This is a genomic window from Limibacillus sp. MBR-115, from assembly GCF_040549425.1.
Lineage (GTDB): Bacteria > Pseudomonadota > Alphaproteobacteria > Kiloniellales > CECT-8803 > Limibacillus > Limibacillus halophilus.
Genome location: NZ_JBEPTJ010000005.1, coordinates 1 through 57,247 on the forward strand (window position 1 = coordinate 1; position 57,247 = coordinate 57,247).

A 57,247-nucleotide genomic window follows, 5' to 3' on the forward strand; every position below is an offset into this window, starting at 1 on the left:
GAACAAACACTTGACGCGGGGTGGAGCAGCCCGGTAGCTCGTCAGGCTCATAACCTGAAGGTCGTAGGTTCAAATCCTACCCCCGCAACCAAATACAAAAGCCCCCGGGAAGAAGCCCGGGGGCTTTTTTTGTCGTCGATCGGCCGCGAGAGAGGGCGTCAAATGCCTTTGATGCTGCCACCGTCGACAGCGATAAGTGACCCGGTCACATAACTGGCTTTCTCGCTGACCAGGAAGGCGGCGACCGCTGCGAACTCCTCGACGCGGCCATAGCGACCAGCGGGGATGGCGTTGCGGGAGGCCGTGGCGACCTCTTCCACCGTCTTGCCGGTTCGGCCGGCGGCGGCGGCATCGAGTTCGTCGACCCGCTCGGTATGGATACGGCCTGGCAGGATGGTGTTGACGGTCACGCCATCGCCTGCGACCTCCGCTGAAAGAGTCTTCGCCCAGCCGACAATCGAGGCACGGAGGGCGTTGGAAATCCCCAGGTTGGGGATCGGCTGGCGGACGCCGGAGGAGGCGGTGTTGAGGATGCGGCCCCAGCCTTGCGCGCGCATGTGGGGCAGGACCAGTGCCGTCAGGTCGAACACACGACCGACCATGCTGTCGAACTGCTGGCGCCAGACTTGGGCGGGCACGGCGGCAATGCTGCCCGGTGGCGGACCGCCGGTGTTGTTCACCAGGATATCAATCGAGCCCCCCAGCGCCTCCTTTGCTGCGCGGTAAAGCTCCTCGGCGCTATTGTCCGCCGAAAGGTCGATGACCACAGGGTAGGCGGTGCCCTCATAAGCGTCGTTGAGCCGCCGTGCGGCAGCGTCGAGCTTGTCCTGGGAGCGCCCGCAGATGACAACCTTCGCGCCTTCCGCGCAAAGCGCTTCGGCTATTCCGAGGCCGAGGCCGCGACTCGACGCCAAGACGAGCGCGCGCTTTCCCTTCAATCCAAGATCCAATGTATTTCCTCCAAACGGTTGGGTGTTGTGACGGTTTACTCTCCGTCAGGTGGCTTGCGGTCGGATGCCGCAATACGCGTCGCGGTGACGCGTGCGTGATCAAGATGCTCGTGCATCAATTGTGAGGCCTTTACGCGGTCACCTTGTTCCAGCGCCACGATAATAGCCAGATGCTCACGCGACCAATCGGTAATGCGGCGACGGTTGTCGTAACCGCGATACTCCAACATGCGCCGCAAGCGGTTTTGCTGCTGGATGGCCTGCAGGAACATCGGATTGCCGGTGAAGCCGGCGATGGTTTCGTGAAAGCTGGTGTCGACGCGGTAGATTTCCTCGCTGCTGACCCAGCGCCGGCCTTCCTGCTCGATCAGAGCTTCGTGGTCGCGTCGCAGACGCGTCAGGGCGATGGGGTCGATGGTGAAGTTCGGCAGCAGGATGCCTTCCGGCTCCAGAATACGGCGAAACTCATAGCTGGCCCGCCGTGCCTGCTGGCTGTCCAGCGTGGGCAGGAAGGTCCAACCCTGCCCCGGATTGCGGACCACAAGGCCTTCGTCCGTCATCTGGCTGAGAACCTGGCCCAAAAGAGCGCGATTAACATCATAGAGCCGCAGCATCTCGACCTGGGTGATGCTGTCGGGCAACCGCCCGGAGATCCGATCATTGACGATCCGTAGATAAAGTTGCTCCGCGTTGGAAGGGGGTAGGGCAAGTTCGATTTCGTAAAGATCGGCCACTGACTTGGCGACGAAGAAACCCAGATTTGGAACTGATGTTACTGCACCTCGGCTTTCCAGCAGCATCAGGGCATTGCGGATCGGTGTTCTGGACACCGAAAAATGCTGCGCCAGTTGCTGCTCAACAAGATGGCTATCAACCTTCAAACCCTCCTGACGGATATAGCCCAGGATGCGCAATGCCATCGCTATCTGGCGACGGCTTTCCGGCTGCCCTTGGGCGGATGCCTTGGATTTCCGGGCGGCAACGCTCCGCGAAGATTGCGCAGGTTCCTTCATGTTTTCTGGTCTCTGAGATCGGGGTGCCATGATGATCGAAAAACCGTATGTCGAATGTGTTGACAGCAAGATTGTATAAAACGTAGCATAAAACGCAACGCGGGGAAAGATAGGAGAGCCCAGCGTTTGCTCAGATCTAACAATGGAACGGGAGAGGGTAGAATGTTTACAAAAAAATTGGCTTTGATGGGATTTGCCGCCGTGCTGTTCGCCGGCGGTGCCATGGCGCAAGAGGTTATGGCGCCGAAGAAATTGATTAATCCTGGCAAACTTACTTATGGGACGGCTGCGACATTTGCGCCCTTCGAGTATACGGAAAACGGCAAACTGGTTGGGTTCGATATCGAGCTTGGCGAAATGCTTGCCGAGAAGATGGGGCTTGAGACAGCGCCACTTAACATGGAGTTCAAAGGCTTGATCCCGGCGCTCCAGGGCACGCGTATCGATATCATCAACTCGGCGATGTACATCAACGAGGAGCGTGCCAAGCAGGTTGAGTTCGTGCCATATCTCAAGATCGGTAACGAGATCATCGTAAAGGCCGGAAATCCGCATGGCATCAAGAGCCGCGCCGATGTTTGCGGCCGCACCATCGCCGTCACCCTGGGCGGTATCCAGGAAAGCTATGCCCGTGAGGACGCCACCCGCTGTGAAGGCGAGGGTAAGCCGACAGTTACGGTTTTGACCTTCCCAACAGCCCAGGACTCTGCTTTGGCGGTTCGAGTCGACCGCGCCGATATCTTCTACAATTCGACGCCAGGTGCCGTTAAGCAGCTTAGCGAGCTTCCCGGCATCTATGAACTGGCGGGCGAAACCTTTGAATCGAACACGAGGATCGGCATTGCGTTGCGCAAGGACGACATGGATGGCAAGCGGGCCATCGAGGAGGCCTTGGCCGCCCTCGTCGCCGACGGCAGCTATGATGCTCTCATCGAGCGTTACAACCTGCCTAAGTCCGTCGCACTTTTGTCCCAGTAATACACCTGGAACGGACCCGGTAATACGGGAGTTTCCGACAGCACCGGCAAAATGGATGGTGGTAGATGTTTGATTCACCGGAACTCATTATCGAGTACCTGATATCTCCTGTTTTTCTGAATGCAGCCTGGTTAACCCTGGTGATCACGGTCGTGTCCATGACTTGTGCCATGATCATCGGGCTGTTCATCGCCTTGCTGCAGGAGACTAACTGGCCCTTCGTCAATGGGTTCGTTACGGTTTATCTGTGGCTTTTCCGAGGGACGCCCGTTCTTTTCCAGATCATCTTCATTTTCAATGTGCTGCCAGTGTTTGGCATCCTTCTTTCAGGGTTCTTGAGCGGTGTCATCGCTTTGGCCCTGAATGAAGGTGCCTATATGGCGGAGATCTATCGTTCGGGTATTCAATCGGTTGGCCGCGGCCAACGCACCGCAGGCAAATCTCTTGGCATGAAGGAATGGCAGGTAATGCGCTATGTCGTCATTCCACAGGCGCTGCGCGTGGTGATTCCACCCACCGGCAACCAATTCCTTGGAATGCTGAAACTTTCGGCATTGGTCTCGGTTATCGCCGTTGAAGAGCTGCTTCTGGTGGCTAATCAGACTGCGAGCGCAAATTTCCGCTACCTCGAGGCGCTGACAGCGGCCGGCATCTATTACCTCACGATGACCACGGTCTTTATGTTCATTCAGGCCAGAATTGAGCAGTGGGTCGGTGCTCGTCAGGGCGCGGTGGCTAAGCCGCGAACATGGACGCAGCGCCTCCTTGGCATGACCTCAAACGCAGGAGCCTGACATGACCGCCGAATTGCAAGGGGGCGCAGGCCCCAAGGAGTTGATCCGCGTAAGGGGACTCCATAAGTCCTTTGGCTCGCTAAAGGTCCTGCAGGATATCGACATGACAGTCGAAACCGGAAAGACGGTTGTGCTGATCGGCCCGTCCGGGTCGGGAAAATCGACCCTACTGCGGTGCATGAACCTGCTGGAAACCATCGAACAAGGCTCTATTACTTTTGATGGCCAGGAGATTGCTAATCTCACGCAACAAGCCCATCGCATCCGGCGTGATATCGCGATGGTCTTCCAAAACTTCGAGCTATTCAAGCACCTGAGCGCGGCGGAGAACATCATGCTGGCGCCGATGAAGGTGAAGGGTGTTCCACGTCTGGAAGCCCATGACCGCGCCCTGGAATTGCTTGAGAAGGTGAAGATACCCGATAAGGCGGACACCTATCCCGAGCAACTTTCGGGCGGGCAACAGCAGCGCGTGGCAATCGCGCGCGCACTCGCGATGGATCCGAAAGCGATTCTTTACGACGAGCCGACCTCTGCCCTGGACCCGGAGATGATTCGCGAGGTTCTGGATGTGATGCTGGAGTTGAGTAACGCCGGTATGACCAGTGTGGTCGTCACACATGAAATGAGCTTCGCCAGACGCGCTGCAGATCACATGGTCTTCATGGACAAGGGCCTTATCGTTGAGAGCTGCGCGACCGATCAGTTTTTCGATGGCGAGGTCAGTGCCCGGACTAAGCAGTTCCTGGATCAAATTCTTCACTAAGACCACGCGCTATCAGCGCGATCAACCTAGAGGTCACGTAAAATGCTGATCGCACCAGATCCCAGTCGTATGAAGGCCGTCCTGGAGAAGCTTGTTTCTTTCAACACCGAAAACCCACCGGGGCGTGAGGTGGAAGCGGCGCAATACCTGGCTGAAGAACTCAAGAATGCCGGATTCGATGTCCGTCTGGATCAATTCCTTCCGGGGCGAGCCAACGTCATCGCCACCTTCCGTAACGGCGACGGGCCCAGCTTCGCGTTCAACTCTCATATCGACGTGGTGCCGGCGGGGTCGGGATGGGCGCAAGACCCCTTCACCCTGACGGAGAAGGAAGGCAACCTTTACGGCCGCGGCTCTTGTGACGCCAAAGGTCCCATCGTTGCGATGATCGAAGCGCTTCGCATGTTGATTGCCGAGCCGCAAGCTTGGCGCGGAACCTTGATTGGCGCGTTCGTTGCGGATGAGGAAACCGAGAGTAAGGGAGCCAAGCATTACGTCGCCCAGGATGCGCCAAAGGTCGATCTGGTCGTCGTGGGCGAGCCGACCTCCAATACGACCGTTACGGCACATAAAGGGAGCCTACGCCCCATCATTCGAGTGATCGGTGAAACCGCGCACTCGGGAACCCCCAATCTGGGCGTCAATGCGATCTTCAAGGCGGCCCGCCTATTGGGCTTGTTGGAAGACCACCATGCGGAGGTTGCTAAGCGTTGCCACCATCTTGTAGGGGGCGCCAGCTTGACCGTGACACGGGTCGGCGGCGGGCACGCCGACAATATCGTACCCGATGCGTGTGAGTTCCTTGTCGACCGGAGGATGGTCCCCGGCGAAGACGAGGAAGTTGCCAAAAAGGAGATCATGTCTCTTCTGGAAACAGCGCGTAGTGAATTCGGTATTCAAGCGGAAATCGTTGGTTACAAACCGACGACCGGCGGCCCTACAGAGACCGCACCGGAGCATCCCATCGTCAAGGCATCGCTTGAAGCCGGACATGCTCACGGCGTTGCCGACAAGGAGCTGCATGGATTCCAGGGCGGTTGTGACCTCGTGCATTTCCGGTCGATCGGTGCTCAGGGTACCGTGATCGGTCCAGGTTCGCTCGCCGTAGCGCACAAGCCCAATGAGTTTGTTCCGATTCAAGAGTTCGTCGATGCGAGCCGCATTTACTGCGACGTTGCACGCCGCATGTTGCACGAGAGCGGCGCAGGCAACTGATGACACGGCACATACGCCTCCTGACGGGCCGGTTGCATTACGGGCCGGAGGTCAAGTTACACACGGCCACCTCCGGCCCGGTTTCGCAGCTCGATGAGACCTATCTGCTGATTGAGCAGGAAGGGCGTACGCTCGGCGTTGGCGGCGTGCGCACGAATATCGCCTATCTAACCGGGATCACTGGGGACCGTATCAACAGGGAACTTGTTGATTGGGTCGATCGGATCGATTGGAGCCAATCGGTCGATGCCCTGGCCGAGGAGGTCGTTGCGAGCAGGGAATTCCCGGGACCAGTCAAGGCGCTCTTGGACCAGACGCTGCACGACGCCCTGGCGCGTGAAAGCGGCCAGACACTCTGTGAGTGGCTTGGAGGTGCCTGGAAAGGAGCCGCCAGTACCAATCAAACCTTATTCTGGGGTGATAACCAGTCGCTTCTGAACCAGGCCGAAGCTTATGTGGCGCGTGGCTTCTGCAGTTTGAAGCTGCGGGTGGCGGTAGAGACTTTCGAGCAGGACATTGCGCGCTTGAAGCTGCTCCGTGACCGCTTCGGCCATGAGATAAAGCTGGCTGCCGATGCAAACGGCCGTTGGATTGGAGAGTCAGCCAGACGCAACGTCGCGGCACTTGATGCGTTTTCGCTTGATTACATTGAGCAGCCGGTTGCAGCCGAGGACTGGGAAACATTACGGCTCCTATCCAGGGAAGCGCCGATGCCGGTCATGCTCGACGAATCATTGGCGGAACCATCCGCTGTCCGACGCCTTATTGAGATCGGAGGGAGCTTGGCCGGGCATTTGAAGCTGGTCAAATTTGGCGGCGTAGCGCCCTTGATGGAAGCGGCCCAAGCGCTCGTCAAGGCGGGGGTCAGATGCATGGTTGGCCAGATGAACGAGGGATCGCTTGCCACAGCCGCCGCCGCTCATTGTGCGATGGCCCTCGGGGCGGAGGGTAACGAACTCTATGGCGCCGACGGCCTCCTCGACGATCCTGCACACGGCCTTTCCTATGGCTCCGGTATGGTCTCGCTGCCGAAGAGCCCGGGTCTAGGTATGACATTCAGCACTTTAAATTTAACGCCGATTTGGGAGCGCAAGATATGAACACATCTTTCGTCAAACAGGGCCAGGAAGCGGCTTTTTCAAAAGAAGAGCTGGCCAGCCGTGTCGAAGCAGCACGCCGCAGTCTTTCGGCCAAGAATATTGATGTGATGATCGTCACCGGGCCGGAGAACATCTTCTACCTGACCGGACAGCAGACGCCCGGGTATTACACCTTTCAAGCATTGGTACTCCCTGTGGAAGGCGAGCCGCGATTCGTCGTGCGGCGGCTGGAATCGCAAAACTGCATCGCCAACACTTACCTGGAGAATCTGGAGGTTTATGACGATGGAATAGATCCGTTGGACCTTCTGGTGGGAGTGGTCGCTAAGACCGGTGGAGCAAATCAGCGTGTTGCGATCGATAAGCGCGGATGGTTCCTGCCGATCACGGCGTTTGAGAAACTTCAGGAAAAGCTTGGCGTACTCGCCGATGGCGCGGGGATTGTCGAAAGTCTGCGCGCAGTCAAGTCACCGAGCGAAGTAGAGAAGATTTCCAGAGCCGCAAGCTATGTTGATGCCGGGATGGCGGCGGGGCTAGCGGCAATCCGGGAAGGGGCTAGCGAGAACGATCTAGTCGCGGCCATGATGGAGAGTGCGATCCGCGCCGGGTCTGAGTATGTCGGAATGGAACCTTTGGTTTCCAGCGGCCGTCGTACGGGTGTTCCGCATGGCACTTGGAAGCGTCGCAAAATCCAAGGCGGGGAGCCGGTGTTCCTGGAGATGGCGGCTTGTCATGATCGCTATCACGCGGTTCTCATGCGCTCTGCCTGGATGGGCCAACCCAACGATGTGGCGCGTCGTATGATGGATGCCTGTCTGGAAGGACTAGACGCGGCGCTCGCCACTCTCAAGCCCGGCAACACCTGCGAACAAGTGCATCAAGCCGTTCAGGCGGTAATCGACAAAGCGGGTTACACCGAGAACTACCGGAAACGGAGTGGATACAGCGTCGGCATTTCTTTTGCGCCCGATTGGGGCGAATGGCAGGTCGCCAGCCTCTACGATGGTATCAAGAGGGAACTTGTCCCCGGCATGGTTTTCCATATCCCGCCTGCATTACGCATCTATGGCGATTTCACCGTTGGCGTCAGCGAGACCGTGGTTGTCACTGAGAACGGCAATCGCGTGTTGGGTAAGACGGCTCGCGACTTGGCAGTTTACTAAGGACCAACTGCTGTGAATGTTCCGCTGATCCTAGTCGAGCATCATACGGGCGATCCGTCGGACGACTGCGTGGTGGCCGCTGAGCTTCACGCAGTCCTCCAGGGCATTTTTTCTGGGGGGGTCACTTTTTCGAGGATTGTCGGCCCACAGCCGGACCAAGACCCGAATGCCTATCAGCACGTCTCTGCGTGTGGGACGTTGATGGGAAACCAATGGCTCTGGCCCGAGCGCTTAAGCGATCTATCCGCCGATCCGGCGTTGGAGTTCTCGGAAACGGGAGTGAGCGGGCCGGGTGGGGGGGTCATCGCTTGCAACAACGTCGTCGCGCCAGGCCTTTCAATCGATCGCCTGTTGCATGGATTGCAGCAGAAACATCACGTCTTGCACGTCCGGGTGGAAAGCCAAGGGCCGGGCTTGACGGCGTACCTGCAACGAAGCGGCCTACAGCCGTCGGTTGACGTTATAGGACGTTGGACATTCGATGATTATTGCCGCCCCCGATTGTCGTTTCTCGATCTGTCTCCACTGGAACTGCCGACAAACGTTTCCTCGATGATTTACCAGGCCGGGGATGCCGCGCCCGAGAATCGGCAGGCACGCCCATCTATCCTGATCGTGGGCGAAGAGCAGAGATTGCGAAGGCAATATCCGGCATTGCTGGCGGCCATTGGCGATGCCGGCGACCTGCTCAAGATGAAACCGCATGTGGAGATTGTCTCGCCGCGCAATCTCCAAGCCGCGGAAGCCGAGGAAGCCGTCCATGCGACCGATGCCGTGCTACTACCGGGTGGATGCGACAACAGTCAGGTTGACGGCCAAATTCGAATTGCAGCGGCAGCTCTGCGGGGCAATACGCCAACTCTTGGCTCCTGCTTCGGCATGCAGACGATGGTGACTGCCTTTGTCAGAGAGAGATTAGGGAACGCTGGTGCACACCTGCAGGAAATAGAGCCCTCGGCGCGTCCCTTGACCTTTGTTCAAAACCCCGGCCCAAACGGGTCGATCCGGCATCGTTTGGGCGCGAAGACCTTCACCGTTTTACCGGGAACGCAAGCGCGATCGATCTACCAATCGAGTCTGGCGCGCGAACGCATGCATCATCGCCACAGCCTGGCACTCGATCTCTGGCAACCGCTTTCAGAAGCGGGCCTGATTATCTCCGGCAGGTCCGAGGAGGATCGTATCGCTGATGTGATCGAGCTTCCGGGGCATGCTTTCTATCTCGGAATACAAGGACATCCTGAGTTGAGCAGTAGCGCGGCACGGCCACATCCAGCATTCATCGCATTCTTGGCCGCCGCCGCCGCGAATTCCCTTTCCTAACTGCCTATAATCGATGGGAGACACCTAATGAAATCTATGGACGAAGCACGTGAACGTACACAAGGTCTCTATAACATTTGTGTAACGCCGTTCAGCGAGGACGGCACACTCAAGAAGGCTGCGCTTGAGGCAAACCTGGAGCGGGTTATCGGGTTGGGGTTCGACGGTATTCTGATTGGCGGGACCTATGGTGAGTTTCCCGCTATGTCGACCGAAGAGCGGGCTACGCTGTTCCGGGCTGCGGTCGAGGTGGTCGGCGATCGCGTGCCGCTGCTCCTCTGCTCGGCTGCGGCCGACCCGCGTGCGGCGGTGGAGTTGACGCAACTGGCAGCCGATCTTGGCGGCCTGCCGATGGTAACAGCGCCTTATGTATCGGAAATTACCGACGCGCAGATCGTGAGCTATTTCAAGGAAATCGCGAAGGTCTCTCGTACTGGAATCATGATCTACAACGCTCCGGGAATCGGCATTACGTTATCAGCGCCGCTAATTGAAGAACTGTCGGATATAGAGGGCATGATCGCATTGAAGCAAGGCGACCTATCTCCCACGGTAGTCGATCGCCTCGTAGGGCGCTTGAAGGGGAAACTAAAGATGTTGGCGGCTTCGGATCTTGCAATGTTGGGACCGATCATGACCGGTTTTGACGGCTTGAGTTCGACCAACAGCTGTGCGTTGCCGGAAATCATCCATGGCACCTACAAAGCCGTGCTAGAGGGTGATTTCGGCCGGGCGACAAGTCTCAATCAGCTCTGGTATCCTGTGCGTGAAGCTTGCCGCGCATACGGTCAGCCGCAGACAACAAAAGCGATGATGGCTTTGCGCGGCTGGGACGGCGGCGTGGTACGTGCTCCTCTCCGTAGTTTGAGCCGCGCGCAACACGAAAGCCTCGCGGAAACACTTAGGCAGGTGGCCGCCAATACCGACGAGCGACTCCTAAAGCTGGCGGCTTAATTTACAGATGTGCCGTAATGCCTGTGGGTGGCTAGTTAAGCCGCCCGCAGGCCGCACGAATTCGGCGGCATCCTTCAACCAGATCCTGGTCATCGAGGCCGTAGGCGATACGAAGATAGGGCGATAAACCGAAGGCTGTCCCCGGCACGACGCCGACCTTAGCGTCGTCCGCAAAGTATTTAGCGACATCCGTATCGCTCTCGAGGATCGCGCCATCCGCTGTCTTCCGCCCCAGCAAAGCCTGACAGTTCACGTAGACATAAAAGGCGCCGGGCGGGGTTTCACACCGCAAACCTTGGGTTTGGTTCAATGCCGCAACCACCAGATCGCGACGTATTCTTAATCGCTCCAGTCTTTCCGCCATAAAGTCCTGTGGGCCGACCAACGCCGCGCGCGTCGCCTCTTGGCACATTGCCGCCGCGTTGGTTGTGCTCTGGGACTGAAGAACTTGCATGGCGGAAATGAGCCAGGAAGGGCCCCCAGCAAAGCCGATACGCCATCCTGTCATGGAATAAGCCTTGGAAACGCCGTTGACGGTCAAAATCCGGTCGGCAAGGTCAGGGCGAACGGCTGCAGGAGTTGCGAACGCGCCTTCATAGACGATGTGTTCGTAAATATCGTCCGACATCACCAGAATACCGGGGTTGTCCGCAATCACCTCCAAGAGCGCATCAAGTTCCTGGGCGGAATATAAGGCGCCGGTCGGGTTGTTTGGAGAATTCAGCACAAGCCATTTGGTCGCGGGTGTAATCGCGTTGCTTAGCGCGGCGGGCGAGATCTTAAAGCCATTCCTGTCTTCCCCGGGAACAATGACAGGAGTTCCGCCTGCCAGACGAACAATATCGGGGTAGGAAACCCAGTAAGGGGCGGGAATGATAACCTCGTCTCCGGCACTTACGGTTGCGAGGATCGCGTTGAAAATAAGCTGCTTTCCGCCAGTGCCGACGATCAATTGGTCGAGCGAAAAGTCGAGGCCGTTGTCGCGCTGGAACTTCGTCTGCACGGCTTTCTTGACCTCAATGGTGCCACCGACGGCCGTGTAACGCGTGATACCGCCCTCGATAGCTGAGATGCCAGCCTGCTTGATGAACTCCGGCGTTTCAAAATCGAGTTCACCTTCGCCAAAGTTAATGACGTGTTCGCCCTTGGCGGTCATTGCCCGAACCAAATCTGCTACGACGGCTGTCGGGGACTCGCGAAGCTGTCCCATGCGAGGCGCCAAAAGGCTCCTGGAATTCATGTGCTCTTCCTCCATTTTCATTTATTGTATAAAAAGAAACATAAAACGCAATAATCGTTTTGTGAGTATCGAAGAACTCTGAAATAGAAACTTGGAGGGCGAATTGGAGCAGTTGTTAGAAATCCGTGAATGTAACCACAACCTATAATTATCTGCTCAACTTCAACTTAATATATTGAATTTTAATTAAATATTGAAAAAATCGTATTAAGTTTTGCGACTTAAATGTACAATTCTACAACCTGGGAGAGATCAAAATTTTGGGTTGAGAAAAAATTTTTAGCAGCGCTGCGCAGTTACGCGAGTAGGTTAATGATCGGATTTTTGCAGGGCAAAGCGTCCACTGTTTACTCAGGTGGCATTTTTCGGCGTGCCGCAGTGATTTTTTTATTGCTTGCGTCTGCGGTTGCCGGGGTCATGTTCCTGCTGTTCCATGTGCAATGGGGTGCCGCACTTGCGGTAACTCGTGCGAATGAGGAGAAAGCCGCTGAAATCGCGCGGCAAAGAATCGTCACGGAGTTGAACTCGGTTCTCCTGGATATTCGCTATCTAACGCAGCAGCAGTTTCTGAAACGCTGGTTTGAGCGTGGAGACTCATCTTCGCTTATCGATTTAGCGAATGAGTACCGCCTCTTCTCGATGGAAAAGCGCGTTTATGACCAAATTCGACTGATTGACCTTAGCGGTCGGGAGCAGGTGCGCGTGAATTGGAGTGCTGGCAATCCGGAAGTTACTCCAAGGAGCCGGCTGCAAGACAAAGTTGACCGATACTATGTCCATGAAACTTTGAAGCTCTCGCCGAACGGAGTTTACATCTCTCCCTTTGATCTGAACCTGGAAGAGGGTGCAATAGAACAGCCAATCAAGGCAATGATTCGCTTTGGCGCGCTTGCTCATGATGCCGACGGCAACCGCAAAGGTATGGTCATCCTGAATTACTTGGGGAAGCGTTTGATCAGCCGTATCAAGGCGTTAACAGATCAAACTGCGGGCCACCTCTGGCTGCTCAACCAAGAGGGCTATTGGCTTATCGGCCCAACGCCAGCGGATGAATGGACATTCATGTACCCGGACTCACGCGGCCGCTCGTTTGCGAACAGTCATCCAACAGCTTGGGCGCGGATCAACGGCTCCGATGTCTCTGGACAACTTATGGACGGAGGTAATCTCTTTACCTACTCGAAGATAGTATCTCTTGCCAGCAGCCTGCCACCGGCGAAGCCGGACTCAAATCCAACCTTCACGACCACAGAGCAAAATTGGTTCGTCGTGACGCAGGTGTCATCGGACGGGTTGGCGAACCGGCGGCTGGAATTGCTTGAGTACTTTGTGCTCGCATTCTTTGCGCTGGCGATTTTGCTGATCTTGGTGGCGGCCTTGGTTGCCAGGCATGCACAGCGTCGCAAGGAAGCGGAGCAACACTGGCGTGACAGTGAGAAACGCTTTCGCAGCCTTTTGGAATCCGCGCCGGACTCGGTGGTTATCACCGACACCGAGGGAAAGATTGTGCTGGTGAACGCACAATCGGAAATGCTGTTCGGTTATCAGCGTGAAAGTCTCGTTGGTCAACCGGTGGAGATGCTTTTACCTGATCGTTTCAGAGAGCAGCACGTCGGTCACAGACGCGGTTATGTATCGGGTGCAAAAGCCCGTCCGATGGGGCTTGGTCTTGAACTTTTTGGGCTCCGTTCGGACGGTGGTGAGTTTCCTGTAGCGATCAGCCTCAGCCCGGTTGAAACAGATGAGGGGATGCTTGTTATCTCCTCCATTCGTGACGTCACCGAGGTGCATGAAGCCGCGCGCGAGATCAACAATCTGAATAACAGATTGGAACGCGACAATAATGAGTTGCTGGCCTTGAACAAGGAGATGGAGGCTTTCAGCTATTCGGTGTCGCACGATCTCCGCGCGCCTTTGCGTGCGATTGACGGTTTTAGTCAAGCCTTGCTGGAAGACTGTGCCGATGTCCTGACCGAGAACGGCAAGAGTCATCTTGAGCGAGTCAGGCAGGCGGCTCAAAGGATGGGCTTTCTGATTGATGACTTGCTCAAGCTTTCGCGTGTAACCAGATCAGAGCTGCAGATTGGGACCGTCAATCTCAGTCTGGTGGCGCAGGGCGTTGTGGATGGGCTTCTTGAAAGTGGCGCCAGGCCTGATGTGAATGTCACGATTGCGCCCGATCTGATCGCGCGAGGGGACGCCCGACTTTTGGGAATTGCGCTGGAGAACCTCATCGGTAACGCCTGGAAGTTCACTGGTGACAGACCGTCCGCGCGGATTGAATTCGGGCAACGCATTACCAACGGGAAATCCGCATTCTTTGTTCGGGATAATGGCGTTGGCTTCGATATGGCCTACGCCGACCAATTGTTCAGAGCATTTCAGCGACTCCACGATGCCAGGGAATTCCCAGGGACCGGAATCGGACTGGCTACCGTTCAGCGCATCATCCGCAAGCACGGCGGTGACGTTTGGGCCGAATCCGAGACCGGCAAAGGAGCAGCCTTTTATTTCACGCTACAGCAGGAGAAAGCGTCATGACGATACCGGTCATTTTGCTGGTTGAGGACAACCCGGACGATGAGGCACTGACGCTGCGTGCTTTTGATAAGAACAAAATTCGGAATGGCATCGTGGTCGCGCACGACGGCGCCGAGGCGCTTGATTATCTCTTCGGCACTGGTTCCTACGAGGGACGCGATGTGGCTGACCAGCCACAAGTCGTACTGCTCGATCTCAAGCTACCCAAAATAAGTGGCCTGGATGTTCTGAAGCGGATTCGCGAGGACAAGAGGACTCGCTATTTACCTGTGGTCATCCTGACCTCCTCAAAGGAAGACCAGGACGTGATTGAAGGCTATCGCCTCGGAGCGAACAGCTATGTTCGCAAGCCAGTAAATTTTGACGAGTTTATCGAAGCGGCAAAGCAGCTAGGGCTCTATTGGCTGCTGCTTAACGAATCGCCGCCCAGGTGATGGGAAAAGACGCAGGAGCTGGAGCCATGCCTAGACCCATAAAAATTTTGATCGTGGAAGACTCTACCGCAGATGCGGCGTTGATTCTGCGTGAACTATCGCGTGGCGGTTATGAAACCGAGCATCGTCAGGTAGCTCAAGCCAGCACCTTTAATGAAGCGCTAAACGAGAACCATTGGGACGTGATTCTCTGTGACTATACCATGCCCGGATTCCGTGGGACCGAGGCGCTCCAGATTGCCCGGAACCGGGGAGTGAACACGCCCTTCATCTTTGTGTCAGGTACGATCGGCGAAGAAACGGCAGTGGCCGCCATGCGGGCGGGGGCTCAAGACTATGTGGTGAAAGACAACCTAAGCCGTCTCGTCCCGGCGATCGAACGGGAACTGCGAGAGACCGAGGTTCGCAAGGACTGGGAACGTTCGGAAAAGGAACGACGCGCAGCAGAAGGGCGTTTTCACAGCCTGCTGGACCTCGCGCCCGATGCGATTGTCGCGACCGATGACACCTTGCAAATCACGATTTTTAACCGTGCGGCCGAGGCCATGTTTGGTTTCGTTGCCGAAGAGGTTGTCGGCATGACCCTGGAGCACCTCTTGCCAACCGAGTGGTCGCATGAGGACACGTTGCACAGAGCCGTAGATTTCGAGGCTATCTTCGCGACGGGCGACGGTGCGGGCGGGCGCGCCGAGATTTCGGGCCGACGCAAGGACGGCGATACTTTTCCAGCGGAGGTCTCGATCGTCAGGTTGGTGGAGAACGGGCAAACAGGACTAATGCTGGTACTGCGCGACATCAGCGAACGTAAGCGTGCCGAGGCGACGCTGCGAAAGCTTTCTTCCGCGGTTCATCACAGTGCAAGTTTGATCATGATCACAGACCGGGACGGCGTCATAGAATATGCCAATCCCAGCTTGCTCAGGAAAATGAACTTCACGGAGGAAGAGGTCGTCGGCAAGAAACCCTCCATCTGGAAGTCGGGAAAGACCAAGGAGGCAATCTATAACCAGTTATGGAAAACGATCCTTGCGGGTATGGACTGGCATGGTGAACTTGAGAACAAATGCGCGGATGGTCGTTCCATCCTGGTTTCCGCGACGGTCTCTCCGGTTAAAGATTCCACCGGGGAAATTACCAACTTCATCAGCATTCAAGAGGATGTCACGGAAACCAGGGCAATTCAGAGGCAACTTCAACAGGCCCAGAAGATGGAGGCCGTCGGCCAACTGACCGGTGGTATAGCACATGATTTCAATAACTTGCTCAGCATCGTCATTACCAATCTCGATTCCTTGATCGAACGGCTTCATTCGCCTGCTGCCCTGGAACTGGCGACCGAAGCTTTACACGGCGCTCTTCACGGTGCCGATCTGATAAAGCAGATGTTGGCCTTTTCACGCAGTCAAACGTTGGATTCCGTCACCATAGACGTCAGAACTTTGCTGGAGTCATCCGCTACCATGCTCCAGCGGACGCTGGGTGAACTGGTAGATGTGCGCATTCGGGTTCCAGAGAATTTGTGGCCCTGCGTTGCGGATAGAAGTCAGTTGGAAACGGCCATCCTGAATCTCGCGATCAATGGTAGAGATGCGATGCCTGGTGGCGGGACATTGACCGTCGAAGCGTCGAATGCGTTCCTCGATGAAGCCTATGCAGCACTTCACGCAGAAATACGTGCTGGGAACTATGTAAAGATTTCCATCTCTGATACCGGGTGCGGTATACCCGCCGACGATTTGGCCCGCATCATAGAGCCGTTTTTCACAACCAAGGAACCAGGGAAGGGAACGGGCTTGGGCTTGAGCATGGTCCATGGCTTTGCCAAGCAGTCGGCCGGGCATCTGAATGTGTACAGCGAGCTGGGGCACGGCACGACGGTCAGCTTGTATTTACCGCGCGCCATTGATGAGAGTGAAGGCGATACGGACAGTCTCGCCGCGCCGGTTGGAGCCGCGACGGGGAGCGAGTCAATCCTGGTGGTCGATGACAACCCCAGTGTCCGTAAGGCGGCCGTCATGCAACTGACGGAACTGGGGTATCAGGTAATGGAAGCGGTGGATGCAAAGTCGGCGCTGGAAATCATCGAAGCCAACACGCGCGTTGACCTCCTATTCACCGATGTGATCATGCCCGGCGGTTTGACCGGATTTGATCTGGCCAACGAAGCTAGTCGGCTGCAACCCGATATCAAGATTATTTTAGTGACGGGCTTTGCCGAGGCCGCGTTTCGCGATCAAATTAGTTTGGAGAACTCGGTTCAGTTACTAACCAAACCATATCGGAAACAGGAACTGGCGTTGCGGGTTCGGCAAATCTTGGACGCGACGTAATGCGCCACCATGCGCTCGTTGCAAGGCGTTCCGCTTACGGACCCGTTATCATGATTTAACTGCAGAAATCGCGGCCGTCATAGCGGATTTGGTTTCCTCGATGTCGGCGTCGTTATGAGCAGCCGAAAGATACATCAAACCGCGCGGTATGATCTGAACGTTGCGGATGAGTAGCTCTTCTGCAAAAGCCGCTGTTGCCTTCCGGTCCACCAGCGCCGTATCTGCAAGCGATTGTACCTGAGGCGTGTTGACGAACACTTGCAACGCCGATCCGACGCGAGAAGCGCTCAACGCAATTCCTTGCTCGGCAGCGGCCTGGCTTAAGTGACTACGGAGATCTTCGGCCATGCTGTCGATTTGGTCGTAAAGCCAATCCTTGTTGTTGCGGAGATACTTGATACAGGCAATGGCCGCTGCGACACACAAAGGATTCCCGTTGAATGTGCCACGGTGAAGCAAACGCCCTGTAGCAAGGGGCTCCATGGCGGCAGCCGAGCCTGTGACTGCCGAGATGGGTACGCCGGCTCCCATCGCTTTGCCAATCACGGCGATGTCTGGTGTTACGCCATAGGTTTGCTGGGCGCCGCCCAGAGACAGGCGAAATCCGGTGATCACTTCATCGAATATCAGTATGACGCCGTGGCTTTTGGTAATGGCGCGCACTTCTTCCAGGAACCCTGCAGGTGGGGCAATGCACCCGCCGTTGATCGCCGCGGGTTCCAGGATTACGGCGGCATGTTCCGTTGTGATTGCGTCAGCTAGAGCTTTGGCGTCGCCCCAATCAAGTAAGGTCAAAGACTGCGCGGCTGATGTATCCTGGCCCAGCGTTGCCGGACCGTCGCTGGAAACATCGTTGCCAAAGGAGAGGCTGTCCAACCAACCGTGATAGTTGCCGCGGAACTTGATGACCTGATTCCTGCCCGTGACAGCCCGCGCAATCCGGAGTGCCAGGTGATTTGCCTCCGACCCACTGTTGACGAAGGCGGAAATCTCCGCGCAGGGCAGGGTGTCGCAGAGCAACTCCGCCAACTCTGCTTCACCTTCATGGATGGAGGCGGTACGTAGGCCGAGCGACAACTCATGGGTCAAGGCGTCCATGATACAAGCGGGGCTATGCCCAAGAATCAAAGGCCCATAGCCAAGAGCGTAGTCAATGAAACGCACGCCGGTTTGATCTGTGATATGGGCGTTTCTACCTTGTTTTGTCACAATTGGCGCGGGTTTCTGGTTACCGCGCGGCGTCGAAGAGGCGCCGTAGCCCAGCGTCTTTAGTGCCCGCTCCCGGTAGGTTTTGCCATAATCGAATGCAGATTTTGTATTGGTCAACGGCGCCTCTGTGGTACGGCTTTGTGTCTAGCGTAATGTCTTAAAGTATTATCATTAATGCAAATCGGAAAACAAGGGCAGCCTCGCTGGTCGCGTTAGTGGTCGACAGCGTAGCTGATTCCATCAAACCCCAACAATCCACCGGGGAAACTGTGAGGCTCGGATTAAAATTAAGATTTAGCCGTGGCGGCCTTTTCGACGACTTGCCGGTCATGGTCCATTTGGTCGCGCATGTAAAACATGCTTCCCATGAACTCAATACCGCTGGCCATTGCATCCATCACGAGGGCGACCGCGTCGGGTGTGCGCAGTCGATTGCCCTCCAGAAAGTACTCATCGGGAACTTCGATCATACCCAGTGTGACATACGACTTGATATACTTTTTGAGATGGTCGCAGGACCAGTTCATGGTGAGATTGAGTGGGCATCGGAGGTAGGTGTTCGGCGAGGTATGCCAGATGGAAATCCCCTTGTCGTCCTTAAGCTCAAACTTAAGGCTGACAGATGAATTAAAGCCAAACTCACTGCGGAAGATTTCATTTGAAATCGACTGACAGCAATCGAGGATATCCGGCATCTCGTTACTTTTGAGAACAACCGAAACCTCCGAAGGCATCCGGCGGCCACTGTAAGAAACGGTAACCAAGCGTCCTTCCGCCTTGTCCGGGGCAGACTCATCAACAGTAATTTTATCAATTGATAGGTTGTAGCTGTCAGTTTCGTACATGCAGTTTTTAACCTTTATGGTATTTCTCAATCATAAACCTCAGGCCATGTTCCGCAAGTTCGATCTCGACAGCCAAAAATGTATTTAGTATCATACTAGATACATATTAAGTGCAGGCCGGTACCGGGGCCCGCGCCCACTTTACCGGCGAGGCAAATTGTTCATGACATCAAAGGCTAACTCTCGAGTGCTGATTTGCGGCGCGGGGCCGGTCGGACTGACCGCGGCATTGGTTTTATGTCGACGTGGCGTGCCCTGCCTTATTCTCGAACGACGGGAGCAGCTCAATACCGCCTCCAAGGCATCAACCTTTCATCCCCCGACGCTGGAGATATTGGAAGAACTCGGCTTGCTCAACCAAATGCTGCAGCAAGGATGTCTTGCGGATCGAATCCAATACCGTCATGTCGACGGCACGGTCTTTGCAGAGTTTAACCAGGGCATTCTCGCGAATGATACGCGCTGCCCCTTTCGAATGCATCTCGAGCAATCGGCGATCACGCCACTGCTTCTCAAGAACGCGTTGGATACCGGGTTGGCGGAGATCAGGTTTGGCGCTGAGGTTGTGAAAGTTGGGACCGACGCAGATGGGGCCTGGGCCGAACTGAAGGATGGTTCAAAGTATCAAGGTTCTTACCTGATTGGCACGGATGGCGCCCATAGTGTCGTGCGCGGCTCGCTTGGGTTATCCTTTGCAGGTGAAGATTATCCGGGTCGGGTGCTCCGGCTTATGGTGCGTGATGACCTGAATGAGTTTTTACCTGGCGTGGCCGGGGTGTCCTATCTCTACACCGACGATCATCGCTCCATAAGCCTATTGGAAATGCCCGATTGTTGGCGGGTTATCATCCGCGTGCCCGACGGGATTAGCGATGAAACCGTCATGAAGCCGGAATGGTACTCACAGGTACTGGAGGAATTCATTCCCGCGTGTAAAGGCAGGGTCGATGTGATCCGTACGGATATTTACAGTGCCAGCAAAATGCTTGCGGAAACCAATTTGGTCGGCCGGATCGCCTTGGCCGGCGATGCGGTCCATCTGACCAATACCCGCGGCGGGATGAACATGAACTGCGGGATTCACGATGCCTACATACTGGCCGCGGCAATCGAGAATGCGATCCAAACAGGATCCCATAATCAGGTGCAAGAGGCACAGCAGGAGAGACTGCGCGTAGCGCGCGACGAATTGTTGCCGCGAACGGATCGGAACGTGGTGGGCAAGGAAGAGTGGCTTGCCTACATCACCGATGTTGCCGCCGACGAAATCAAGGCTCGGGAATATCTGCTCGGGAGTTCGATGATCGACATTTCGCCCAGCCGAATGAAGGTCAAGGACACGGCGCGAGAGGGGACAAGGGGATGAGTGTCAGCAGCCCTTCGATCCCTCCGGCCATTATGAATCCTACGCATCGTGTCGCTGTGCTGGTGCCTCCGTCCAACCCCACGGTCGAGCCTGAAACGCGGTTCTTGCTGCCACCCAATGTTGGGGTTTTCTTTTCTCGTTTTCCGCAAATGCCGGACAAGGATTTGGACGGCCGCAACGCCGCCTACTTGGGACTCTATGACAAACACATTCGGGATTTCGGTTCAATCAACATCGACGCCTTGATGATTGGGCTGACAGGGCCGTCTTACCGTTTGAACCCGGACGGCGATGATGCGCAGTGCCGCCGTCTCTCCGACAGTTTGGGTAAGCCAGTCGGCACGGCGAGCAAGGCAATCTCGGAAGCTTTGAAAGAAACGTCGGCAAAAAGCATCACCTTGGTATCACCCTATCCAGACTGGCTGACGGCGCTTTCCGTCGCATTCTGGGAGGCGCAAGGGTTTGCGGTGGCGAAAACCCTGAAGATGTCAGAGGAGTTTCGTGCTTACGACCTGACCACCGAGGAGGTTGCCGGCGCTTTGACGCGGATTGCGGGTGAGAAGTCAGACGCAGTCGTGCTTAGCGGTACCGGCATGTTGACCATTCCGGCGATCCGCGAGGTTAAGGGTAAGACTGGAAAGCCGTTGCTTTCCTCCAATCTTTGCGCAGCCTGGTGGCTTCTGCGTCGCTTGAAGGTTGCCGAGGCGCCGTGTTTGGCCGAGGTTGCGCCGGAACTGTCGCTCTGAGTGGACGATTTTTCCTGCTCAACCGGCAGGCTATGTCAAACTAGACGGCAGAAATCTTTGGGGATACTGTGCCCGCATGATAAACACGCGTTCCACGAATAACCCCGCAAAAACGCCTAAGGAACGTTCGATTTCGGACGTTATCCCCTTGTATTTCAGCGTTTACCTAGTGCTGCACAAGGACATAACGGAAGGTAAGTATCCCGATGGGGTGGCGCTGCCAAGCGAGCAGGAACTGGCAAAGCGCTTTGGGGTATCTCGTGTAACGATCCGGCGAACGATGTTGCTTCTGGGCGAGGCGGATATGATCGTTCGCCAGCGCGGCCGGGGAACTTTTGCCAACCCGTCTGCGATTAAAAAATCTGAAAGCTCGAACTTCAGCGGCCTGACTGAGAATATAAAGGCGTTCGAGGAAGAAACGTCTGTCAGGATACTGGAGTATGCGCCGGCCGAGCCGCCGGAATGGGTGCTTACGGCCGCGGGAAGCGAGAACGCCGGCCCGATGCTCAAGGTTGTGCGCGTACGCAGCACGGCATCGCAGAGTTTTTCCTATTCGGTTTGTTACGTACCCTATCCGGAAGCCAACCTCTTGTCGGTCGAAAGCCTGAGCAACCGCACGATCATGGCGCTTTTGGAGGCAGAAGGGGCTATAGCCAAGCATGTTGATCAGCGTCTGACGGCGGTCGCTGCCACGCCGGAGATTGCCGGTTTACTCGGCATCAATGTCGGGGAGCCGCTTGTCACCGTACGACGCCTGGTACGTGACTCAAGCAATAGGCTTATCGAGGCTATTCAGGTTTTCTATCGGCCGGACAGCTTTGAGTATCAGGTTTCGCTTTACCGCGAAGCCACTTTGGGAGAAGCGCCGCGCTGGGTGTCCAGTTCGACAGCGTAAACTGCGCCGAAATCCCTGCGCAGCGGTATGTTTTCGGTACCTTCGTTGCTTTTCAGCGGCGCGTGAAGGGGTTGGCAATCTCAACTCCGGTCGATAGCCAAACGCTCTTGAGTTCAAGATACTCCATCATTCCCGCGATACCGCCTTCGCGACCGATGCCGCTCATCTTGAAGCCGCCGAAGGGGGAGGTGGTGCTGGTCGAGCGATAGTTGTTCACCCAAATGGTGCCTGCACGGACGCGCTCTGACATTCGAATGCCGCGGGCGAGATTCTCAGTCCAGATCCCCGCCGCCAGCCCAAATTGTATGTCGTTGGCAATCGCCACCGCATGATCCTCGTCGTCGAAGGGAATGACCGCGAGGATGGGGCCGAAGACTTCTTCCTGGGCAATTCGCATAGAGTTATCGACGTCGGCGAAAATCGTTGGCTCAAAGAACAGGCCGTTCGGGTAGCCTTCCACGACAGCGCGTTTGCCGCCACGCACGAGGCGAGCGCCGTCGTTGATGGCGATCTGGACGTAATCCTGAATCTTACGCATCTGAGGTTCCGTGGAAATCGGCGCGATCTGCGTTTCCGGGTCGGACGGATGGCCAAATCGGACACCATCGAGGAAACGGTCGAGCTCATCCAAAAATGCATCGTGGATGGATCGTTGCAACAAGAGCCGGGAACCGGCGACGCAGGTTTGGCCGGAGGCGGCGAAAATGCCCGCGACAGCGCCTTTGATTGCCTTCGAAAGATCCGCGTCCTCGAAGATGATGTTGGGGGACTTTCCACCGAGTTCCATGGTCACGCGCTTCATGGAACGTGCGGCTTGTTCGTTGATGATCCGTCCGGCCTCCGGGCCCCCGGTAAAGGCGATGCGTTCGACATGCGGGTGTGAGACCAGGGCATTGCCCATCTCGTTTCCGTAGCCGGTGACCACGTTCACGACCCCTTTGGGAAAGCCAGCCAATTCCACGAGCTTAACGAACTCCAGAAGCGATGCCGACGTAAACTCCGAGGGCTTCAACACAACAGTGTTGCCGGCGGCTAGCGCGGGCGCCAGCTTCAGACTGGTCAAGGGGAGGGGGGAATTCCATGGCATGATGCAGGCCACGACGCCGACCGGCTCATAACGGGTGTAGTTCAAGACACCCGGCTTATCCGTTGGAATGGTTGCGCCTTCTATCTTGTCCGCCAAGCCGCCGTAGTAATAGTAGTAGTTGGCCATATAGCGCATTTGGTTGCCCAACTCGGCGATCAGCTTGCCGTTATCCTTCATCTCTACGGCAGCCAACCAATCGGCATTCTCGGTGATCAGGTCGCCGAGCTTCCTCATCAAGGCGCCGCGCGCAGATGCGGTGAGACCGCGCCATGCTTTGTTCTCAAAGGCATCTTTCGCTGCCTGACAGGCGCGATCGACATCATCCGGCGTTCCGCGGGGAATCTCCGCCCAATCCTCGCCCGTCACCGGGTCCTGGCTGCGAATCGCCGCGCCCTTGCATGGTGCGACGAACTCACCGTTGATATAGAGTTGGTAGCTGACGAGCCCATCACTGTTTACCGCCGTGGGCTTGATGTCTGTGTTCGAAGGTGCCGGGAGAGGGGACTGAGCCATGATGTCGAATTGGTCCAAATGTTATAAAGTAGCTATTATAATACAATGCGATAAACGCATTGCAACGCCTAACTCGCGCTAGGAACCTCCCCCTTCATACATTTTCCGTCGCATAATGTTGAAAGAAAAATTTGCACCCAAACAAAAAAGTATTAAGGTATTATCATTAATACTAACTGCTAATCATGGTATCGAGACTGGTTGCAAGACCGTCATGTCCCGGGACGCGACCAGAAGCCTTCATAGCAATGACAGGGGAAAGAAGTATGAGAACCATAGCTAAAGTAACAGTTGTCGCCTTGGTGGCGGCCCTGGCTCCGCAGGTGTCTGCGGCGCGCGACCTTATGATCGTGGGTTTCGGCGGCGGCTACCAGGATAGCGCGCGCGAACATCTATTCGAAGCCTACGAAGCCGCTTCCGGCGTTCCAGTCAGCGATGACGTGTACAACGGCGAAATGGCGAAGATCTACGGCATGGTTCAAGCCGGGGATGTAACCACCGATATCATCATGGTTGAGGCGCCTGAGTTGCTTCGTGGTTGCGAGGATGGCGTCTTTGCGCGGATTGACTACAGCGTCATTGATGCGTCGAAGTTCATTGACGGCGCCGTGCACGAGTGCGGTGTGGGCGCAACCGGTTGGGGTGCGGCTCTGTTCTATGATAAGGCACGCCACGAAAACGGTCCATCGACTTTCGCCGAGTTTTGGGACGTGAAGACGTTCCCCGGCAAGCGCGCCATGCGCACAGGGCCGAAAATGACCTTGGAGGCCGCTTTGATGGCTGATGGCGTTCCGGCGTCGGAAGTCTATACCGTTCTGTCAGCGCCCGGTGGCGTTGATCGTGCCTTTGCCAAGCTGGATGAAATCAAAGAGCACATTACTTGGTGGAAATCCGGTGCACAGCCGTTGCAGTTAGTCGGCAGCGGTGAGGTGGATTATGCGTTCGCCTACACGGGTCGTGTCATCAAGGCAAATTCCGAAGGTGCGAACTATTCCATGAGCTGGAATACGTTGCTTTATTCCATCGACTACTGGGCCGTTGTCGAAGGCTCTCCGATGTCGGCGGAAGCGATGAAGATGATCGATTGGATCACGGATGAAAAGCCCTTGCTTTCTCAGGCATCGGTCTGGCCGATCTCTCCGGCGAACGCCAGTGTTAACCAGAATGCCGAGGTGCGTGCAGCCAACCCCGGCATGGTTCTGAATCACAGTGACGAAGGGTTGTTCCTGAACACGGAATTCTGGATCGCCAACGGCGACGATCTTGAAGCCAAGTTCACCTCCTGGGCCGCTCAGTAAACTTGACAAGTCTGGGTCGGGGCACCTTCGTAACGAGGTGCCCCGATTTTTTTGCCTGCAGCATAGGTCTGCCATGTCCCGCAACAACCGCATCTCTCTGCTCTTGATCGCCCCCTTGCTTGCGCTTGTTATGGCGGGATTTATTTTGCCGATTGGCTATACGTTGTTGAAGGCGATCGATAATCCTCAGGTGACGGCGGCTTTGCCACGAACAACGGCTTTGTTGTCTCAGTGGGACGGCCGCGCCGTGCCGGACGAGGGTGTCTTCGTCGCCTTCATGGAAGATATGACAACAAGCCGGGAGAACCGGACGTTTGGTTCAATGACCCGGCGCTTGAACTTCGAGGAGAACGGTGCACGTACCCTTCTTTTGAGCGCGCGCAGGGCGGCTCCGGAATTGAGCGCGCCCTATTCAGTCAGCCTGCCCGAGAGGGTGCCCGAGTTCGGTGAACCGGGGATTTGGCGCCTCATAAAGGCTCATTCGAACCCTTTTACCGCCTCTTACCTTTTGCGAGCGCTCGACCTGCGGATTGCATCGAGCGGCCAGATCGTCTCAGTGGATGACGATCAGGCCATCTTCCTCGACCTGTTCGAGCGCACATTCGTCATCAGCATCTGGGTGACGGTCTTTTGCGTGCTTTTGGGCTATCCAACGGCCTACTTCATTTCCAGCCTGTCGGATCGGGCCGCGAGTTACGCGATGCTTTTCGTGTTGATTCCCTTTTGGACGTCCATTCTGGTGCGTACAACCGCTTGGTTCATCCTGCTTCAGCGTGAGGGACCAGTGAATGCAACGCTCTTGGGTGCCGGGATCGTCAGCGAGCCGGTCGATATGATTTTCACGCGATTTGCCGTCTATGTCGCGATGGTTCACGTCCTGTTGCCGTTCTTGATTCTGCCGCTCTACAGCGTAATGAAGCGCCAACGCAGCGAGTATCTGAAGGCCGCAGCGTCCCTGGGCGCTCCCCCGTGGCGGCAGTTCGTCAGCATTTATCTGCCGATGACCATGCCCGGTGTCGCCGCCGGCGCCGTGATCGTATTCATGCTTTCGGTTGGCTTTTACGTGACGCCGGCATTGGTTGGCGGGCTCCAGGACCAAATGGTCAGCTATTACATCGCTTTCTTCGCGAACCAGACGATCAATCTGGGAATGGTTGCGGCACTTGCTTTCCTGCTGCTTCTTTTTACCGCCATTTCCGTCGCCGTGACGCGCAAGCTCGTTCCTGGGCTTGGCGGCACCATCAAGGCTTGAGGGGGGCGAGGTCATGATGCGCTTTGCCGTGCCGATATTTGCAGTTCTTGTGCTGCTGTTTCTCGTCTCGCCGATTTTCGTGATTTTCCCGCTGTCGTTTTCGTCCGGCAATATCCTGACCTTGCCGACGCCCGGTTATTCGCTTCAGTGGTATGAGGATTTCTTTCTCAGCGAGCGGTGGCTTCTGGCGACCAAGAACAGCTTTGTCGTTGGTTTCGCAACAATGTTTGCAGCGACGTTGCTGGGGACGCTGGCGGCTTTCGGTATCAATATGGCGAAGTTTCCGGGGAAACAGATCATCGTCGGTACCCTGGCGTTGCCGATGGTCGTGCCGTTGATCGTGACCGCCGCCTCCATGTACCTGGCATTCTCACTGGTGGGGCTGGCGAATTCCCTCTGGGGGTTGGTCATCGCACATACGATCATAGCGTCGCCGTATGTGGTTATTACCGTGCTGGCGTCATTGCAGACCTTCGACATGAACCTGTTGCGTGCATCGCTATCGCTTGGAGCGCCACCAGCCCGGGCCTTTTATGAAATCGTGCTGCCGATGATCCTGCCCGGCGTCGTTGCCGGAGCCATCTTCGCCTTCGCTATATCGTTCGACGAGTTGGTGATTGCCATCTTCATCACCAGCCCCGGTGAGTTCACCTTGCCGCGGCAAATGTTCGCTGGTTTGCGCGAGTTCCTAAGTCCGACGATCACCGCGGCTGCTGTCGTGATGGTCGTTCTGTCGTTCATTCTTTTGTTCATTACCGAGACCGTTCGCCGAGCCGGTGAGCGGACGAAGCTGGGCAAGTCACCGTCCTGAGGGAGTTTTGATGGTCAAGGCCGAAAGTGCGCTCGTCGTTTTTGACGATGTCAGCAAAACCTATGACGGCAAAGTGAAGGTCGTCGAAAACTTGAACCTGGAGATTGCCCGGGGCGAGTTCCTGACTCTGTTGGGACCATCAGGTTCCGGCAAGACCACGACCTTAATGATGCTGGCCGGCTTTGAAGTGCCGAGTGCGGGTCGAATCCTATTTGACGGCACACCTTTGGTCGACGTTCCTACCTACAAACGCAATTTCGGCATGGTGTTCCAGAACTATGCGCTGTTTCCGCATATGACAGTGGAGGCGAACCTCGCGTTTCCATTGCGCATGCATAAGTTTCCCCGCGCTGAGATCGCCGAAAGGGTGCGCCAAACGCTGGATATCGTGAAGCTGGGGCACCTGGCGGACCGCAAGCCGCAGCAACTCTCCGGTGGCCAGCAGCAGCGCGTGGCCTTGGCGCGCGCTCTGGTCTTCAATCCTCGGATGGTCTTGATGGACGAGCCGCTGGGCGCGCTGGATAAACAACTGCGCGAGCATATGCAGATTGAAATCAAGAAGATCCATGATGATCTCGGGATCACCATGCTCTATGTGACACATGACCAGACGGAAGCGCTGACCATGTCCGACAGGATCGCGGTCTTCAACGAGGGACGCATCCAGCATATTGGCCCTCCGACGGAAGTCTATGACAGGCCGCAGAATGCCTTCGTCGCTTCGTTCATGGGTGAGAACAATACATTCCATGGAGAGGTTCTTGAGCGAAACGGCGATGAAGTAACCGTTCGTTGCGACAGTGGAGGTGCTGTTGTGCGTGCGATTGCAAACGAACCGTTACAGCGCGGCGACAGGGTCCAGGTCATGGCGCGCCCGGAACGTATGCATATCGACCGCCAACTGGCGGTAGAGAATGGATTCCAAGCCACGGTGGAAGGTGTCATCTTTCATGGCGACCATCTGCGCTTGAGCTTACGAGTTGAAGCCCTCGGGCCGATTGTATCGAAGTTACCTTTCGAGGAATCCCGTCAGTCCTACAGTGCAGGCGACAGCGTGACGGTCGGTTGGGCCGCAGCAGGCATGCTTGCCTTTCGGGCAGAGGCGTAAAGACACGATTGGATAGGCTCTTAGCCATCGACCTGCCGGGCGCTCGAAGATTCGCACAAGGTAAAACCCGTCGCTCATGCTTATATGATAGACTGTGACCTTATCGAGCTAGATGTTGGCTTGAAAGTCGTCTCTGTTAGTGGTTTTGCCCTCGCACGAGGGCTTGGTATGGGTTGTGGATAGCAAATCCCCACTTGTTGGAATTGAGCCCTGCGATTCGAGCGCTAAGGCGCCGTCGTCGTTGAAGATCGAGCCTGACGCCGATTTGCGGGCGTTGACCGCGCCCTACGGAACGCCAAAGGTTGCGCGGAGCATTAGCCAGATAGCGAGCTCTTTTGGCGGATTCTTTTTCGTATGCGTGGCGATGTATCTTGCATATGGCTGGTTCTTTTGGCTTGTCCCTGCGTTAGCCGTTGTTGCAGCCGGGTTCCTGGTAAGAATCTTTATTATCCAACATGACTGCGGTCATGGTTCTTTCTTCAAATCCAGGCGTGCCAACTCTTTCGTTGGTGTTTGCTGCAGTCTGGTGACACTGGCTCCCTACGCAAGCTGGCGCCGCCAGCATGCCGGTCATCACGGTATCTGGAACGACCTCGACAGGCGCCAAAGCGGTGCCGATATCTACTCGTCCTGTATCACGGTGGCCGAATACGAGGCGCTCAACAGGCATCAAAGGTGGCTCTATCGCCTCGGGCGGCACCCGATCGTATCCAACATTCTTCTGCCGCCATTTGTCTTTATCCTGCTTTACAGGGTTCCCTTTGATACTGCGAAATCCTGGCGACGGGAGAGGCGAGGGGTCTTCATCACAGACATTGCCCTGGTTGCGATGGTGCTGGTGTTGGGATTGCTGATCGGATTTGAGCGCGTTGCAGCCGTCCAATTGCCGATAATGGTGATTGCCTCCATCATTGGTGTCTGGCTGTTTTCGGTACAGCATCGCTTCGAGCAGAGCTACTGGGTGCGGCATGATGAATGGAACTTCAACCAGGCGGCGCTTCTAGGTTCATCCCACCTGAAGCTGCCGCGCCCGCTACAGTGGTTTACCGGAAACATCGGATTCCATCATGTGCACCATCTCAATCCGCACATTCCGAACTACCGGCTGCAGGAATGTCACGATGCCAACCCTGTTATGAGCGAGGCCCCGGTTCTTACGTTCTGGAGTGGTTTACGTCAGGGGCGTTTTGCGCTTTGGGACGAGCATTTGAGGCGCATGGTGCCATTCAGGCGCACGTCAGGAGCGGCGTAGTCTCAGCTATTCCTGGACGCGCGCCTATATCATCGCCCGCTCTTATGGACGCCGATCAGTTGTGTTCGGTTGTTGGATCGATGATCCGTAAGATTGGCGTGATCTTGGTTGCGGGAAACCCGGAAAGCTTGGAGTGCTCGTGAATTGCCGCTTCATCTTCGGCGAGATAAACGCAAAAAGTTTTGTTCCCCGCCACGTAAGAATATTGCCATTGAATCTTTGGTTTGAGTTGGCGCAGCGCTTCATTGGATTTGCTTGCAGCACCTTGAAGCTGCTCGCGTTTGAAAGTGCCAACCTCAGGGATTTCACGCTCTATCATGAACATATGCATTGTTCAGATTCCTTGTTACAGGCCGAGTTGAAGGAAAAAATATAGACGAAAAAAACCCGCCCCCAAACAATATCAAATGAGAAACCGCAGGGCCGACACGGGTACGAGAAATCGAGCCGAAGAAAAACTAGGCTTTGTTCTGATTACTGTCCATGAATGTTTTCGAGCGTAGCACATGACCTGTAGAGGGCAACCAACCTGACGCATCAGAAAAATAGCTTGCGAGCAATTCTCGCCTTGCAGTGAAACCAGCCTCCGTTGCGCTCCTCAAAATAACGCTGACCGAGTATCCCGGTTTCGGTTCTGGTTTCGATCGGCGGATTAAAGCTGGCGATGTCTTCCGGCGGAATCAAAACGCAAACAGGCATGAGAAACCAGGCGAGACTGACAGTGAAGGCCAAGCAAGCCAGGACTGGCGCTATCCAGCGGCGTCGACGGGAAAAGGGGTAGGACAAGGCAAGTGCGGTCAGCCCAATGACGGTACTTAGGATAATAGCAAACCCCAACCGCGGCTCCTCCTGTTTTTAATGTTCGAGCGTTCCCCGGTTTAGTCATCCAGACAGTAACAGGTCCTGAAGGCCGTGTGAGAGTCGGGCCCGGGCGCGCACAGGCGGTAACCGGCCGCCGCCAAGCCTTTTGGTTCCAGGCGCTTTTGGATTTCGGTCCACTCCGTGGGTTTGCCCTGTAGGATGCTCTCGTGTCGCAAAATCGCATCAAGCTTGCTGCTGAGATCGGCAGTCATGTCGTAGGCACCGGCAGCTATCCATAACGCCGAGAGGTTCGATCCGAGGTTGTAGATAGGATCAGTGACAGGCGAATAGTTTTTTGAGGCGCAGCCCATCTCCGGCTTTTGTTCCGCGGTGCAAAGCGCAATGCCATAGCTTCTACTGTTGAGGCAAATTTGCTTGGGGTCGGGAAGATAGTCCACGGTTCCCGGAAGCAGAGCATAGGCAAGCGGCGTCACTTCGGATTCGGAAAAGCGGCGGGATGACAGCCACTTTTCGTTCGGGCTCTCGGCCACCGGGTTCTCGAAGACTTTCTGGAAGAGCACCGACTTTAATAGCGTGAGGTTGCCAAGGGGGCGGTCGAGGTAGCTGTTCTTCAGGTACCCGCTGCCGCTCGTCTGGCTGGCGGAAAGCTTTTCTCTTGAGACGCTCAGCACCGGACCCATTCTGATTTCAGGGGACAGGATCAAGGCTTTGATTCCGGCAGCGTGATGCAGCTCTAGCGTTACTTCCAGGCCGATCGGACCATCAAACCCGGGCCATAGGATCGGCGTTTCCTTGTAGTTCCTGATCTCCACCGTATCTGCAAGGCGCCAGCCTTCGTATCGTGCGAGCAGAAGCGACACCATTGCGCTGCCATGCGCGATCAAGGGGATGGAAAGGATGAGCCAACCGATCATCGCCTTGGCCAAGGATCGACCCACAGCCAGCCACCAGCCAAGCCCAAGGAGCAAGGCCACGCCAACCATCCCTGCGAGAATCGGCATGTCGCCCCATGACGAACCCTCTTTTACGAAGGGTATTATCAGGACGAGGCCCAGCGCGGAAACGCAGCCGATCAGGAGTAAGAAGATTACGCGCAAAAGGATCGCCAAGCCGCACCTCGATCCACAAATCCAGCAGGAATGCCAGCTTCCTCGAGCGTCGAGGAAAGGACAGGAATCTTGATTTACTCCGTTCGACTATATCAGCTGCAGCGATCACCGGAACAGCAGGACTGGAATCAGGCAGCTTCGCATCATCACCGTCGTGGTACTGCCCAGAATGAGGCTCCGAAGGGGAGAGTGCCCATAGGCACCCATTACCAACAGGCCAATGTCTTGCTCACTGACATAGCGTCGGATGATCTCTTCCTTAGCGCCGCTTATCCGGCGGATGACCGCCGAGGGGAGGCGCTCGGCAGCCCAAGATAGGTCCACCTGGCTGGTCGACTCAGCAGTGCTTGCCATCACTACATGGCACTCCAGTCCTTTTGCAAGCGGGGAAGCGGCCATGAACTCCACCGCCTTGCGTGCGCTGGGGCCGCCGTCAAAAGCGACCAATGCCTTTTTCGGTTCGGTAAAGGCCCGGGAGGCCACCAGCACCGGGCGCATGCTTTCCCGCGCAACGCGCTCCACCTTGCTGCCCAGATGCCCCTTGGCAAAGTTCGCTGAGGCACCGCGTTTGCCGATCACGATAATATCGGCGTCGCTTTCGCGCTCGATTACCGTTTCCACGATCCCGCCATGACGCTGGAGCGTCGCAATCCGGGTCAGTCCCTTGGCGCGGATACGTTCTTCGGCGGCCTGGAGTAACAGGCGGCCGCGTTCGCGCGCCAATCGGGCTTCCGCCTCGTCGATTGAAACCAGTTCTTCCAGAAGCGCGCTCTTGGCGCCCAAGCCGACGGCCCCGCTGAGATCATGACGCGCGGCGACAGCGTCATTGCGTTGAATGACGTGAAGAAGTTCGATAGCAGCCGCAAGCCGTGCGGCAGCCCAGGCCGTGTGATCGCTAACACTGTCCGCATAGAGTGAATCGTCGATACAGGCGAGTATCTTTTTCATGTCCGGCATCCCATCAGTGGCTCGCGAATTCATCGACTGCACCCGGCTTTTCATACAAGGAGAAACGGTCGATCATTGCAGCGCTTGCTTCTGTAACGCCGACCAGTTTGACTGTGGTGCCTTCGCGGCGGAATTTCATGACAACCCTGTCCAGTGCCGCAATGGCGGAGATGTCCCAGAAGTGTGCCTGACTGACATCGATGACGACAGCGTCTAGGACTTCCTTGAAGTCGAAGGCACTGGCGAAGCGGTCAACCGAAGCAAAAAACACTTGGCCAGATACCCGGTATCGACGGGTGAAGCCATCAGGAAGAAATGTCGACTGGATCGCGAAAAGCCGACGGACCTTGCTGGCAAAAAAGATGCCGCTCAGCAACACGCCGGCCAAGACGCCTTGCGCCAGGTTATGGGTCCACACCACGACAACGACGGTAGCTATCATGACGACGGACGAATGCCAGGGGTGGGTCCGTAGATCCTTGATCGAAGACCAACTGAAAGTCCCGATGGACACCATGATCATCACCGCGACGAGGGCAGGCATGGGAATTTGAGCCACCAATGGTCCCAATACGACGATGAGAAACAGCAGGAATACGCCCGCAACAAAAGTAGAAAGGCGCGTGAAACCTCCTGATTTAACGTTGATCACAGACTGGCCGATCATTGCGCAACCGCCCATGCCGCCCAAGAAGCCCGTGAAAAAATTGGCCACACCCTGGCCCATTGCCTCACGCTGCTTATTGCTGGGTGTATCGGTCAGATCATCGACAATCTGCGCGGTCAACATCGATTCCAGCAGGCCAACAGCCGCCATCGTGATCGAGTAGGGGAGAATGATCTGCAGGGTCTCCAATGTCAGAGGAACATTTGGGAGCAGCAAGTAAGGAATGGACGTCGGAAGCTCACCCATATCGCCCACCCGGTTGACCGGGAGATCCAGCCAAATGACCAGGGTCGACAGGACAACGATGGCGATCAGGGGTGAGGGAACGGCTTTGCTGATCCGGGGAACGCCGTAGATGATGCCCAAGCCGCCAGCCACCAGCACGTAGGTTACCCAGGTCACGTCGGTGAGTTCCGGCAACTGCGCTAGAAAGATCAGAATGGCCAGCGCGTTGACGAACCCGGTGATGACAGATCGCGAGACGAACAGCATCAATCGGTCGACCTTCAGCAAGCCGGCGCCGATTTGCAGCAGGCCCATCAAGATCGTGGCGGCGAATAGATAGTCGACACCATGGTCGCGCACCAACGGGCCTATCAAAACGGCGATTGCGGCGGTTGCTGCGGAGATCATGCCGGGACGCCCACCTACCAGCGCAGCGATCACCGCGATTGAGAAGGACGCATAGAGTCCGACGCGCGGATCGACACCGGCAATGATTGAAAAGCCAATGGCCTCTGGAATCAGGGCGAGGGCGACGACCAGCCCAGCGAGGATATCGCCGCGCGGATTAGATAGCCAATCGCGGCGAAGCGTAGCTGCGGTTTTCATCAATAGTTTGCTGCCTGCAACGGAAAGGTAAAATGGCCTCCTGGCAAAGGCGATTACCAATGCGGGAACCATATAGGGTGTGAGGGGCTTGTGCCCAACACGCAATCGAAGCAGGCAGTCCGTAGACAATCAGGCGTTATATTGCAAGTGCGAAGAGATTATTGTGGCGGCATGGCGGCTATGCTCCTTGCAGCAGGCCCTGTCCGATGAAGGTCGTTTCGATGTTTCGGATATTTGCGACATACCAGGGGACGACCTGCTTGCGCTCGCTTCAATCTGCCTGACCCCCCAGGGGTCGATTGATACTATTGGTGTATCACTGCAGGACTCGTTGAAGCGTTACGCAGGCAGGTCGACCGTGCCTACCGAAGGATCAAGCGGCTTTTGCCCACTTTGGCAGGAATTGCGCAAACTGCTTATTGACAGGTGGCTTGGCCACGTGGTTGGCATAGTTGGTGAGGGTTTTCACCGCTACGCCGAGTATGACATCAAGAACGTTGGCCTTCGTGTAGCCGGCAGCAAAGAAAGTATTGATGTCCGAATCGTCTGCCCAACCGCGTTTGTCGGTCAATGTCTCGGCAAATCGACGGAGCGTTTCCAGCTTCGAATCGTCCAGCGGGGCGCCCTCTTGAAGGTTCTCAATATCGTCGGCGTTCAAGCCGTTCATGCTGGCCAGCATGCTGTGGGCCGCTGTGCAGTACTCGCACCTATTCTTAACGGAGACCGCCAGCATAACGATCTGCCGTTCGGCTTGTGTAAGTCCGATGTCATCGGAATCATAGGCGCCGAGTAGGCCAAGGAGACCTTTCATGGTTCCCGGGGCCTCTGCGAAGACAGCAGCCAAGTTTGGTACGAAACCATACTTCTGCTTGATCTGCTCCAAGGTTGCCCGGGAAGCTTTGGGTGCTGTCTCCGGGGTGTGAATGGTAAATCGCGACATTAGAAACCTCATAAGTGATTTGGAAACATATTATGTTCAATGATGTCTAAAAATAAACGCTGGTCAAGATTATTTTTAGCCATAAATGCACAAAAATAAATGATGGCCAATTGACTGATATTCTGCGGTTCTTGAAGGGAACGTTCCTAAGCAAGCAATGGCGTTTGACGCGACATAGGGGTTTTTGTACATTATTGTATGATTTTATAACTGCGTAGGCGGCGACGTTTCGCTGATTCACGATGCCGGACCATTCCACGATAAAGCGCGCGCACCGAGGGCGGGGCAGACCGCTGGAGTTTGATCGGGCAACGGCGGTCCGGCAGGCGCTGGACGCGTTTTGGCGCCGTGGATATCAAGGGGTTTCGGTTACAGATCTGGCCGAAGTCATGTCGATCACCCGTACCAGCTTTTACAATTCCTTCGGTGACCGTCAGTCGGTGTTCAAGGAAGCGCTGGACGTTTATCGCCGCGAAGCGCCGGACAGTGCGCTGGCGGACATCCCCGCAGGGGTTGCAGTCGTTCCAGCAGTCAGACAGGTATTTCGGAATATTTGTCGCGCTCGAATCGAAGATCCAGAGGCAAGAGGGTGCCTTGTCGTCAATACGCTTGGACAAATGGGCAACCTCGAGGGCGAGGTCGACAGATACTTAGAGCGAGCGGTCAGCAACGGGACAAAAGTTATTGAGCGGCTCTTGAGCCAAGCAGTGGAACAGGGGGAGATTCCCCCAATCGCCGACCTCAAGGCGGCAAGCAAATCCTTCGTTGCCTTTCTGATCGGTTTGAACACGCTTTCCAAAGTGGTGCGCGATGAATCGCAGCTTTGGGATCTTTGCGAAAACTTCCTCGAACAATATGGTTTCTCCGAATCGCCTTGATGGGTTCATCGGATTGAATTGCGGCCTATGTCGCCTGTGGGGTTCTCTTAGGTTTGCCGGGGCCTCGTGATCTTAACCCCAACCCTGGAACGGCGTTTAGAGTTCGTGCTGTCAACGCGTGATTGTTATTGCCATCAAGGCCATTCGAATGCCGTAAAGGTGGTATAAAGTGTGGTATCCTTTAATGATTTTCTATGAATCGGCGTGCAAAAATGCGACGAATTATCGCGACTATGGCGCGTGGACTAATTGCAAACCTCCTGTCAAAATGGAAATGCGAAACCCTGGTATCGAATAATAGCATACCTATGTAGGCGAGTTATTAGCGATGGTGCGGGCCACGCTACCACCAAGGCGTTGTGAAAGCGGGGGCGGGTTCGGATTGCAAAGGGGAGGAAGATCCGCTTTGCGCCCTTGTTCGTGTCTGTCGGTCTTTGAGGGAGGGCCGGCCGCGTGTTTCAGGAAACGCTGGTGTTACAGGAGGGGGAAAACAGGGGGCTTCGGCTCCGAATAAACATTGAGCAGGAGGGTGCCGGGTATTGAGTAACGCCAACGCGGACGATTTTGTTCTCGAGACCGTAGGGCTAACAAAGAGCTTCAAAGGATTCGTCGCAGTCAACAATGTCTCGCTGAAAGTCCGGAGAAATACGATCCACGCACTGATTGGACCGAACGGGGCAGGCAAAACCACAGTCTTCAACCTCATTACCAAGTTCCTCGACCCGAGCGCCGGGCATATCCACTACAATGGCCGCGATATCACGCGGACTCCGCCCGCAGATATCGCGCGTCAGGGCATGGTTCGGTCGTTTCAGATATCCGCCGTTTTTCCGCACCTTACGGTGCTGGAAAACGTTCGCATCGCGTTGCAGCGGCCAGTTGGAGTTTCATTCCATTTCTGGCGTCCCAAAACCATCCTCAACCGTTTAAACGACCGCGCTCTTGAGCTGCTGGAGGATGTCGGTTTGCAGGATGCCGCGGGTTCGCTGGCCGTTGAACTTCCGTATGGTCGCAAGCGGGCCCTGGAGATCGCAACGACGTTGGCTCTGGATCCAGAGGTTATGTTGCTGGATGAGCCGATGGCCGGCATGGGGCGCGAGGATATCGAACGTGTTGCCGCTCTAATCAAACGCCTTTCCGCAAACCGCACGGTTCTTATGGTTGAGCACAACCTGGATGTTGTCGCCAATCTGTCGGACTGCATCACGGTTTTGCAGCGCGGCGAGATACTGACAGAAGGGAAGTACGAAGCCATTTCAGAAGACCCGCGGGTCCGGGAAGCCTACATGGGGAATGTCGATGCCTGAGGCCGCAAGCGAAACAGCCACGATCCAAACTAGTCCCAAGCACACCCTGCTAAGCGTTGCCGACTTACATGCCTTCTATGGCGAGTCACACATTTTGCACGGCATGAATTTTACCGTGAATCGGGGTGAAGTCGTGACCTTGCTCGGCCGCAATGGGGCCGGAAAGACTACGACCTTGCGCGGGATCATGGGCATGGTCGATCAACGCAAGGGCCGTGTTGAATTTGACGGTACGGAAATTATTGATCTTTCATCCGACAAGATTGCGCGCCGTGGCATAGCTTACTGCCCGGAAGAGCGCGGCATCTTTGCTAGCTTGGATGTAGAAGAGAACCTGATGCTGCCACCGAAAATTCGGGATGGTGGCATGTCGGTGGAGGAGATTTACGAGCTCTTTCCCAACCTGAAGGAACGGTTACGTAGTTCTGGAACGAAGCTGTCCGGCGGCGAGCAGCAGATGCTGGCGATTGGACGCATTCTTCGTACAGGGGCAAAGCTCTTGCTGTTGGACGAACCAACGGAAGGACTGGCGCCCATTATCATTCAGCAAATTGGCGAAGCGATTCGGCGCCTGAAAGCCCGAGATTTCACCATTCTGCTGGTTGAGCAGAATTTCCATTTCGCAGCGACCGTGGCTGATCGCCATTACGTCGTCGAGCACGGTCGCGTCATCGACGAAATCGCGAATAGCGACGTCAAGGCAAACCTGGAAAAACTGCACGACTATCTCGGGGTCTAAGACCACGGTCTCGATGACCCAATTATCAATCATTCAAGGAGGCATTCTCATGAGACTAGGAAAGACAGCATTGTTGGGCGCGGTATTTGCCCTGGCGGCAGGCTCGGCGCACGCCGATATTTCCGATGGCGTGCTCCGAATCGGCGTTCTCAACGATCAATCCGGTCTCTACACGGACTTGGGCGGCCCGGGATCGGTGGAAGCCGCCAAAATGGCGGTAGAGGACTTCGGTGGAACGGTCAACGGCATGCCGATTGAGATCGTCTCCGCCGACCACCAGAACAAGCCGGACATTGGATCCAACATCGTGCGTCAGTGGATCGACGTTGACGGCGTGGACGTAATCGTAGACGTGCCGACATCATCTGTCGCTCTGGCGGTCCAGAAGGTGACGGCTGAAAAAGATACGGCGTTCTTGATGAGCGGCCCGGCGAGCACGCGCCTGACTAATGAGGATTGCGCGGCAACGGGTGTGCATTACTCCTACGATACCTATGCCCTGGCGATCGGTACCGGCAAGGCGATGGTTCAGGAGGGCGGCGACACATGGTTCTTCCTTACCGCCGACTACGCTTTCGGTCATTCGTTGGAGCAGGATACTTCGAACGTTGTCGAGGAAAACGGTGGCAAGGTCCTCGGTGTGGTCCGTCACCCGCTCAGCAGCTCTGATTTCTCTTCCTACCTGCTGCAGGCACAGGGTTCGGGCGCCAAGGTTATCGGACTGGCGAATGCCGGTGGCGATACCACCAACTCCATCAAGCAGGCCAGCGAGTTCGGCATCACGCAAAGCGGGCAGCGTCTGGCGGCTTTGCTGATGTTCATCACTGACGTTGACGCTCTGGGGTTGGACGTGGCCCAGGGCCTGACTCTGACCACCGGTTTCTACTGGAACATGAACGAAGAGACCCGCGCCTTTGCGGATCGTTTTGCTGCTCGCATGGACGGCCAGCGGCCGACCATGGTCCAGGCCGGCGTCTACTCTGCCGTGGCGCACTACCTCAAGGCTGTGGCAGAAGCCAATGACGATGGCGGTAAGGCCGCTGTCGATCAGATGAAGAAATTGCCGATCAACGATTTCTTCGCAACGAACGGTACCATCCGCGACGACGGCCGAATGGTGCATGATATGTATCTTGCACAGGTGAAGACTCCTGCTGAGTCGACCGGTAAGTGGGATTACTACAACATCTTGAGGACGATCCCCGGGGATCAGGCTTTCCAGCCGCTGTCCGAAAGCCGTTGCCCGCTCATCAAAGGCTAATCAGAGCGAGGAAATGAGGGGCTCCCGGGATGACAGACAGTCGTTCCGGGAGCCGCTTTTCCAGTAGAGGAACGATGGAATGCAAGAATTGCTGGGCGTGCCCGCCGCCGTACTCTTCGGACAGCTATTGCTTGGCTTGATCAACGGCTCTTTTTACGCGTTGCTGAGCCTTGGTCTTGCCGTGATTTTCGGCATGCTGAACGTTATCAATTTTGCACACGGCGCTCTTTATATGACGGGGGCGTTCGTAGCCTGGATGCTGCTCAACTATCTGGGAATTGGTTATTGGCCGGCTTTGATCTTGGTGCCTATCGCCGTGGGGGCGCTGGGCGTTCTCATGGAGAAAACCATGTTGAGCCGCCTTTACAAACTGGATCACCTATACGGGCTATTGCTCACATTCGGCCTTGCGCTGATTATCGAGGGCCTTTTCCGCAATGGGTACGGCGTTTCCGGTCAGCCTTATCCTATCCCCGATGTTCTCAGCGGCGGCTACAATCTCGGGTTCATGTTCCTGCCGATTTACCGAGGCTGGGTTATCATTGCCTCGCTTATTATCTGTTTCGGGACCTGGTTCCTGGTAGAGCGCACCCGTTTTGGCGCCTACCTGCGGGCCGCTGTCGAGAACCAGCGATTGGTGCGCGCCTTCGGTATCAACGTGCCTTTGCTGATGACGATGGCGTTTGGGTTTGCCGTCGCACTGGCCGGGGTCGCGGGCGTTCTCGCCGCGCCGATCTATCAGGTTAGTCCGCTGATGGGGCAGCAGGTGATTATCGTTGTCTTCGCCATCGTCGTAATCGGTGGATTAGGGTCTATTATGGGGTCCATTATCACAGGCCTGGGAGTCGGTATCATCGAAGGCTTGACCAAGACCTTCTACCCTGAAGGGTCTGCGGTGGTGGTCTTTGTGCTTATGGCAATCGTCTTGGTGTTGCGTCCGCATGGACTTTTTGGGAGGCCTCGGACATGACCGATATAGCGTCGTCTAAGCAGGACACCGGGATGGGGGCGAATAAGATTCGCAAGGCATTGATAGCGCTGGGTATCTTGCTGTTGCTGCTGGCCCCTTTCATTGGCATTTATCCCGTGTTTGTGATGAAGCTGTTGTGTTTCGCGCTGTTTGCCTGCGCCTTCAATTTGATGCTGGGGTATGTCGGGTTGTTGTCATTCGGGCACGCCGCCTTCTTCGGGATGGCGGCCTATGTAACCGGCCATTCGGTCAAGGTGTGGGGATTGACACCAGAGGTTGGGATCATAGCAGGGGCTCTGGTTGCCGCTGTGTTGGGGTTGGTGATCGGTTCTCTGGCAACGCGACGCCAGGGCATCTACTTTGCGATGATCACGCTCGCACTGGCACAGATGGTGTACTTTTTCAGCATTCAAGCACCGTTCACCCACGGCGAAGATGGAATTCAGGGAATTCCGCGGGGATTTCTCCTGGGATTGGTGGATCTATCCGACACTCTAAACATGTACTACTTCGTGGTTGGGGTGTTTCTTTTCGGGTTCCTGGTTATCTACCGCACGATCAACTCGCCTTTCGGTCAAGTCCTGAAGGCGATCCGCGAGAATGAGAATCGCGTTATCTCCCTGGGATATCGCGTAACGCATTACAAGATCGCAGCCTTCGTCATATCGGCCGCTTTTACCGGCGTTGCCGGGGGCACAAAAGCGATCGTCTTCCAGGCCGCAACGCTGACGGATGTGCATTGGCAGATGTCCGGCGAGGTCGTGTTGATGACATTGGTTGGCGGCGTGGGGACGATATTCGGCCCGGTGATTGGGGCTGGCTTGTTGGTGGTGTTACAGAACTATCTAGCCAGCGTAGGCTCCTGGGTTACCGTGATCACAGGTGTGATATTTGTGGTTTGCGTGTTGGCCTTCCGGCGCGGAATCGTCGGCGAGATCGCGGAACGCCTCAAGCGATAGCCCCGCAGCCAACATCGCTATAATAGAAAACGGGCGCTTCTCAAGCACAGAAGCGCCCGTTTTCTTTGTCTTGCTATCGCCTATCTATTCGTTCACTTGAACAGCGAATGTGATGCTCTACGACGCACCACTTTGGTCCGTCGTAGAGATGGTGACATTCTCGGTAATCGAGGCACCTTTAGGACCGGTCACATTTGGCGTTGAAAGATTCAGAGTAGAGCCACTACTGACCGACGCCCACGACGGCCCACTCGTCATGCTGAGTGAGAAGGAGTCTCCGGCGCTATCTTCAAACCAACCGGACATATCGATAGACCCGCTGGTTTGCCGTGGCATCTCGACGGTTCTAGGATTGGCTAGCGGGATAGGCGCGTTTCTCATACAAAATGGTTGCAGGCTTAGATGCCGAAATGATCTTGTCAGAAAGGTAGCCTTGCGCGGTAAAATTGTTATGTTATAACAATTCGTGAGAAGCATTTTACGCCAAGGGATACTTTTTGATGTTCAGGCCTTTAGCCATCTGTGTCATTGCTGCGGCGTTGTTTCTGACAGCAAGCGTTCTCCCCAGACAGTCACGTGCCGAGCCGGCCGTCGTGGTCTCGATCAAACCGATTAACTCATTAGTTGCGGCCGTGATGGAGGGCGTGGGGGAGCCCTATCTTCTCGTGCGCGGTGGCGGGTCACCGCATAGCTTCAACCTGCACCCATCGGACGCTCGCGCCCTTGAGGGAGCGGATCTCCTGATTTGGGTGGGACGAAACCTTGAGCAGTTCTTGGAAGGACCTCTTGAGGCACTGCCGCATTCTGCCACGGTGGTTTCGCTGGCGGCCTCGGACGGTATTGGGCTGCTGGCCTATAGAGAGCACGCCGAAGCCCACGATGCACATAACTTGGGGTCCCAGGGCAGTGAATCTGCCCCAGAGGGGCATGATCATCATAATGAGGACGATTACGACCCACATCTTTGGCTTGATCTGGACAATGCCCGGGCGATTGTGAGTCTTGCCGCTACGTTGCTTTCGCAACACGACCCGTCGAATGAATCACTCTATGCAATCAATGCACAGAAAACGCTCGTTCGGCTTGACGCTTTGGAACGGTCGATGGAAGGTCGGTTGGCGCCAGTCAAGGACAAAGGCTATCTGGTGTTTCACGATGGTTTCCAGTATCTGCAACGTGCGTTCGACTTGAACGAGGTGGGTGTCGTGATCTTGTCACCGGATCGCCAGCCGGGCGCCCGGCGCGTACGTGAAGTGCGCGAGCTTTTGAAAGCCAGTGGCGCAGGGTGCATTTTTGTCGAGCCGCAGTTCAAGCCGGAGATTGTCTCCATTATCATCGAAGGCCTGCAAGTGAAGGTGGCGGAAATCGACCCGCTGGGCGCTGATCTGGAGGATGGGCCGGAGCTGTACTTTACCTTGATGGAGCGTAACGCTGCCGCTTTGGCAAAATGTCTGGGCGGGAACCAGTGATGACCTTGCGCGGCCCGCTGTTTGCTGTCTAGGGTTTCAGCCTAGGACATCCCTCTATAGGAGTGGCTGCATGTCGGATGCAGACCGCGGTATCAATTGGCCGCAGGAAATATATGCGTCGTTCAAAGCCTGGGATATTCGGCAAGTCGGCTATGTGCCGGACGCTGGACATAAACAGTTGATAGCGGCTTGCCTGGACGATCCGGAGATCACAACAAGCGTACTGACGACCGAGGAGGAAGGTGTTGGTTTGCTTGCGGGCGCCGATCTCGGTGGACAGCGCGGCGCGCTCCTCATGCAATCCAGTGGTGTTGGCAATTGCATCAACACCTTCTCACTTCTGAGCCTTTGCGGATTTCCCTTCTTGGCTTTAGTCACAATGCGCGGTGAGTGGGGAGAGGTGAATGCCTGGCAGATGCCGATGGGCCAGGCAACGCCGAAGGTTTTGAGGGAGATGGGGTTCTTGGTTCTTCGCGCTGATCAAGCGACCGAGGTAGCAGAGACTCTACAGTCGGCCTTGGCTTTGGCTTTCGAGGGGAAACAACGGGTCGCGGTTTTGCTGGGACAACGCCTGCTTGGAGCCAAAAGGTTCTAACCCGCATTATCGGATGGCAGCGGAACGCTTACTACATACGAACCAGGGGAAGGCATTTGCTAGGGACGTTGTCTACTGCGGCTGTACGTTCAAAGGAGGCATGTCATATGGGAACGATGGTAAACGACAGGAGGCCGAAATGAACCGAGGCGAGAAAGTTCAAGCCTTTCGGGCACTCCACGTGCCCGGCGTGCCGCTGGTGATGCCCAATCCGTGGGATATTGGATCTGCAAAGCTGCTGGTAGCGTTGGGGGCGAAGGCGATTGCCACCACGTCATCGGGATATGCATTTACGCTCGGCATTCCCGACGGTGGGGCAATGGACCGGGCGACGGCAATCAACCATGCCGCAACGCTGGCCGCCGCTGTCGATGTGCCGGTCAGCGGTGATTTCGAGAATGGATACGGCGACGATCCTGAAGTTGTGGCTGAAACCGTGCGCCTGGCGGCCGCGGCAGGATTGGCCGGGGTGTCGATCGAGGATATCGCGTTGCCAGCCGAGGATGCGTATCCGTTCGATCTGGCTGTTGCCCGGATCGAGGCGGCTGTTTCCGCGGCGCTGGATGTTGACATCGTGCTGACCGCCCGGGCGGATGGATGGCTTCGTCGATCCTATGACCAGGACGAGGCCGTGCGCCGGTGTGAAGCTTTTGCGGCAGCAGGTGCCGAAGTGATCTACGCCCCCGTTGTCGATGAGGCTACGACCCGGCGGCTGACGGCGATTGGCCCGGCGGTCAATGTGCTTGCAGCGCCCCCGATGCTCGACCGCCCGGTGTCTGAAATCGGCGCTATGGGGGCGGCACGGATCTCGATCGGCGGTTCGCTGGCTCGTGTAACACACCGAGTCATAGTCGATGCTGCACGGGCGATGCTTGACGATGGAGACCTGCGACGGCTCAAAGCGACGATCGGCGCGGCGGAACTCTCGGCGCTGATTGACGGCTGAACTGGTGCTAGAGTTGTTTCCAGGCAAAAGGTGACTGGTCATAATGCACTTCACACCTTTTCAACTCCCGCAGAACGACGGCGCGGAACTGATAGATGGTCGTTTAACGAGGCAGGGCGATGTCAGATGACATGATCTATACAGTTGATCGCCGCGAAGCCGTCGCTCGAATTCTTGAGAATCGTCCAGCGGACTTGGCTGTTGTGACTGGGCTTGGAACACCGACTTATGACGTGGCTGCGGCCGGCGATCATCCATTAAACTTTTATCTTTGGGGAGCAATGGGCAGCGCCGTGATGATTGGCCTGGGCTTAGCGCTGGCTCAGCCCAAACGCCGAATTCTCGTTGTCACCGGAGATGGGGAAATGCTGATGGGGTTAGGGTCTCTCGCCAGTGCTGCGGTGAAGGGCCCCGAGAACCTGGGAGTTCTGGTCCTGGATAACGAGCGCTACGGCGAAACCGGAGGGCAGATAAGTCACAGCGGCAATACCGTGAAAATTGCCGATGTTGCGAAGTCCTGCGGTTTCCCAGCAGCCGGCACTTATAGCCAGCCTGATGAGCTGTCCGACCTGCGAAAGAAGTTGCTGCTTGAAAAGGGGCCGGTCATGGCGGTGCTGAAGGTGGCTGCCGGTGAACAGGCCAGGGTTTTGCCGGAGCGAGATGGCGCCACCCTGCGTTTGCGCTTTCGCGCAGCAGTCATGGCGGCGTGACAGGCACAAAGGCGCTGATTGCTCGACGATCCAGAACTTGACTGCCTTTAATAGTTACGACCATAGCGAGTTTTCAAAAATCAAATTTCGACTGACGACCAAGGTAGTCGCGGCGGTCTGGCTTGTTGACGCCCCCACCGTCACCCGTTAGCGTTTCCGCGCAGGTTTTCCTGTCGGTCGTGGGACTGTAGCTCTCAACCGACGGTGGGGTATTTCACAAGAGCAGAATAGGGAGATTATCGAAATGCGTAAAATTCTGGCCGTCGCATTGATGGCAGGAGGGCTTTCCACCTATGGCGTCGGCGCTTCGGCGGAAACGACCTGGGACATGCCCACGCCTTATCCGGATGGTAACTTTTTGACGCAGAACGTGCGGCAATTCGCGGCGGACGTTGAGAAAATGTCCGGCGGAGAGTTGAAGATCACGGTTCATAGCGGTGCTTCGCTTTTCAAGATGCCGGAGATCAAGCGGGCAGTTCGCACCGGTCAAGCCCAGATTGGTGAAATCCTCCTGTCTGCTTATGGCAATGAGAATGCGATTTTCGAAGTCGACGGCGTTCCGTTCCTGGCAACCGGATATGACAATGCCTGGAAGCTTTGGGAGGCGCAAAAGCCCGTGCTGACAGACGTGTTGGCGGAAGAAAATTTGATGCCGCTGTTCAGCGGGGTATGGCCGGGTCAGGGCCTCTACAATCAAGAGGAAATTAGCTCTACCTCGCAGATGCAGGGCGTGAAATTCCGTGCGTACAACGCGGCAACCTCTCGTCTTGCAGAGCTGATGGGCGCCGTTCCCACGACAGTGCAGTATGCCGAGGTGCCCCAGGCTTTCTCAACAGGTCTCGTTAGCGCGATGCTGACGTCAGCGACCACGGGGGTCGACGTCAAGTCATGGGACTTCTTGAAGGTGTTTTACAAGACCGATGCCATGCACCCGAAGAACCTCGTATTCGTGAACAAGGATGCTTTTGCGGCCCTCGATGACAAAACCAAGCAAGCCGTGCTCGATGCCTCAGCAGCGGCCGAGAAACGCGCTTGGGAGCAGTCCAAGGTTGAAGCCGCCAATGCCGTCAAGGAGCTTGGCGACAACGGTATGGCGGTCTTGGATCCGCCCGCTTCATTGATCGCTGACCTGGAGAAGATCGGCGCTCAGATGACCAAGGAATGGCAGGAAAAGGCCGGAGAAAACGGTCAGCGCCTGCTTGACGCATACAAGGCGATGTAAAATAGTCGTTGAAGATCGGCCGGTTAGCCTGGGCTAACCGGCCGTTTCTCATTTCTGCGTGCCGAGAAATTTGGAGCTGTCGAAAAGGAATGTCCTTGATCAGAACTTCGCTTGATCGGCTTTACCGCGTGTGTGGATATATCGCCGCAATACTGCTCGCCGGTATTGCTATTCTTATTCTGGCTCAGATTGTCGGACGTTTTTTTGGCGTCCTGGTACCCGCTGCAAATGAGATGGCGGGCTTCTTCATGGCCGGTTCGACATTCTTGGCTCTTGCCTACTCCTTCCGGGCTGGGAGCCATATCAGGGTTACGCTCGTGCTCTCGGTTCTACCGCTGAAACTGCGCCGTTTCTTTGACATTCTGGTGCTGGTCTCAGGCGGAGCTTTGCTTGCTTACTCGACCTGGTACACCGCACTGCTCGTGAAGGATTCGCTGAGGTTTGGTGAGGTGTCGGATGGGCTCCTCGGAATTCCGTTGGCGATCCCTCAGTCCGCAATGTTGTTCGGTTTGGCGATGTTGACGGTTGCTATCGTCGACGAGTTGGTAAATCTGCTGCAGGGCAATACGCCAAGTTATGAAGACAGCGCCGATGTCGTATTGGCGAAACCCGACGCAACGACGAAGAAGGGGCACTGAGGATGGAACTCATAACGGAATCCATCCTGTTGGTCGTGTTGCTGTTCTTCTTCCTGGGGGCAGGGTTGTGGGTCGCCATGTCCCTTGCCGGAATTGGGTTGATTGCCATCCTGCTTTTCTCCAGTGCGCCGCCCGGCCTGATCATGGCCACGACGATTTGGGGGAATAGCGCCAGTTGGACGCTGACAGCCCTACCGCTTTTCGTTTGGATGGGCGAGATTCTGTTCAGGACCAAGCTTTCCGAAGACATGTTCCAAGGTTTGGCGCCGTGGGTGGCGAAGCTACCCGGCAGCCTCTTGCATGTGAACATCTTGGGGTGCGCCGTCTTTGCGGCCGTTTCGGGCTCGTCTGCGGCGACGGCCATGACGGTCGGAAAGATGTCGGTGCCAGAATTGGCGGGCCGTGGTTACGATGAACGTATGTCCATCGGATCTCTGGCAGGCTCCGGCACCTTGGGCCTGCTCATTCCACCCTCGATCATACTAATTGTTTACGGCGTGTCGGCGGAGGTCTCGATTGTCCGGCTTTTCCTGGCGGGTGTGCTACCGGGGATCGTTCTGGCGGCGTTGTTCATGGGGTACACCGCTATCTGGGCTCTGCTCAATCCCAGCAAAACGCCAACTGCGCATATCGTCATGAGCTTCCGCGAAAAGATTTGGGCCTCGCGGCGTTTGATACCAATCCTGATGATCATCGTCTTTGTCATCGGCTCTATCTATTTTGGTTGGGCCACGGCGACCGAGGCAGCAGCGATCGGCGTTCTCGGCGCACTTTTACTGTCATGGCTGACGGGTTCGCTGAATTGGCCGACCTTTCTCGACAGCCTGATGGGGGCGACACGAACCTCTTGCATGATCGCCTTCATCTTGGCGGGTGCAGGCTTCCTGTCGGTGGCGATGGGCTTTACGGGATTGCCGCGGACCATGGCGGAGTTCATCAACGAGATGAACCTGTCGCCTTATCTTCTGTTGGCGGCCTTAACCGTCTTCTTTGTCGTTCTGGGATGCTTTTTGGATGGCATTTCAGTCGTGGTGCTGACGACGTCGGTAATTCTGCCAATGGTGGAGGCAGCCGGAATAGACCTAATCTGGTTCGGCGTTTATGTCGTTCTGGTGGTGGAAATGAGCCAAATCACGCCGCCGGTCGGGTTTAACCTTTTCGTCCTTCAAGGATTGACCGGAAGAAATATCCTCTACATCGCCTGGGCAGCGTTTCCCTTCTTCCTGCTCATGGTTTTGGCAGTCGGTATCCTCATTGCCGTGCCAGAGCTGGCCACTTGGTTACCGCAAGCAGCGACTGCTCGGAACTGAATGGAGTAGGGTGGGGGGCGGCGGCGTCCCGACTATTATTCTGCAGCGGCGCTGGAGCGGAGTTTCAGGCTGGCCGCTTCGTCCAGATGGCCGTCGACACGGACGATAACCCCGTAGCTGCGGCGCGCTTCTTCAGGAGACACAAAGCCGCTGCGCACGTCCGCCGCGACCTCTTCCAAGGGGCGCGCAAAAGCATCTCCAAGTCCACCGCCGCCGGGCATTTCCATGATCAGCTTACGCCCGGCGGGAATGGGTTGGCGTCCCTTCCCGCGCATCATGGTTCCGTCATCCTGGCGTAGCTTGCCAATCATTCCATTCGCACCGCCCTGGCGTCCGCGTGGCGGGTGTATGCACCTGTCAAACATCGCTGAGATCGCAAAGGGGGCCCCCTCCAGATGACTGATCTCCATGACTTGCCCCAGGCCGCCGCGATACCGTCCCGCGCCGCCTGAATCCTCGCGATACTCCTTACGCCATACGATCAAGGGACTGATCGTCTCGGTGACTTCGACCGGTGTGTTCCTTACCCCCGAAGGGAAGGCCGTCGCTGAGAGGCCATCTTTGCCTATCCGCGCACCCGTGCCGCCGGCATGGAACACATTGATGGCGAACGGCGTCGCTGATCCGTAATCCGCATCGCCCACCAATCCATGTCCGCCGAGTAGCATCGGATTCCAGAGACAAGAGGTACCCTCGGCCGGCACGCCGCCCTCCAGAGCGGGCTCCAGACAACCGAGAACCACATCAGGCAGCATCTGTCCAATCGCATGACGCGCAGCGACCGCACAGGGGTGGGGCGCATTCAACAGGCACCCTTCCGGCGCGGTGACGCGTACGGCCGACAGTGATCCCGCGTTATTGGGAACCTTTCCGCCGATGATGCAACGCACGCCAAAACTGGCGTAAGCTTGGGTGTAGGTGAGGGGGACATTGATGCCATAAGTTGAGACACCGGATGTGCCTTCGAAATCTACCTCGATCCCATCCTCCTTAACGGTGAGTGCAGCAACGAGATCGACCTCCTTTTCATAGCCGTCAATTCGCATTTTGTTGCGGTAGGTGCCCTTTGGCAGCTTGGCTATCTCGTCCAGCATTGCCTGGTGGGACCGCTCGATAACAAAATCCGCGAGTTCGGTTAGCGTTTCCATGTCGAACTCTGCCATCATGGCGACCAGGCGCCGACTGCCGGTCTCATTGCAAGCGGCAAGTGAGTAAAGATCGCCTTCTACCTGAACCGGCTCTCGTACGTTGGCACGAACCATCTCCAGCAGCGACTGGTTCATGACGCCGGCATGGGCCAAATGCATGATCGGCACGCAGACGCCTTCCTCGTAAACTTGTCGTCCGTCGGGACCAAAGCCGCGCCCCCCTACATCCACCACGTGGCTGGTCGAGGCAAATAGCGCGACGACACTACCGTTCAGAAAGGTTGGTGTGACGACGGTAAAATCGTGCAGATGTCCGGTCCCCAGCCAGGGGTCGTTAGTAATGAAGACATCGCCTTCGCGCATCGTGTCGATCGGGAACTTCTCTAGAAAGAAACCGACACTGGCCGCCATTGCATTGACGTGACCAGGTGTGCCGGTAACGGCCTGCGCCAACATCCGCCCGGTGGTGTCGAAGACACCGGCCGAAAGATCGCCGGCCTCACGCACGGAGGTCGAAAAAGCGGTGCGGATCAGGGTCTGTGCCTGCTCTTCGACTACGGAAAGCAAGCGGTTCCACATGATTTGCTTGCGGATTTCCGCGAGGGCGGTTTCCTTGCTCATGCAACGGCTCCTTGCAACATCAGGCGTTCCTGCGCCTTTCGAGAATAACATAACCACGCGCGTTGATCTCAGCTTCAAAGGCTGCGGAGATCACCGTTGTCGTTTGGGCCTCGACAACAACGGCGGGGCCTTGGATTCGATGACCGGGTGAGAGGTCGTCGCGCCAGTAGACGGCCGCTTCCACACGTTTGCCCAGTCCTGGATCGAAGAGACTACGGGTTCCCTTGGCAAGTAAGCTTCCACTTGATGTCTCGGTCGGTTCAATGACTGTCACGGGTTCGGGTTTGGTTGAGAGCGTCAGTGTCCAACTCAAAACCTCTATATCCATGCCGGGAATTGAACGGCCATAGAGCGCTTCGTAGGCCGTGGTGAATGCCTGCTGAAGCTCGCGTCCATGTGCTTCAGTCAGACGCCCGGTTGGGATGGCCACGCTGATCTCGTGGCCCTGGCCATGATAGCGCATGAAGGCCTCAGCTGTTTCCACCAAAGCTGCGCCGGGAGCGCCTTGATCGAGGATCGCCTGCGCCTCGGCGCGCATCTCTTCCATGACCGCGTTGGCAACCTTGGCATCGAAGGACGAGAGCCGCATATAGCGGCTGCGCACCACCTCATAGGCGACCGGTGCCTTCAAGAATCCGATGGCCGAGCCGACGCCGGCACCTGTAGGAATCACAATGCGGTCTATTTCCAGCTTTTCGCCAAGCCGCGCTGCGTGAAGCGGGGCGGCGCCGCCAAAGGCGATCATTGTGCGGCTGGCGACATCCTTTCCCCATTCAATAGCGTGGACACGCGCCGCATTCGCCATGTTTTCGTCCACCATCTCGACGATGCCGAACGCCGCCAAATCCTGATCCATATTCAGTTTATCGCCGATGGCTTGGGCAACGGCGGCGGCAGCCTTCTCAGGATCAAGATTGACAGAGCCACCGGAGAAGACGCTCGGATCGATGCGCCCGAGGACAGTATCGGCATCTGTAACGGTTGGTTCGGTGCCGCCCAGACCGTAGCAGGCGGGACCGGGCTCCGAACCCGCACTCTCTGGTCCAACGGCGATGCGCCCCAGCGAATCGATGGCAGCGATTGAGCCGCCACCTGCGCCAATCTCCACCATCTCAATGACCGGAATTCGGACGGGCAATCCAGAGCCCTTCATGAAACGATAGGCGCGATCGACCTCGAAGGTCCGGCTTTTCAATGGCAAGCCATCGTCAATCAGGCAAACCTTCGCGGTCGTACCCCCCATGTCGTAGCTCAGCACACTTTCCAAACCCAACTCCAGGGCAACGCGGCTGGCCAAGATGGCGCCGCCCGCCGGGCCGGATTCCACGAGGCGGATGGGGAGTCTCCGTGCGGTTTCCAGGTCCGTCAGGCCACCGCCGGAGGTGATCAGGAAGAAGGGGCAGGAAAAGCCGCGTTGCTGTAGGGCCAGCTCCAATTCCTTCAGGTAGCGAGCCATCAAGGGTTGGACGTAGGCATTCGCACAGGTTGTCGATTGGCGCTCGTATTCACGGATTTCCGGGCAGACTTCGCTGGCCAATGATAGCGAAATGCCTGGCAACTCGCGGCGGAGGATCTCCGCAATTCGCAGTTCGTGCACCGGATTGGCATAGCCGTGGATAAGACCGATGGCGACGCTCTCGATCTTCTCCTTGCGCAGGACCGGGATCAGCGCATGAACCGTATCCTCCGCCAGTTCGATCAGAACATCGCCGCTGGCCGATACTCGCTCGGTAACCGGTAACCGCAAGTGCCGGGGCACCAGGGGTTTTGGGCGGTCAACATTGATGTCGTATTGCTCAAAACGGTTTTCGTAGGCCATTTCCAGGGAATCCCGGAGGCCTTCCGTGCAAATCAACGCTGTTTTTGCGCCCTTGCGTTCGATCAGTGCGTTGGTGGCGAGAGTAGTTCCATGAATCAGGATCGCGATATCTGCGGGAGAAAGCTTGGCGTCGGCCAACACCTTGGCAATGCCCGTCAATACGCCTTGTTCCGGCGCGCGAGGGGTCGTCAACGTCTTAGTGGTGGTTAGTTGATCGCCGTGCTCAAGCGCTACGTCCGTAAACGTACCGCCGATGTCCACTGCAAGACGAGCGCCACTGCCATTCGACTGCGCCATTACGCTTCTTCTCCCAGGTCTCAATTGAGGCACTTACAAGATTGCAAGTAAGAGACCCTAGACGAAGGCAAAGTGCTTTGCAAAGCTCGGAAACGAGGGTCACCAGCGCAAAGTGGGAATGGCGAAGTTTGGCGTGTGGCCATGGGCCTTGCAGATGGCTACCATCCGCTCTTCCTGCGGCATACGACCGTCCGTCATACCCAAGGTTTCCGCATGAATTCCGTCGAGGACCCAAAGGCTGCCCATGCCACTGGCGTTGGCGCCTGCAATATCGGTTCGCAAGGAATCGCCGATGCACAGTACGTCCCTTGGGTTATCCAGGCCCAACAAATGCATCGCCGACTCATAGATTGGCGGATGTGGCTTACCATGGTAGCGCACCTCGCCGCCCAGTTCCTCGTAACGGCCGGCCACGGCTCCGGCGCATATTTCCCGCCGACCGCCGCGAATGACTTCCAGGTCCGGATTTGCGCAAATCATAGGCAGGCTCTGTGACAGACAAGCGTCGATGATCGGTTGATAGCTCCCGACCGTGTCTTCGGCACCATGACCACCGGTATTCAAGATAAAATCCGCCTCTACGGGGTCATGGGTAAAGTCTAGGTCAAGGCCATCGCGCATGCCGTGGTCGCGTTCCGGCCCCAAGTGGTAGCAAATACGGCCCAAGCGCGCATACCAGGGGTCCCTACGAGATCGGAGATTCTGCCAAGCGTCCTCGCCCGAAGACAGCAGCGCATGATAGCAGCTTTGGTCGATACCAAGCTCCCTGCACCGCTCGGCGACTTCACTGGACCGCCGTGGCGCGTTTGACAGGATCAGGATGCGACCACCTTGCGTCTTTAGGTTCCTGACAGCCTCAACGGCGGCTGGAAAAGCTGTCACACCGTCATGTAGGACGCCCCACAGATCGACGATGTATCCCTGATGTCGACCGGCAAGTTCACGCAGGCCCTGAATATTGGAAATGGCTTCACTCATGATGTCTGCCTTTTGGCACAGCTTGGTCGCTCAGGGAAGTGACGAGCGCAGTGGGTGTAAATTTTTCTTTCGACGGGGCCCGTTGTTGGCTGCTATTCCATCCTCCTGTTCGGGAAGAGGGGCGGGCGTTGGACCGCGAGGAAAGACTATGAGATTGACTGGAATCGTTATTGCCGCGGCGTTACTACTCGTTGGCTGTGCCTCATCACAGGAAATGGGAGAGAATCCGTTAACCGGCACGACTTGGATCGCAGAGAGTATCGGCGGCCAGGCAACGTTGCCCGACCAAACGGCATCCCTGACTTTCGAAAGCGCGGTCAGTGTTAGCGGCGATACCGGATGCAACAGCTTTCTAGGGTCGGCACAAGTCGATGGTTTCGGGCTTCGTTTCGGGCGTCTTGTGTCAACAAGGATGGCCTGTAGTGGCGCTGCAGGCGAACAGGAGGCGCTGTATTTGGCACTGCTCCAGAAAGTAGGGGCCTATCGTGAAGAGGGCGGCGATCTTCTATTGCTCGCAGAAGACGGTCGCACTCTGGTTCGTCTTAGGCGTCTGTAGGCGTAGAAGCCGGTGCAGGCCGTGCGCTACGGCCACCGCGACGCTCGACGGTGACGGACTTCACGACCGCAAAGATGTCCAGTCCAGGCCTCAAATTTAGACGCTCCTTGGATTTGCGCGTGACGCGCGCCAGTAAGGTCGTATTGCCGCAGCCCAGCGAAACATCGACATAGGGGCCCGGGTCTTGGCGAATCTCGACGACTTTTGCGGCGATTTGATTGTTGGCGCTGACTTCCGAAAGAGGCGCAAGCGCCAGGATGATATCCCGAGCTCGGATGCGCACGCGCACTGAATCGCCCGGCCGCCCCTGTAGCCCCGGTACCGTAAGGCTGCCGTGGTCAAATCGTAGTTCCGTCAAATTAAATTCGCTGTCCTGACGTTCGATCAGACAGTCAATGACCGCACCAGCTTCGAAGCGCCCAGTGAGCGGAAAGAGATCTAGCCTCGACATGATGCCCGATACCGACCCGCTGGCCGCCACCTTACCGTGGTTCAGAAGAACCATGTTGTCGGCGAGCCGGGTAACCTCTTCTATCGAATGACTTACCACTAGAATGGGCACGCGTGCTTCATCCCGTAGATTTTCAAGATAGGGAAGAATTTCTTCCTTGCGCGAATGATCCAACGCCGCCAGGGGCTCGTCGAGCAGCAGCAATTTCGGCCCTGACAGTAACGCTCGTCCCAGTGCAACGCGTTGACGTTCGCCACCGGATAGACCAGCCGGTCGGCGCGTCAAAAGTGACCCGATACCCAACAATTCAACAACTTTGTCGATTTCACGCTCGGGAACCGGCTTTCCCCTGCGGCGCCAGCCGTAAAGCAGGTTGTCTCGGACCTTCAGGTGCGGAAAGAGTCTGCCATCTTGAAAAACATAGCCGATCCGCCGCCCCCTGGTCGGCACATAGAGTTTTGTCTTGCTGTCGTAGAGCGTTTCACCAGCAAGGCAAATTTTCCCCTTATCCGGTCGAATCAAACCGGCAATCACGTTGATCAAGGTCGTCTTGCCTGCGCCGGACGGGCCGAAGATCGCCGTAATGCCGCGCGCTTCGGCGGCAAAATCGATGGATAGCGGGAAGCCGCGTCGGTCCAATTCGAAAGAGACTTCCAGAATCATCGGCCGCTCAGCCTCCGAACGCGCTTGGCGGCCACCTCGGAGAGGAGCAACCCACCGAAAGCTAGGGCGATCGACACCAGAGCGAGACGTGCAGCCAGGACCTCGCCGCCGGGTGTTTGGATGGCCGTGTAGATTGCCAGCGGCAGTGTTCGGGTCTCACCCGGAATGTTCGACACGAACGTGATGATGGCGCCAAACTCCCCCAGACTTGCAGCAAAAGCGGTGATCGCGCCTGAGATGACACCCGGCAGCGCCAATGGCAAGGTGATGGTTGCGAAGCGGTCGAGCGGCCCCGCGCCCAGTGTCTCGGCGGCGACTTCGAGTCCGCTGTCGATTGCCTCCAGGGCCAACCGTATGGCGCGAACTTGAAAGGGGAAGGTGATGATGCCTGCCGCCAGAACCGCGCCGGTCCAGCTAAAGGAAAAACGGATACCTAAGGTCTCCAGTAGCCAGGCGCCAAGCGGTGCGCGGGTTCCAAAGGTGATCAGCAACAGGTATCCCATGACCACCGGCGGCAGAACCAGTGGCAGATGCACTAATCCGTTGACGATGGCCTTCCCCGGGAACTCCTTTCGCGCCAGAAGGAGTGCTGTCACAAGTGCGAAGGGCAGGGCCATGATGACGGCCAAGCCAGCCACCCGCAAACTCAGCAGCAAGGCTTCCGTTTCAGCCGCTGTAAGCCAGTAATCGCTCATGGCCGATCAACCGGAAAGCCGGCGCGGTCATAAATTTCCAGAGCTGCCGCACTACCGAGAAAATCGAGCGCTGCGCGAGCGGTTTTGCTGTCGCGGCCGGCGACAATGGCAAAAGGATAGCGAATTGGGTCGTGAAGGTGCTCCGGGAAGACTGCCAGCACTTTGACTCGATTGCTTGCTGCTGCGTCCGTCGCATAGACAATCCCCATGGCCGCTTCGCCGCGTTCGACCAATACAAGGGCGGCACGCGTGTTATCTGCACGCGCCAGATGGTTCTCCAATGAGGTCCATGCTCCAATCCGCGAGAGGGCCTGCTTTGCGTAGAGTCCGGCAGGCACGTGATCCGGGTCGCCAACCGCCATCCAGTTGCTGCGACCAAGAAGCGATAGAAAATCTGTACTCTTGTCGATGGTGAAAGGTTCCAGGGCGCTTTCGGTGGCGGCAATGACGGCCAGCCGATTATGGATGAACACACGCTGACTATCAGCCGCTATCAGGTTGCGTTCCTGAAGGTACGTCATCCAAACCTCGTTGGCTGCCGCAAAAATATCGGCGGGAGCGCCTTGCTCGATTTGTCGGGCAAGCGTGGAGGAACCGGCAAATGAGAATGTCAGTACGTGTCCCGTCTGTACCTTATAGGCCTCAGCTATTTCCTGTAACACGTCCGTCAAGCTTGCGGCCGCATAAACCGTGATGCGATCCTGTGCTTCCAGCTTGCTGGCAAGCATTGTCGCAAGCAACAGCGAGATGGCGAAGAAGGTTGATCTGAACATGCTCGCAAGACGCCTTAGAGTTCACCGCTATATTTGTATGGATATAGCGGTGGGTCAATGTGCAAGGGAGGGCCGGGCGCAGTGGAACTGCTGACGACAAAAGAAGTTGCTAAGCTTCTGCGGACAAAGGAACGAAAGATTTACGAACTGGTCAGCCAGAACGCAATTCCCGTAAGCCGGGCGACCGGAAAGCTTTTGTTCTCACGAAGTCTGATAGAGGCATGGGTTCGCGACCATCTGGAATGCGCCGAAGGTATTGAACGCCTTGAAGTCCATCCCGCCGTTCTTGTCGGTAGCCACGACCCACTGCTGGATTGGGCAGTCAAGGAGTCCAACTCCGAATTGGCGTCGTTATGCGATGGCAGTCTGGATGGCCTCGAACGCCTTATCGCCGGCAAGGCGGTAGCAGCAGGCGTTCATATTTTCGACCCGGAAACACGAAGCTGGAACCAGGAAGCCCTGCGTCTGGCCGCGCCTGGCTTGCCGCTTGTTGCGGTTGCTTGGGCGAAGCGTCGGCAAGGGTTGCTTCTGCCGCCAGGAAACCCCCGGGGTGTCCAAACGTTGAGTGATCTGCGGGGGCTTCGTTTCGTCGCACGTCAGGCCAAGGCGGGGAGTTGGGTTTTGTTCCGGCACCTATTGAAAGAGGCGGGTATGACGAGCCTTGATCTAGATGTGCTGGATCGCCCAGCCCGCAGCGAGACAGATGTCGCGCTGGCGGTTGCCGAAGGCCAAGCTGATGCCGGACTGGCCATAGAATCTCAAGCCAAGCTCTATCGGCTGGAGTTTCTGCCTTTGGCCTGGGAGCATTTCGATTTGGTCATTTGGCGCAGAGATTATTTCGAGCCGCCGATCCAACGCTTGCTTGATCTCGCACGGAGAGAATCCTTCTCGGCGAGAGCTGAAACACTGGGCGGGTATGATCTGACGGGTATGGGCGAGGTGCGTTACAACGGCGGCTAATTCCCCCCGTGAAACGCACCTCTTGTCCAGTCTATTGCTTGGCGTTCGGGAAGAACAACTGCTGCCCGTCGATCTTGTACTCGGCAATCGCCGCCTGACCCTCGCTGCCCAGCAACCAATCGATGAAAGCCTGACCGAGGTCCGCTTTGACATCGGGATGCTTGGCCGGGTTGACCAGAATGACGCCATACTGATTGAAGAGCGCTTCGTCACCTTCGACCTGGATCTTGAAATCAGCTTTGTTGGCAAAGGAGATCCAGGTCGCTCGGTCAGTCATAGCATAGGCACCCATGCCGACCGCCGCATTGAGTGTTGCGCCCATGCCCGATCCGGTTTCCCGATACCACGAGCCGCTCTCAAGAGTGGGATCAACACCGGCCGCCATCCAGAGTGCAACTTCCTTTTTGTGGGTGCCTGAATCGTCACCGCGGGAGGCAAACGGTGCTTTCGCGGCAGCGATCTTTTTCAACGCCACAATGGCATTGTTCATTCCGGCGACCCCGGCGGGGTCGTCTGCCGGGCCGACGATTACGAAGTCGTTGTACATCAGATCCGCGCGTGAAACGCCATCGCCTTTGGTGACAAAGGCTTCCTCTGCGGCTTTGGCGTGAACCAGCAGAACATCGCCGTCGCCATTTGCCGCGTTCTTGATCGCTTGACCCGTGCCGACCGCAACGACGCGAACCTCAATCCCGGTTTTCTGGGTGAAAAGTGGAAGGACATGATCAAACAGGCCTGAATTTTGAGTGGAGGTAGTGGATTGAACGAGAATGAACGGCTCA

Annotated in this window: 53 protein-coding genes and 1 tRNA gene (1 of these 54 cut by a window edge); 35 read left to right on the forward strand and 19 right to left on the reverse strand. The window is 56.5% G+C overall.

Annotated elements, in window-relative coordinates; translation table 11 throughout:
• Positions 1-14 precede the first annotated feature (14 nt).
• Positions 15-91: transfer RNA gene (locus ABIE63_RS11280), tRNA-Met, on the forward strand.
• 67 nt (positions 92-158) lie between these two features.
• Here the strand turns inward: ABIE63_RS11280 and ABIE63_RS11285 are convergent.
• A complete protein-coding gene (locus ABIE63_RS11285; protein ID WP_354504579.1) occupies positions 159-950 on the reverse strand; it encodes an SDR family oxidoreductase in 792 nt (263 codons plus the stop codon).
• Positions 951-985: 35 nt separating this feature from the next.
• Entirely contained in the window at positions 986-1,963 is a 978-nt protein-coding gene (locus ABIE63_RS11290; protein WP_354504581.1) for a GntR family transcriptional regulator, read from the reverse strand.
• A gap of 162 nt (positions 1,964-2,125) precedes the next feature.
• Here ABIE63_RS11290 and ABIE63_RS11295 point away from each other — a divergent pair, with 162 nt between their 5' ends.
• The 8 genes from ABIE63_RS11295 to ABIE63_RS11330 all read left to right on the forward strand — a co-directional run bounded on the left by ABIE63_RS11295 (position 2,126) and on the right by ABIE63_RS11330 (position 10,256).
• Positions 2,126-2,941: an ABC transporter substrate-binding protein gene (locus ABIE63_RS11295; protein ID WP_354504582.1), complete on the forward strand. Its 816-nt coding sequence runs from the start codon at positions 2,126-2,128 to the stop codon at positions 2,939-2,941.
• Between the two features lie 65 nt (positions 2,942-3,006).
• Entirely contained in the window at positions 3,007-3,735 is a 729-nt protein-coding gene (locus ABIE63_RS11300) for an amino acid ABC transporter permease (RefSeq protein ID WP_183416195.1), read from the forward strand.
• A 1-nt stretch (position 3,736) separates the two neighbouring features.
• Positions 3,737-4,501, forward strand: a complete 765-nt coding sequence (locus ABIE63_RS11305) for an amino acid ABC transporter ATP-binding protein (RefSeq protein WP_281369929.1) — start codon at positions 3,737-3,739, stop codon at positions 4,499-4,501.
• 42 nt (positions 4,502-4,543) lie between these two features.
• Entirely contained in the window at positions 4,544-5,716 is a 1,173-nt protein-coding gene (locus tag ABIE63_RS11310; RefSeq protein ID WP_354504583.1) for a M20 family metallopeptidase, read from the forward strand.
• Positions 5,716-6,816 (forward strand): mandelate racemase/muconate lactonizing enzyme family protein, encoded by a 1,101-nt coding sequence (locus ABIE63_RS11315; RefSeq protein ID WP_354504584.1) that lies wholly within the window; start codon positions 5,716-5,718, stop codon positions 6,814-6,816. Before ABIE63_RS11310 ends, ABIE63_RS11315 begins: the two co-directional genes overlap by 1 nt.
• A complete protein-coding gene (locus ABIE63_RS11320) occupies positions 6,813-7,979 on the forward strand; it encodes a Xaa-Pro peptidase family protein (protein WP_354504585.1) in 1,167 nt (388 codons plus the stop codon). Before ABIE63_RS11315 ends, ABIE63_RS11320 begins: the two co-directional genes overlap by 4 nt.
• A gap of 12 nt (positions 7,980-7,991) precedes the next feature.
• The gene (locus ABIE63_RS11325; protein ID WP_354504586.1) at positions 7,992-9,302 is read left to right on the forward strand and encodes a gamma-glutamyl-gamma-aminobutyrate hydrolase family protein; all 1,311 of its coding nucleotides are present in this window, start codon (positions 7,992-7,994) and stop codon (positions 9,300-9,302) included.
• 27 nt (positions 9,303-9,329) lie between these two features.
• Complete coding sequence (locus ABIE63_RS11330) at positions 9,330-10,256, forward strand: dihydrodipicolinate synthase family protein (protein ID WP_354504587.1); 927 nt, start codon at positions 9,330-9,332, stop codon at positions 10,254-10,256.
• 31 nt (positions 10,257-10,287) lie between these two features.
• Here ABIE63_RS11330 and ABIE63_RS11335 read toward each other — a convergent pair whose 3' ends face one another.
• On the reverse strand, positions 10,288-11,496 hold the full coding sequence (locus tag ABIE63_RS11335; protein ID WP_354504589.1) for a pyridoxal phosphate-dependent aminotransferase: 1,209 nt from the start codon (positions 11,494-11,496) through the stop codon (positions 10,288-10,290).
• A 312-nt stretch (positions 11,497-11,808) separates the two neighbouring features.
• Here ABIE63_RS11335 and ABIE63_RS11340 point away from each other — a divergent pair, with 312 nt between their 5' ends.
• Genes ABIE63_RS11340 through ABIE63_RS11350 form a run of 3 tightly spaced genes read left to right on the forward strand, consistent with a single transcriptional unit; the run spans position 11,809 to position 16,801 of the window.
• A complete protein-coding gene (locus ABIE63_RS11340) occupies positions 11,809-14,037 on the forward strand; it encodes a PAS domain S-box protein (RefSeq protein WP_354504591.1) in 2,229 nt (742 codons plus the stop codon).
• Positions 14,034-14,471 carry a response regulator gene (locus ABIE63_RS11345; protein ID WP_354504592.1) on the forward strand — a complete coding sequence of 146 codons (438 nt, stop codon included), beginning with the start codon at positions 14,034-14,036 and terminating at the stop codon, positions 14,469-14,471. Before ABIE63_RS11340 ends, ABIE63_RS11345 begins: the two co-directional genes overlap by 4 nt.
• 26 nt (positions 14,472-14,497) lie before the next feature.
• The gene (locus ABIE63_RS11350; RefSeq protein ID WP_354504594.1) at positions 14,498-16,801 is read left to right on the forward strand and encodes a response regulator; all 2,304 of its coding nucleotides are present in this window, start codon (positions 14,498-14,500) and stop codon (positions 16,799-16,801) included.
• 48 nt (positions 16,802-16,849) lie between these two features.
• Here ABIE63_RS11350 and ABIE63_RS11355 read toward each other — a convergent pair whose 3' ends face one another.
• Together ABIE63_RS11355 and ABIE63_RS11360 are read right to left on the reverse strand one after the other, a co-directional pair.
• The gene (locus ABIE63_RS11355) at positions 16,850-18,127 is read right to left on the reverse strand and encodes an aminotransferase class III-fold pyridoxal phosphate-dependent enzyme (protein ID WP_354504595.1); all 1,278 of its coding nucleotides are present in this window, start codon (positions 18,125-18,127) and stop codon (positions 16,850-16,852) included.
• 170 nt (positions 18,128-18,297) lie between these two features.
• Positions 18,298-18,855 (reverse strand): hypothetical protein, encoded by a 558-nt coding sequence (locus ABIE63_RS11360; protein ID WP_354504596.1) that lies wholly within the window; start codon positions 18,853-18,855, stop codon positions 18,298-18,300.
• Positions 18,856-19,018: 163 nt separating this feature from the next.
• On the opposite strand from ABIE63_RS11360, the gene ABIE63_RS11365 reads away from it, so the two are divergent.
• The 3 genes from ABIE63_RS11365 (at position 19,019) to ABIE63_RS11375 (ending at position 21,862) form a co-directional block, all read left to right on the forward strand.
• On the forward strand, positions 19,019-20,221 hold the full coding sequence (locus ABIE63_RS11365; protein WP_354504597.1) for an NAD(P)/FAD-dependent oxidoreductase: 1,203 nt from the start codon (positions 19,019-19,021) through the stop codon (positions 20,219-20,221).
• On the forward strand, positions 20,218-20,967 hold the full coding sequence (locus ABIE63_RS11370) for a hypothetical protein (RefSeq protein ID WP_354504598.1): 750 nt from the start codon (positions 20,218-20,220) through the stop codon (positions 20,965-20,967). Before ABIE63_RS11365 ends, ABIE63_RS11370 begins: the two co-directional genes overlap by 4 nt.
• A gap of 76 nt (positions 20,968-21,043) precedes the next feature.
• Positions 21,044-21,862, forward strand: coding sequence for a GntR family transcriptional regulator (locus tag ABIE63_RS11375; protein ID WP_354504600.1), 819 nt, complete (start codon positions 21,044-21,046; stop codon positions 21,860-21,862).
• 52 nt (positions 21,863-21,914) lie between these two features.
• Here ABIE63_RS11375 and ABIE63_RS11380 read toward each other — a convergent pair whose 3' ends face one another.
• Positions 21,915-23,462 carry an aldehyde dehydrogenase gene (locus tag ABIE63_RS11380; protein WP_183416209.1) on the reverse strand — a complete coding sequence of 516 codons (1,548 nt, stop codon included), beginning with the start codon at positions 23,460-23,462 and terminating at the stop codon, positions 21,915-21,917.
• A gap of 266 nt (positions 23,463-23,728) precedes the next feature.
• Here ABIE63_RS11380 and ABIE63_RS11385 point away from each other — a divergent pair, with 266 nt between their 5' ends.
• From ABIE63_RS11385 to ABIE63_RS11405, 5 genes are all read left to right on the forward strand, one after another.
• Positions 23,729-24,760, forward strand: a complete 1,032-nt coding sequence (locus ABIE63_RS11385; protein WP_354504601.1) for an ABC transporter substrate-binding protein — start codon at positions 23,729-23,731, stop codon at positions 24,758-24,760.
• Positions 24,761-24,833: 73 nt separating this feature from the next.
• Positions 24,834-26,012 carry an ABC transporter permease gene (locus ABIE63_RS11390; protein ID WP_354504602.1) on the forward strand — a complete coding sequence of 393 codons (1,179 nt, stop codon included), beginning with the start codon at positions 24,834-24,836 and terminating at the stop codon, positions 26,010-26,012.
• 13 nt (positions 26,013-26,025) lie between these two features.
• A complete protein-coding gene (locus ABIE63_RS11395) occupies positions 26,026-26,823 on the forward strand; it encodes an ABC transporter permease (RefSeq protein ID WP_183416212.1) in 798 nt (265 codons plus the stop codon).
• Between the two features lie 10 nt (positions 26,824-26,833).
• On the forward strand, positions 26,834-27,931 hold the full coding sequence (locus tag ABIE63_RS11400) for an ABC transporter ATP-binding protein (protein ID WP_354504604.1): 1,098 nt from the start codon (positions 26,834-26,836) through the stop codon (positions 27,929-27,931).
• A 241-nt stretch (positions 27,932-28,172) separates the two neighbouring features.
• Complete coding sequence (locus ABIE63_RS11405; protein ID WP_354504605.1) at positions 28,173-29,183, forward strand: fatty acid desaturase; 1,011 nt, start codon at positions 28,173-28,175, stop codon at positions 29,181-29,183.
• Positions 29,184-29,238: 55 nt separating this feature from the next.
• Here ABIE63_RS11405 and ABIE63_RS11410 read toward each other — a convergent pair whose 3' ends face one another.
• From ABIE63_RS11410 to ABIE63_RS11435, 6 genes are all read right to left on the reverse strand, one after another.
• Positions 29,239-29,514, reverse strand: coding sequence for a DUF4242 domain-containing protein (locus tag ABIE63_RS11410; protein WP_183416214.1), 276 nt, complete (start codon positions 29,512-29,514; stop codon positions 29,239-29,241).
• A gap of 206 nt (positions 29,515-29,720) precedes the next feature.
• Positions 29,721-30,020 carry a hypothetical protein gene (locus ABIE63_RS11415; RefSeq protein ID WP_354504606.1) on the reverse strand — a complete coding sequence of 100 codons (300 nt, stop codon included), beginning with the start codon at positions 30,018-30,020 and terminating at the stop codon, positions 29,721-29,723.
• Positions 30,021-30,061: 41 nt separating this feature from the next.
• The gene (locus tag ABIE63_RS11420; RefSeq protein ID WP_354504607.1) at positions 30,062-31,114 is read right to left on the reverse strand and encodes a hypothetical protein; all 1,053 of its coding nucleotides are present in this window, start codon (positions 31,112-31,114) and stop codon (positions 30,062-30,064) included.
• 105 nt (positions 31,115-31,219) lie between these two features.
• Positions 31,220-32,062, reverse strand: coding sequence for a universal stress protein (locus tag ABIE63_RS11425; protein ID WP_354504609.1), 843 nt, complete (start codon positions 32,060-32,062; stop codon positions 31,220-31,222).
• Between the two features lie 13 nt (positions 32,063-32,075).
• On the reverse strand, positions 32,076-33,560 hold the full coding sequence (locus ABIE63_RS11430) for a SulP family inorganic anion transporter (protein ID WP_354504610.1): 1,485 nt from the start codon (positions 33,558-33,560) through the stop codon (positions 32,076-32,078).
• 373 nt (positions 33,561-33,933) lie between these two features.
• Entirely contained in the window at positions 33,934-34,500 is a 567-nt protein-coding gene (locus ABIE63_RS11435) for a carboxymuconolactone decarboxylase family protein (RefSeq protein WP_354504611.1), read from the reverse strand.
• Positions 34,501-34,742: 242 nt separating this feature from the next.
• Between ABIE63_RS11435 and ABIE63_RS11440 the strand changes: the two genes are divergently transcribed.
• The 13 genes from ABIE63_RS11440 to ABIE63_RS11500 all read left to right on the forward strand — a co-directional run bounded on the left by ABIE63_RS11440 (position 34,743) and on the right by ABIE63_RS11500 (position 47,504).
• Positions 34,743-35,378, forward strand: a complete 636-nt coding sequence (locus tag ABIE63_RS11440; RefSeq protein ID WP_354504612.1) for a TetR/AcrR family transcriptional regulator — start codon at positions 34,743-34,745, stop codon at positions 35,376-35,378.
• A gap of 539 nt (positions 35,379-35,917) precedes the next feature.
• Positions 35,918-36,685: an ABC transporter ATP-binding protein gene (locus ABIE63_RS11445; RefSeq protein WP_354504613.1), complete on the forward strand. Its 768-nt coding sequence runs from the start codon at positions 35,918-35,920 to the stop codon at positions 36,683-36,685.
• Positions 36,678-37,424, forward strand: coding sequence for an ABC transporter ATP-binding protein (locus tag ABIE63_RS11450; RefSeq protein ID WP_183416467.1), 747 nt, complete (start codon positions 36,678-36,680; stop codon positions 37,422-37,424). The genes ABIE63_RS11445 and ABIE63_RS11450 overlap by 8 nt, the downstream gene beginning before the upstream one ends.
• Before the next feature lie 49 nt (positions 37,425-37,473).
• A complete protein-coding gene (locus ABIE63_RS11455) occupies positions 37,474-38,685 on the forward strand; it encodes an ABC transporter substrate-binding protein (protein ID WP_183416222.1) in 1,212 nt (403 codons plus the stop codon).
• Between the two features lie 79 nt (positions 38,686-38,764).
• Positions 38,765-39,655, forward strand: a complete 891-nt coding sequence (locus ABIE63_RS11460) for a branched-chain amino acid ABC transporter permease (RefSeq protein WP_354504614.1) — start codon at positions 38,765-38,767, stop codon at positions 39,653-39,655.
• A 32-nt stretch (positions 39,656-39,687) separates the two neighbouring features.
• Complete coding sequence (locus ABIE63_RS11465) at positions 39,688-40,614, forward strand: branched-chain amino acid ABC transporter permease (protein WP_322091239.1); 927 nt, start codon at positions 39,688-39,690, stop codon at positions 40,612-40,614.
• Positions 40,615-41,114: 500 nt separating this feature from the next.
• Positions 41,115-42,083: a zinc ABC transporter substrate-binding protein gene (locus tag ABIE63_RS11470; protein ID WP_354504615.1), complete on the forward strand. Its 969-nt coding sequence runs from the start codon at positions 41,115-41,117 to the stop codon at positions 42,081-42,083.
• A gap of 70 nt (positions 42,084-42,153) precedes the next feature.
• Positions 42,154-42,678, forward strand: coding sequence for a phosphonopyruvate decarboxylase (locus ABIE63_RS11475; protein ID WP_354504616.1), 525 nt, complete (start codon positions 42,154-42,156; stop codon positions 42,676-42,678).
• Between the two features lie 139 nt (positions 42,679-42,817).
• Positions 42,818-43,624 (forward strand): isocitrate lyase/phosphoenolpyruvate mutase family protein, encoded by an 807-nt coding sequence (locus ABIE63_RS11480; protein ID WP_354504617.1) that lies wholly within the window; start codon positions 42,818-42,820, stop codon positions 43,622-43,624.
• Positions 43,625-43,743: 119 nt separating this feature from the next.
• Positions 43,744-44,334: a thiamine pyrophosphate-dependent enzyme gene (locus ABIE63_RS11485; protein ID WP_354504618.1), complete on the forward strand. Its 591-nt coding sequence runs from the start codon at positions 43,744-43,746 to the stop codon at positions 44,332-44,334.
• 244 nt (positions 44,335-44,578) lie between these two features.
• Entirely contained in the window at positions 44,579-45,556 is a 978-nt protein-coding gene (locus tag ABIE63_RS11490) for a TRAP transporter substrate-binding protein (RefSeq protein WP_183416230.1), read from the forward strand.
• 89 nt (positions 45,557-45,645) lie between these two features.
• Positions 45,646-46,194, forward strand: coding sequence for a TRAP transporter small permease (locus ABIE63_RS11495; protein ID WP_354504619.1), 549 nt, complete (start codon positions 45,646-45,648; stop codon positions 46,192-46,194).
• A 2-nt stretch (positions 46,195-46,196) separates the two neighbouring features.
• Complete coding sequence (locus tag ABIE63_RS11500; RefSeq protein WP_183416231.1) at positions 46,197-47,504, forward strand: TRAP transporter large permease; 1,308 nt, start codon at positions 46,197-46,199, stop codon at positions 47,502-47,504.
• Positions 47,505-47,539: 35 nt separating this feature from the next.
• Here the strand turns inward: ABIE63_RS11500 and ABIE63_RS11505 are convergent, their stop codons facing one another.
• From ABIE63_RS11505 to ABIE63_RS11515, 3 genes are all read right to left on the reverse strand, one after another.
• Positions 47,540-49,273, reverse strand: coding sequence for a hydantoinase B/oxoprolinase family protein (locus ABIE63_RS11505; protein ID WP_354504620.1), 1,734 nt, complete (start codon positions 49,271-49,273; stop codon positions 47,540-47,542).
• Between the two features lie 19 nt (positions 49,274-49,292).
• A complete protein-coding gene (locus ABIE63_RS11510; RefSeq protein WP_354504621.1) occupies positions 49,293-51,389 on the reverse strand; it encodes a hydantoinase/oxoprolinase family protein in 2,097 nt (698 codons plus the stop codon).
• Positions 51,390-51,488: 99 nt separating this feature from the next.
• Positions 51,489-52,367: a TIGR01459 family HAD-type hydrolase gene (locus tag ABIE63_RS11515; protein ID WP_354504622.1), complete on the reverse strand. Its 879-nt coding sequence runs from the start codon at positions 52,365-52,367 to the stop codon at positions 51,489-51,491.
• Between the two features lie 148 nt (positions 52,368-52,515).
• Between ABIE63_RS11515 and ABIE63_RS11520 the strand changes: the two genes are divergently transcribed.
• A complete protein-coding gene (locus ABIE63_RS11520; protein WP_354504623.1) occupies positions 52,516-52,923 on the forward strand; it encodes an META domain-containing protein in 408 nt (135 codons plus the stop codon).
• Here the strand turns inward: ABIE63_RS11520 and modC are convergent.
• From modC to modA, 3 genes are read right to left on the reverse strand one after another with little or no spacing between them, the layout of a single operon-like run.
• Entirely contained in the window at positions 52,910-54,037 is a 1,128-nt protein-coding gene (modC, locus tag ABIE63_RS11525; protein WP_354504625.1) for a molybdenum ABC transporter ATP-binding protein, read from the reverse strand. The genes ABIE63_RS11520 and modC overlap by 14 nt on opposite strands.
• A complete protein-coding gene (gene modB, locus ABIE63_RS11530; protein WP_354504626.1) occupies positions 54,034-54,732 on the reverse strand; it encodes a molybdate ABC transporter permease subunit in 699 nt (232 codons plus the stop codon). Before modB ends, modC begins: the two co-directional genes overlap by 4 nt.
• Complete coding sequence (gene modA, locus ABIE63_RS11535) at positions 54,729-55,505, reverse strand: molybdate ABC transporter substrate-binding protein (RefSeq protein WP_354504627.1); 777 nt, start codon at positions 55,503-55,505, stop codon at positions 54,729-54,731. Before modA ends, modB begins: the two co-directional genes overlap by 4 nt.
• 81 nt (positions 55,506-55,586) lie before the next feature.
• Here modA and ABIE63_RS11540 point away from each other — a divergent pair, with 81 nt between their 5' ends.
• The gene (locus ABIE63_RS11540) at positions 55,587-56,465 is read left to right on the forward strand and encodes a helix-turn-helix transcriptional regulator (RefSeq protein ID WP_354504628.1); all 879 of its coding nucleotides are present in this window, start codon (positions 55,587-55,589) and stop codon (positions 56,463-56,465) included.
• A 31-nt stretch (positions 56,466-56,496) separates the two neighbouring features.
• Here ABIE63_RS11540 and ABIE63_RS11545 read toward each other — a convergent pair whose 3' ends face one another.
• Positions 56,497-57,247: the 3' portion of a substrate-binding domain-containing protein gene (locus ABIE63_RS11545; protein WP_354504630.1), read on the reverse strand. Its footprint extends 92 nt past the window's final position; the window shows 751 of its 843 coding nt (coding positions 93-843); its start codon lies beyond the right edge, outside the window — the gene reads right to left on this strand; it ends in the stop codon at positions 56,497-56,499.

Bases quoted from the DNA above. Each gene is read 5' to 3' on its own strand.
- ABIE63_RS11500 (WP_183416231.1), top strand. From the start codon at position 46,197: ATGGAACTCATAACGGAATCCATCCTGTTGGTCGTGTTGCTGTTCTTC.
- ABIE63_RS11440 (WP_354504612.1), top strand. From the start codon at position 34,743: ATGCCGGACCATTCCACGATAAAGCGCGCGCACCGAGGGCGGGGCAGA.
- ABIE63_RS11480 (WP_354504617.1), top strand. From the start codon at position 42,818: ATGAACCGAGGCGAGAAAGTTCAAGCCTTTCGGGCACTCCACGTGCCC.
- ABIE63_RS11350 (WP_354504594.1), top strand. From the start codon at position 14,498: ATGCCTAGACCCATAAAAATTTTGATCGTGGAAGACTCTACCGCAGAT.
- modB (WP_354504626.1), bottom strand. From the start codon at position 54,732: ATGAGCGATTACTGGCTTACAGCGGCTGAAACGGAAGCCTTGCTGCTG.
- ABIE63_RS11475 (WP_354504616.1), top strand. From the start codon at position 42,154: ATGTCGGATGCAGACCGCGGTATCAATTGGCCGCAGGAAATATATGCG.
- ABIE63_RS11520 (WP_354504623.1), top strand. From the start codon at position 52,516: ATGAGATTGACTGGAATCGTTATTGCCGCGGCGTTACTACTCGTTGGC.
- ABIE63_RS11490 (WP_183416230.1), top strand. From the start codon at position 44,579: ATGCGTAAAATTCTGGCCGTCGCATTGATGGCAGGAGGGCTTTCCACC.
- ABIE63_RS11410 (WP_183416214.1), bottom strand. From the start codon at position 29,514: ATGCATATGTTCATGATAGAGCGTGAAATCCCTGAGGTTGGCACTTTC.
- ABIE63_RS11300 (WP_183416195.1), top strand. From the start codon at position 3,007: ATGTTTGATTCACCGGAACTCATTATCGAGTACCTGATATCTCCTGTT.
- modA (WP_354504627.1), bottom strand. From the start codon at position 55,505: ATGTTCAGATCAACCTTCTTCGCCATCTCGCTGTTGCTTGCGACAATG.
- ABIE63_RS11400 (WP_354504604.1), top strand. From the start codon at position 26,834: ATGGTCAAGGCCGAAAGTGCGCTCGTCGTTTTTGACGATGTCAGCAAA.
- ABIE63_RS11435 (WP_354504611.1), bottom strand. From the start codon at position 34,500: ATGTCGCGATTTACCATTCACACCCCGGAGACAGCACCCAAAGCTTCC.
- ABIE63_RS11365 (WP_354504597.1), top strand. From the start codon at position 19,019: ATGACATCAAAGGCTAACTCTCGAGTGCTGATTTGCGGCGCGGGGCCG.
- ABIE63_RS11485 (WP_354504618.1), top strand. From the start codon at position 43,744: ATGTCAGATGACATGATCTATACAGTTGATCGCCGCGAAGCCGTCGCT.
- ABIE63_RS11495 (WP_354504619.1), top strand. From the start codon at position 45,646: ATGTCCTTGATCAGAACTTCGCTTGATCGGCTTTACCGCGTGTGTGGA.
- ABIE63_RS11515 (WP_354504622.1), bottom strand. From the start codon at position 52,367: ATGAGTGAAGCCATTTCCAATATTCAGGGCCTGCGTGAACTTGCCGGT.
- ABIE63_RS11340 (WP_354504591.1), top strand. From the start codon at position 11,809: ATGATCGGATTTTTGCAGGGCAAAGCGTCCACTGTTTACTCAGGTGGC.
- ABIE63_RS11505 (WP_354504620.1), bottom strand. From the start codon at position 49,273: ATGAGCAAGGAAACCGCCCTCGCGGAAATCCGCAAGCAAATCATGTGG.
- ABIE63_RS11510 (WP_354504621.1), bottom strand. From the start codon at position 51,389: ATGGCGCAGTCGAATGGCAGTGGCGCTCGTCTTGCAGTGGACATCGGC.
- ABIE63_RS11345 (WP_354504592.1), top strand. From the start codon at position 14,034: ATGACGATACCGGTCATTTTGCTGGTTGAGGACAACCCGGACGATGAG.
- ABIE63_RS11305 (WP_281369929.1), top strand. From the start codon at position 3,737: ATGACCGCCGAATTGCAAGGGGGCGCAGGCCCCAAGGAGTTGATCCGC.
- ABIE63_RS11315 (WP_354504584.1), top strand. From the start codon at position 5,716: ATGACACGGCACATACGCCTCCTGACGGGCCGGTTGCATTACGGGCCG.
- ABIE63_RS11460 (WP_354504614.1), top strand. From the start codon at position 38,765: ATGCAAGAATTGCTGGGCGTGCCCGCCGCCGTACTCTTCGGACAGCTA.
- modC (WP_354504625.1), bottom strand. From the start codon at position 54,037: ATGATTCTGGAAGTCTCTTTCGAATTGGACCGACGCGGCTTCCCGCTA.
- ABIE63_RS11320 (WP_354504585.1), top strand. From the start codon at position 6,813: ATGAACACATCTTTCGTCAAACAGGGCCAGGAAGCGGCTTTTTCAAAA.
- ABIE63_RS11370 (WP_354504598.1), top strand. From the start codon at position 20,218: ATGAGTGTCAGCAGCCCTTCGATCCCTCCGGCCATTATGAATCCTACG.
- ABIE63_RS11330 (WP_354504587.1), top strand. From the start codon at position 9,330: ATGAAATCTATGGACGAAGCACGTGAACGTACACAAGGTCTCTATAAC.
- ABIE63_RS11310 (WP_354504583.1), top strand. From the start codon at position 4,544: ATGCTGATCGCACCAGATCCCAGTCGTATGAAGGCCGTCCTGGAGAAG.
- ABIE63_RS11335 (WP_354504589.1), bottom strand. From the start codon at position 11,496: ATGAATTCCAGGAGCCTTTTGGCGCCTCGCATGGGACAGCTTCGCGAG.
- ABIE63_RS11430 (WP_354504610.1), bottom strand. From the start codon at position 33,560: ATGAAAACCGCAGCTACGCTTCGCCGCGATTGGCTATCTAATCCGCGC.
- ABIE63_RS11390 (WP_354504602.1), top strand. From the start codon at position 24,834: ATGTCCCGCAACAACCGCATCTCTCTGCTCTTGATCGCCCCCTTGCTT.
- ABIE63_RS11450 (WP_183416467.1), top strand. From the start codon at position 36,678: ATGCCTGAGGCCGCAAGCGAAACAGCCACGATCCAAACTAGTCCCAAG.
- ABIE63_RS11360 (WP_354504596.1), bottom strand. From the start codon at position 18,855: ATGTACGAAACTGACAGCTACAACCTATCAATTGATAAAATTACTGTT.
- ABIE63_RS11380 (WP_183416209.1), bottom strand. From the start codon at position 23,462: ATGGCTCAGTCCCCTCTCCCGGCACCTTCGAACACAGACATCAAGCCC.
- ABIE63_RS11295 (WP_354504582.1), top strand. From the start codon at position 2,126: ATGTTTACAAAAAAATTGGCTTTGATGGGATTTGCCGCCGTGCTGTTC.
- ABIE63_RS11425 (WP_354504609.1), bottom strand. From the start codon at position 32,062: ATGAAAAAGATACTCGCCTGTATCGACGATTCACTCTATGCGGACAGT.
- ABIE63_RS11455 (WP_183416222.1), top strand. From the start codon at position 37,474: ATGAGACTAGGAAAGACAGCATTGTTGGGCGCGGTATTTGCCCTGGCG.
- ABIE63_RS11465 (WP_322091239.1), top strand. From the start codon at position 39,688: ATGGGGGCGAATAAGATTCGCAAGGCATTGATAGCGCTGGGTATCTTG.
- ABIE63_RS11395 (WP_183416212.1), top strand. From the start codon at position 26,026: ATGATGCGCTTTGCCGTGCCGATATTTGCAGTTCTTGTGCTGCTGTTT.
- ABIE63_RS11385 (WP_354504601.1), top strand. From the start codon at position 23,729: ATGAGAACCATAGCTAAAGTAACAGTTGTCGCCTTGGTGGCGGCCCTG.
- ABIE63_RS11470 (WP_354504615.1), top strand. From the start codon at position 41,115: ATGTTCAGGCCTTTAGCCATCTGTGTCATTGCTGCGGCGTTGTTTCTG.
- ABIE63_RS11375 (WP_354504600.1), top strand. From the start codon at position 21,044: ATGATAAACACGCGTTCCACGAATAACCCCGCAAAAACGCCTAAGGAA.
- ABIE63_RS11290 (WP_354504581.1), bottom strand. From the start codon at position 1,963: ATGAAGGAACCTGCGCAATCTTCGCGGAGCGTTGCCGCCCGGAAATCC.